The sequence below is a fragment of the Psychroflexus torquis ATCC 700755 genome (genome assembly GCF_000153485.2).
In the GTDB taxonomy this organism is placed as follows: domain Bacteria; phylum Bacteroidota; class Bacteroidia; order Flavobacteriales; family Flavobacteriaceae; genus Psychroflexus; species Psychroflexus torquis.
Map to the genome: position 1 here is coordinate 980,417 of NC_018721.1, position 57,671 is coordinate 1,038,087.

48 protein-coding genes and 1 tRNA gene (2 of these 49 running past the window's edge) are annotated in these 57,671 nt (G+C 32.4%); 9 read left to right on the plus strand and 40 right to left on the minus strand.

What is annotated here, in order from left to right:
* A protein-coding gene (locus P700755_RS04255; RefSeq protein ID WP_083858537.1) for an ISAs1-like element ISPto5 family transposase crosses the window boundary here: on the plus strand, nucleotides 1-666 show its 3' portion. 450 nt of this gene lie to the left of the window's left edge; only the last 666 of its 1,116 coding nucleotides appear in the window; its start codon lies off the left edge, out of view; the stop codon is at nucleotides 664-666.
* Nucleotides 667-815: 149 nt separating this feature from the next.
* Here the strand turns inward: P700755_RS04255 and P700755_RS04260 are convergent, their stop codons facing one another.
* Both P700755_RS04260 and P700755_RS04265 read right to left on the minus strand, forming a co-directional pair.
* On the minus strand, nucleotides 816-1,118 hold the full coding sequence (locus tag P700755_RS04260; RefSeq protein WP_015023506.1) for a hypothetical protein: 303 nt from the start codon (nucleotides 1,116-1,118) through the stop codon (nucleotides 816-818).
* Between the two features lie 370 nt (nucleotides 1,119-1,488).
* Entirely contained in the window at nucleotides 1,489-3,501 is a 2,013-nt protein-coding gene (locus P700755_RS04265; RefSeq protein WP_015023507.1) for a DUF2779 domain-containing protein, read from the minus strand.
* Between the two features lie 198 nt (nucleotides 3,502-3,699).
* On the opposite strand from P700755_RS04265, the gene P700755_RS04270 reads away from it, so the two are divergent.
* From P700755_RS04270 to P700755_RS04290, 5 genes are all read left to right on the plus strand, one after another.
* Nucleotides 3,700-3,945, plus strand: a complete 246-nt coding sequence (locus P700755_RS04270; protein ID WP_015023508.1) for a hypothetical protein — start codon at nucleotides 3,700-3,702, stop codon at nucleotides 3,943-3,945.
* 240 nt (nucleotides 3,946-4,185) lie between these two features.
* Nucleotides 4,186-4,452, plus strand: a complete 267-nt coding sequence (locus P700755_RS04275) for a hypothetical protein (protein ID WP_015023509.1) — start codon at nucleotides 4,186-4,188, stop codon at nucleotides 4,450-4,452.
* 296 nt (nucleotides 4,453-4,748) lie between these two features.
* The gene (locus tag P700755_RS04280; RefSeq protein ID WP_015023510.1) at nucleotides 4,749-5,660 is read left to right on the plus strand and encodes a helix-turn-helix transcriptional regulator; all 912 of its coding nucleotides are present in this window, start codon (nucleotides 4,749-4,751) and stop codon (nucleotides 5,658-5,660) included.
* Nucleotides 5,661-5,713: 53 nt separating this feature from the next.
* Nucleotides 5,714-6,619, plus strand: a complete 906-nt coding sequence (locus P700755_RS04285) for a helix-turn-helix transcriptional regulator (RefSeq protein ID WP_015023511.1) — start codon at nucleotides 5,714-5,716, stop codon at nucleotides 6,617-6,619.
* 220 nt (nucleotides 6,620-6,839) lie between these two features.
* Complete coding sequence (locus P700755_RS04290; protein WP_015023512.1) at nucleotides 6,840-7,814, plus strand: hypothetical protein; 975 nt, start codon at nucleotides 6,840-6,842, stop codon at nucleotides 7,812-7,814.
* Nucleotides 7,815-7,891: 77 nt separating this feature from the next.
* Here P700755_RS04290 and P700755_RS04295 read toward each other — a convergent pair whose 3' ends face one another.
* The 34 genes from P700755_RS04295 to P700755_RS04455 all read right to left on the minus strand — a co-directional run bounded on the left by P700755_RS04295 (nucleotide 7,892) and on the right by P700755_RS04455 (nucleotide 51,088).
* Complete coding sequence (locus P700755_RS04295) at nucleotides 7,892-10,468, minus strand: DUF4116 domain-containing protein (RefSeq protein ID WP_015023513.1); 2,577 nt, start codon at nucleotides 10,466-10,468, stop codon at nucleotides 7,892-7,894.
* A 75-nt stretch (nucleotides 10,469-10,543) separates the two neighbouring features.
* Nucleotides 10,544-12,199, minus strand: coding sequence for a hypothetical protein (locus P700755_RS04300; protein WP_015023514.1), 1,656 nt, complete (start codon nucleotides 12,197-12,199; stop codon nucleotides 10,544-10,546).
* 20 nt (nucleotides 12,200-12,219) lie between these two features.
* On the minus strand, nucleotides 12,220-12,597 hold the full coding sequence (locus tag P700755_RS04305; protein WP_015023515.1) for a hypothetical protein: 378 nt from the start codon (nucleotides 12,595-12,597) through the stop codon (nucleotides 12,220-12,222).
* A 16-nt stretch (nucleotides 12,598-12,613) separates the two neighbouring features.
* Nucleotides 12,614-13,420 carry a DUF7663 domain-containing protein gene (locus P700755_RS04310; RefSeq protein ID WP_015023516.1) on the minus strand — a complete coding sequence of 269 codons (807 nt, stop codon included), beginning with the start codon at nucleotides 13,418-13,420 and terminating at the stop codon, nucleotides 12,614-12,616.
* Between the two features lie 56 nt (nucleotides 13,421-13,476).
* Nucleotides 13,477-14,160 (minus strand): hypothetical protein, encoded by a 684-nt coding sequence (locus P700755_RS04315; RefSeq protein ID WP_015023517.1) that lies wholly within the window; start codon nucleotides 14,158-14,160, stop codon nucleotides 13,477-13,479.
* A 148-nt stretch (nucleotides 14,161-14,308) separates the two neighbouring features.
* Nucleotides 14,309-15,208 carry a helix-turn-helix transcriptional regulator gene (locus tag P700755_RS04320; RefSeq protein ID WP_015023518.1) on the minus strand — a complete coding sequence of 300 codons (900 nt, stop codon included), beginning with the start codon at nucleotides 15,206-15,208 and terminating at the stop codon, nucleotides 14,309-14,311.
* Nucleotides 15,209-15,213: 5 nt separating this feature from the next.
* Complete coding sequence (locus tag P700755_RS04325; RefSeq protein WP_015023519.1) at nucleotides 15,214-16,878, minus strand: ATP-binding protein; 1,665 nt, start codon at nucleotides 16,876-16,878, stop codon at nucleotides 15,214-15,216.
* Between the two features lie 195 nt (nucleotides 16,879-17,073).
* Nucleotides 17,074-18,396, minus strand: a complete 1,323-nt coding sequence (locus P700755_RS04330; RefSeq protein WP_015023520.1) for a type II toxin-antitoxin system HipA family toxin — start codon at nucleotides 18,394-18,396, stop codon at nucleotides 17,074-17,076.
* A complete protein-coding gene (locus P700755_RS04335; RefSeq protein WP_211206095.1) occupies nucleotides 18,396-18,710 on the minus strand; it encodes a helix-turn-helix domain-containing protein in 315 nt (104 codons plus the stop codon). The genes P700755_RS04330 and P700755_RS04335 overlap by 1 nt, the downstream gene beginning before the upstream one ends.
* 630 nt (nucleotides 18,711-19,340) lie before the next feature.
* Nucleotides 19,341-22,403, minus strand: a complete 3,063-nt coding sequence (locus tag P700755_RS04340; RefSeq protein ID WP_015023522.1) for an N-6 DNA methylase — start codon at nucleotides 22,401-22,403, stop codon at nucleotides 19,341-19,343.
* A gap of 289 nt (nucleotides 22,404-22,692) precedes the next feature.
* Nucleotides 22,693-23,217 (minus strand): hypothetical protein, encoded by a 525-nt coding sequence (locus P700755_RS04345; protein WP_015023523.1) that lies wholly within the window; start codon nucleotides 23,215-23,217, stop codon nucleotides 22,693-22,695.
* A gap of 901 nt (nucleotides 23,218-24,118) precedes the next feature.
* The gene (locus tag P700755_RS04350; RefSeq protein ID WP_015023524.1) at nucleotides 24,119-24,784 is read right to left on the minus strand and encodes a hypothetical protein; all 666 of its coding nucleotides are present in this window, start codon (nucleotides 24,782-24,784) and stop codon (nucleotides 24,119-24,121) included.
* A complete protein-coding gene (locus tag P700755_RS04355; protein WP_015023525.1) occupies nucleotides 24,781-25,590 on the minus strand; it encodes a hypothetical protein in 810 nt (269 codons plus the stop codon). The genes P700755_RS04350 and P700755_RS04355 overlap by 4 nt, the downstream gene beginning before the upstream one ends.
* Before the next feature lie 94 nt (nucleotides 25,591-25,684).
* Nucleotides 25,685-26,341, minus strand: coding sequence for a hypothetical protein (locus P700755_RS04360; protein ID WP_015023526.1), 657 nt, complete (start codon nucleotides 26,339-26,341; stop codon nucleotides 25,685-25,687).
* 87 nt (nucleotides 26,342-26,428) lie between these two features.
* Nucleotides 26,429-26,950: a hypothetical protein gene (locus tag P700755_RS04365; RefSeq protein WP_015023527.1), complete on the minus strand. Its 522-nt coding sequence runs from the start codon at nucleotides 26,948-26,950 to the stop codon at nucleotides 26,429-26,431.
* Nucleotides 26,951-26,953: 3 nt separating this feature from the next.
* Nucleotides 26,954-30,163, minus strand: coding sequence for an ATP-binding protein (locus tag P700755_RS04370; RefSeq protein ID WP_015023528.1), 3,210 nt, complete (start codon nucleotides 30,161-30,163; stop codon nucleotides 26,954-26,956).
* A gap of 5 nt (nucleotides 30,164-30,168) precedes the next feature.
* A complete protein-coding gene (locus tag P700755_RS04375; RefSeq protein ID WP_015023529.1) occupies nucleotides 30,169-30,618 on the minus strand; it encodes a hypothetical protein in 450 nt (149 codons plus the stop codon).
* Nucleotides 30,619-30,625: 7 nt separating this feature from the next.
* Complete coding sequence (locus P700755_RS04380) at nucleotides 30,626-32,581, minus strand: dynamin family protein (RefSeq protein ID WP_157609249.1); 1,956 nt, start codon at nucleotides 32,579-32,581, stop codon at nucleotides 30,626-30,628.
* A 327-nt stretch (nucleotides 32,582-32,908) separates the two neighbouring features.
* Nucleotides 32,909-33,565: a uracil-DNA glycosylase family protein gene (locus P700755_RS04385; protein WP_015023531.1), complete on the minus strand. Its 657-nt coding sequence runs from the start codon at nucleotides 33,563-33,565 to the stop codon at nucleotides 32,909-32,911.
* A gap of 268 nt (nucleotides 33,566-33,833) precedes the next feature.
* A complete protein-coding gene (locus tag P700755_RS04390; protein WP_015023532.1) occupies nucleotides 33,834-34,310 on the minus strand; it encodes a 5' nucleotidase, NT5C type in 477 nt (158 codons plus the stop codon).
* A 287-nt stretch (nucleotides 34,311-34,597) separates the two neighbouring features.
* Complete coding sequence (locus tag P700755_RS04395) at nucleotides 34,598-34,888, minus strand: DUF6804 family protein (RefSeq protein ID WP_041758144.1); 291 nt, start codon at nucleotides 34,886-34,888, stop codon at nucleotides 34,598-34,600.
* Nucleotides 34,889-34,895: 7 nt separating this feature from the next.
* A complete protein-coding gene (locus P700755_RS04400; RefSeq protein WP_015023535.1) occupies nucleotides 34,896-35,435 on the minus strand; it encodes a hypothetical protein in 540 nt (179 codons plus the stop codon).
* A 2-nt stretch (nucleotides 35,436-35,437) separates the two neighbouring features.
* Nucleotides 35,438-37,210: an AAA family ATPase gene (locus P700755_RS04405; protein WP_015023536.1), complete on the minus strand. Its 1,773-nt coding sequence runs from the start codon at nucleotides 37,208-37,210 to the stop codon at nucleotides 35,438-35,440.
* Entirely contained in the window at nucleotides 37,211-37,909 is a 699-nt protein-coding gene (locus P700755_RS18620; protein ID WP_015023537.1) for a hypothetical protein, read from the minus strand.
* A gap of 9 nt (nucleotides 37,910-37,918) precedes the next feature.
* Nucleotides 37,919-40,435: an Hsp70 family protein gene (locus P700755_RS04415; RefSeq protein WP_015023538.1), complete on the minus strand. Its 2,517-nt coding sequence runs from the start codon at nucleotides 40,433-40,435 to the stop codon at nucleotides 37,919-37,921.
* Between the two features lie 11 nt (nucleotides 40,436-40,446).
* Nucleotides 40,447-41,388: a hypothetical protein gene (locus tag P700755_RS04420; protein ID WP_015023539.1), complete on the minus strand. Its 942-nt coding sequence runs from the start codon at nucleotides 41,386-41,388 to the stop codon at nucleotides 40,447-40,449.
* A complete protein-coding gene (locus P700755_RS18625; protein WP_051007933.1) occupies nucleotides 41,388-41,882 on the minus strand; it encodes a CFI-box-CTERM domain-containing protein in 495 nt (164 codons plus the stop codon). The genes P700755_RS04420 and P700755_RS18625 overlap by 1 nt, the downstream gene beginning before the upstream one ends.
* Before the next feature lie 3 nt (nucleotides 41,883-41,885).
* Nucleotides 41,886-43,034, minus strand: a complete 1,149-nt coding sequence (locus P700755_RS04430; RefSeq protein WP_041758145.1) for a hypothetical protein — start codon at nucleotides 43,032-43,034, stop codon at nucleotides 41,886-41,888.
* 1,348 nt (nucleotides 43,035-44,382) lie between these two features.
* Nucleotides 44,383-44,952, minus strand: coding sequence for a hypothetical protein (locus P700755_RS04435; RefSeq protein ID WP_015023540.1), 570 nt, complete (start codon nucleotides 44,950-44,952; stop codon nucleotides 44,383-44,385).
* 190 nt (nucleotides 44,953-45,142) lie between these two features.
* Nucleotides 45,143-45,292 (minus strand): UvrD-helicase domain-containing protein, encoded by a 150-nt coding sequence (locus P700755_RS21190; protein ID WP_157609250.1) that lies wholly within the window; start codon nucleotides 45,290-45,292, stop codon nucleotides 45,143-45,145.
* Nucleotides 45,293-45,381: 89 nt separating this feature from the next.
* The gene (locus tag P700755_RS04440) at nucleotides 45,382-46,881 is read right to left on the minus strand and encodes a DNA recombination protein RmuC (protein ID WP_015023541.1); all 1,500 of its coding nucleotides are present in this window, start codon (nucleotides 46,879-46,881) and stop codon (nucleotides 45,382-45,384) included.
* A gap of 98 nt (nucleotides 46,882-46,979) precedes the next feature.
* On the minus strand, nucleotides 46,980-49,601 hold the full coding sequence (locus P700755_RS04445; RefSeq protein WP_015023542.1) for an AAA family ATPase: 2,622 nt from the start codon (nucleotides 49,599-49,601) through the stop codon (nucleotides 46,980-46,982).
* Nucleotides 49,602-50,529: 928 nt separating this feature from the next.
* Entirely contained in the window at nucleotides 50,530-50,727 is a 198-nt protein-coding gene (locus P700755_RS04450) for a hypothetical protein (protein ID WP_015023543.1), read from the minus strand.
* A complete protein-coding gene (locus tag P700755_RS04455) occupies nucleotides 50,720-51,088 on the minus strand; it encodes a hypothetical protein (RefSeq protein ID WP_015023544.1) in 369 nt (122 codons plus the stop codon). The genes P700755_RS04450 and P700755_RS04455 overlap by 8 nt, the downstream gene beginning before the upstream one ends.
* A 75-nt stretch (nucleotides 51,089-51,163) precedes the next feature.
* Between P700755_RS04455 and P700755_RS04460 the strand changes: the two genes are divergently transcribed.
* The 3 genes from P700755_RS04460 (at nucleotide 51,164) to P700755_RS21195 (ending at nucleotide 53,918) form a co-directional block, all read left to right on the plus strand.
* Nucleotides 51,164-52,036 carry a hypothetical protein gene (locus tag P700755_RS04460; protein ID WP_169314462.1) on the plus strand — a complete coding sequence of 291 codons (873 nt, stop codon included), beginning with the start codon at nucleotides 51,164-51,166 and terminating at the stop codon, nucleotides 52,034-52,036.
* A gap of 66 nt (nucleotides 52,037-52,102) precedes the next feature.
* Nucleotides 52,103-52,270: a hypothetical protein gene (locus P700755_RS19810; protein WP_015023546.1), complete on the plus strand. Its 168-nt coding sequence runs from the start codon at nucleotides 52,103-52,105 to the stop codon at nucleotides 52,268-52,270.
* 7 nt (nucleotides 52,271-52,277) lie between these two features.
* Nucleotides 52,278-53,918, plus strand: coding sequence for a recombinase family protein (locus P700755_RS21195; protein ID WP_015023547.1), 1,641 nt, complete (start codon nucleotides 52,278-52,280; stop codon nucleotides 53,916-53,918).
* Here the strand turns inward: P700755_RS21195 and P700755_RS04465 are convergent.
* From P700755_RS04465 to P700755_RS04480, 4 genes are all read right to left on the minus strand, one after another.
* Nucleotides 53,878-53,950: transfer RNA gene (locus tag P700755_RS04465), tRNA-Met, on the minus strand. The genes P700755_RS21195 and P700755_RS04465 overlap by 41 nt on opposite strands.
* Nucleotides 53,951-54,034: 84 nt before the next feature.
* Nucleotides 54,035-54,217 carry a CPXCG motif-containing cysteine-rich protein gene (locus P700755_RS04470; RefSeq protein WP_015023548.1) on the minus strand — a complete coding sequence of 61 codons (183 nt, stop codon included), beginning with the start codon at nucleotides 54,215-54,217 and terminating at the stop codon, nucleotides 54,035-54,037.
* Nucleotides 54,217-55,542 carry a TolC family protein gene (locus tag P700755_RS04475; protein ID WP_015023549.1) on the minus strand — a complete coding sequence of 442 codons (1,326 nt, stop codon included), beginning with the start codon at nucleotides 55,540-55,542 and terminating at the stop codon, nucleotides 54,217-54,219. Before P700755_RS04475 ends, P700755_RS04470 begins: the two co-directional genes overlap by 1 nt.
* A gap of 5 nt (nucleotides 55,543-55,547) precedes the next feature.
* On the minus strand, nucleotides 55,548-57,671 hold the 3' portion of the coding sequence (locus P700755_RS04480; protein WP_015023550.1) for an efflux RND transporter permease subunit. The gene runs 1,140 nt beyond the window's last position; the window shows 2,124 of its 3,264 coding nt (coding positions 1,141-3,264); the start codon falls outside the window, past its right edge; the stop codon is at nucleotides 55,548-55,550.

Consider the following 57,671-nt stretch of genomic DNA (forward strand, 5'->3'; position numbering starts at 1 on the left):
GAGATCACTGCCATTCCAAAATTATTAAAAGTCTTATCCATAGAAAATACTATTGTAACTATTGATGCTATGGGATGTCAAACTAAAATAGCTAAGGCCATCGTTAAAAAAAATGCAGACTATATCTTGGCTGTAAAAGAGAATCAACCTCAGTTACTAGAGCATATTGAAGATGAATTTAGATTTGGAAAAACTATGGAATCAAACCTTAGCCAAGAATTAGACCATGGCAGAATAGAAACCAGGACGTGCAGTGTAATAAGCAACTTTAAGTTTATTTTAAAAAACAATAACTGGGAAAACCTAACAAGTGTTATAAAAATAGAAAGCAAACGTGAGTTTAAAAACTCACAAAAGCCTGCACAACACGCAATACGATATTATATTTCAAGTATAAAGGCTAGCTCCCAAGATTTTCAAAAAGCCATTCGTTCTCATTGGTCTATAGAAAATAAGTTACACTGGACTTTAGATGTTGCTTTTTCAGAAGATGCTTCTAGAAAAAGAACAGGTAACTCCACTCAAAATTTCTCCATACTCAATAAAATTGCACTAAATTTATTGAAAAATGAAAAATCATTAAAAACAGGGGTGAAGAGCAGAAGACTTCAAGCGGGATGGGACAATCACTATCTGATAAAAGTGCTGAATCTAATGAAAGTTTAATGCGTTTGCCCTGCAAAAGTGTTTAATGATTTTGCCTAGAATCCTGACGAACTTATCTAACAAAAAACTTCTATATTGTTCATTTTCATTATTGAATGAAAAGTATTTTGATTATATGCTATTTTTTAATTCCATACTGTTATAATTATTTAATTAGTTTCATTATCTCGCTTTATAACGATGAGATAAGCTAAGGCAGCTGCCGCTATAAATGAGATTAAAATAAAAATCTCGTTGTAATCTGAAACTTTTATAAAATTACCATTTCCTTCATTATTTTCAACCCATTCCGCGCTTCTATAAATACGTCCCCTAGTTGAGTTAAAATAATAGGTGATGTCAACCGTGTAAAATGCAACAACTACACTAATGATACTTGCAAATAGTAAGGACTTTGCAATTTTAGTCTCCATACTTTGGGCTGAAATAATATTTGTCAAAAATTTTTTCATTTTTTTGGTTTAGAAAAGTTTTATATTTCTTGATATAATGTTTTTATTATGGATATACTCAGTATCAAGTAAAGAGGTGTCCACATAAATAATGTATTGCTCTTAATTCTCAACTACTATTGATAACCAGTATTTTGATAAATAGCAGATGCTTTTTACAAATTTAAAAAAAAAAGGATCTTGAACAGTTTTACGCATACTATTTTATCTTAAACATTGGTTTTTATAAGCTCACAGACATTCAAACACTCAAGTTAACAAGATCTAGAAGTGATTATCAAAATGAAATTACATCAAGAATAGCAACAAGAAACAGTATAAAGCTTTAGAAAATAAACTTTTTGAGGTGACGTTAAATTATAAATACTAGCTAGACCTTATATTTATCTTCTGTGATCTCCTTTAAATGCTCATAAACAATAACCATAGCTAGGGTATCCAGCTCACAATACCTCAACAGGGCGTTTTTTATTTCACCTCGTTCTTTATCATCCATGTCGGTATACTGTGTAAGGCCATAAGCAGTTAAAGCTGCACCTCCATTATTGATCTCTTCTATTTCACTTTTCCTTTCAAATTCAGGATCCCAATCTTTAAAAGGGTGTTCTAGACTTTTATAAGGATCTTCGATAGTACCATCTTCTTTTCGCCTTAACCAAACATGATTATCTCCAAAATTCTTTGAAGTCATATTGATGTCGCTTATCGGCTTCGTGTATTTGCTTTTTATAAGCTCACTAGTCTCAAAAATTGCAGGCAGCACCGCTTTTATGGAATTACTCCCCTTGGTGTATGGATTGTAATAATAATCAACGATAACTTTTCTCAAATCTACTAAAGGACGAATAGGCAACCATGGCGATCCTGCATAATTTCTTGGAGGTGTTGTTAAAGTGATTATGAAATTGATCAATTCCTTCCTATCTGTTTCAGCTGAGTTTTCTAGTTGTTGTTTAATTTGATTGAGCGTTGAGTTTTCGTAACTTGAATATTGAAAGACTGTACCTACATTTTGTTCCAGAGCTGTTTTGAGTTCTCTTACAAATTCAAAATTTGGAAATTCTCCTGGTTGAACATTGATATATTCGTTGGCATGTTCAACTTTCCCATCTTCATGAATGATATGATGAGAGAATTGAAACACCACTTTCTCATAAGGTGATTGTCCTTCATAAAATGGCAAAGCCACCACAGAAGCTTCAAAGTCTATAAAATTTAAAGGGAACGTCCAACTTTCTATCTCGTCCTTCAATTCGTCTTGATATAATTCTGGTGTATAATCATTATCAAGTGCTTTGTGCTTTTGTATAAGTTGTCTTCGAACCCTAGACATTTTATCATCTTTGTCTTTCACCTCTCCAAATTCTTCATCAGGAATATTTTTCAATTTCAGCTCGCCTGTTTCTGTCAATTTATTCAATCGTCTAAAATCCCATATTTCAAAAATATTGGGTTCATTAAAGTCAGGCTCCTCCCAGCTTAGTTGTTTTTTAAAACATTCTTTAAAACCAGATTTTGAATTTGAATCAGCTTCTCCATTTGTTTTAAATTCACAAGATTTACAAGAAGAATAGTCCAAGGGATAATTATAGTATTTATCTTCTTTAAAAGTTTTAGATAAAATTTGAATAGATTCTTCAAAATCAAATTCTTCTATGATTCTGTGTTTGCCAGTTTCAATGCCGCTAGTTTCTCGACTCACATCAACTTTACCGAGTATAGATTCAGAGCTAATATCGGTAAGGGTATGGATTCTTCGCTCTATACCTGTTCGGTTATTATTATTATTTGTAATCCGAAATAATTGGTTGAGTCCTTTGATGCTCGTAGTTTTAGATTTATCTGCCAGCATCAGAAAAGGTTTGACATTGTATTGAGGAAAGGCCTTATTGATAACATATTTCTGAAAAGCTACATCAAAAAGGTAAGACTTCCATGACGAACTAAGATTGCCTTTTTTGCCTTCAAATTCATACTCGGCATTAGTAGAATCAAATGATTTTGATTTCACTTCAATCAAATTAATTTGATTTCCTTTTTTCTCTAAAATGTCGACTCGAATAAATAAATTTTCAAAACAAAAAGCAGCCTCAAAAATTACTATTTCATCATTATTTTCTAATAATTTTGTCGTTTGATTCACCTTATCTTCATAATTATAAGTCTCATCAGATTTCTTATCCTCTATGAGAATGCCTTCAGGATAATGCATCCTAGCTAATTCCTCGACTTGGAAACCACCACTTGCTAAAGCTTGTAAGAAGAAATCCTCTAATTTTTGATTGGAGTATACTTTTTTCTTGGTATAGTATAATTTGTTAGGACACTCAAGTCCCAATTTATACCTTGACTTAGTAAGGTAACGCTTCTTAAGATTTGACATAGGATGAAATTAAAAGATTGGTTAGGATTGAAGATTAATTTCTATGAAGTTAATAATTTTCATAATAATTTCAAAACTAATGACGAGTTATGACAAATCATGTCCACCCACTTATTTTTTAATATGACATGATTTGACAACCCATAATAATATTTTTTGAAATTTAAATGAGTATAAGTAACTAAAAAATAAAGTGTCGTGGATGATTTTAAAGAAATAGTAGAAGAGGCTACAAAAGAAGCCTACCAGTTAGATAAAAGATTTGGACAAAATTCTAAAGTTCAAATTTTTATCAATATGAGAAGTCAGATAGATTATTTGTGTTTAAAAGAAACTGAAGATATGTCTTCCGGATATACCCTCTTACATACAATAGAATCTTGGGGTCTTGAAGAAGACAAAGAACTCTCTGAAATTCTGAAAGAGTTGGGCATAAAATACTAGAGATGATCAAGACACACAAACTTCATTTGTATACTTAATTTACCTTGGTATTTAATAGATGAAATTTGATTCAAAGCTTTTTAAAATCTTTACAGATAACTTTTCTGATGCACCACAACACAAATGTTGAGATAACAAGAACCACATCAATCCAATTTATTTTCTATCATGACATGATTTGACAGCCTGAACCCGTATAAGTGCAGAAATATTAAAGACATATAAAACAGCAGTAAAAAAATGCTTTATAAAATTCTATTGTCTTGTGTATACATTTCAGAAATGAATCCCGAAAAAGCAAAGCCGGAACGTTATGTCTACCACGTAACTTATCAATACAACAGAACATCAATTTTAAGGAAAGGATTAAGAGGTAGTGGAAATCACCCAAACCTCAATGAGGCTATATTTGCTTATAATAGGCTTATTCCACATATGAATTGGTTTCCCTATGTTTTAAATTCCTGGGATTGGACTGCTAGAAATATTTACAATCTAGAAGTATAATCTAACTATGATTATTTATACTATCGAAGTATTACAAAAGGTTATCGTGTTTAGGGAATAGACACCCTTAAAATCAATAATATGCTCTAGCATATAGATATAATAACAGAAATTAACTATCTCTACTATGCCTTCACTGACGGCTACCATGACGTGTATTGAATAAAGTTAGGTTGTTGTTTGGAATTAGGGTTTTATGAAATCCCAATTCCTTTATTTATAGTTTTTCAGTATTAAAATACATTCGTTTTAAAGTCTAATAATTATTAAATTGCAGGATAACCAAACCATGCTTTATGCCATCCTTAAGTTATCCTTTTCTAGAACGCCTTGCCTACATCAGAAATTTTGGACTAAACAAATACAAATCCAAAGAAGAATTTATAGAATTCCTTTATTCTAAAGAAATTGATATTTCCCAAAGAACACTCAATCGTGATTTTGATAGTTTAAAAATATTTGGCTTTAGCGTAGTGTATGAATCACAGAGAAAAGGACACATCATAACTGATGAGTATGCCGATGAAAAAAATCTATTAGACCGATATATAGAACTTACAACCTTGAAGAGTTTTAAAGAAAACTATTCCGATTATTACCAGAAATATGTCATCGATCACGAATCGAAAAGTGAAGGTGTTGACTTAATTACTGATATTTTTCATGCATTAGATAAAGACCTTAGCATAAAGTTTGATTATCAAAAGTTCAATAATGAATTTTCGAATAGGGAAGTTTGTCCTTTACAGATGAAAGTTAGCCAAAACAGGTGGTATATACTTGGCTTGGATATAGATCAAGATGCTTTTAGAGCTTTTGGTCTGGATCGCATTAAGAAACTTGAAATTGGATCTGAATTTAATCCAAAGGAAATTGACGAATCGGTTTTTGAAGATTTAAAAATTCAAAAGTTCTGTTTGGGGGTTACCAAACCAATTTTTGATGAAAAAAAGAGAGAGGAAATTGTCTTAGAGGTATCCGATTTTCTAATTGAATACTGGAAATCTAAGCCAATACACTTCACTCAGGACGTGACTGGTAGTCGTGAAAACGGCTTTAATACTGTCAAATTCATTTTAATTCCTAACCTCGACTTAATTAAACTCATAGTATCCTCTTTAGGTGAGATCAAACTAACAAAACCTAGAACACTTAAAGATTACATCAGCTCAAATTATAGCGATGCCCTTAGATCTGTTTATGAGTAAGGAATCGTATAATAAAATAAACTATTTCTTAACCTTTCTGTAATTCAAAAGCTATGGCCTCTCAACCCTACAATAAACTCAAACGTCTCTTTATTATCATTAGCCATCTGAGGCATAAAAATTCTACAAGAGAAGAGCTCCTCAGACTTTTAGAAACGCACGACATACACATTGAGTTGGCTACGTTCGAAAGGGATAAAAGAACATTGAAATATGATTTCGGAATAAAATTGATTTACGAGGCCTCAACAAAAACATACCAATTGGATGAAATGGATCACCAGCATATTGCCCAACTCATCCAGTTCCTTCAATTCAACCAGATCTCAAAAACACTTCAAGAAAGTTTTGAAAACCAAAAAAAAACACTGGATTATGTTGACTTCGAAAATGAAAATCAACTTCAAGGCATTGAGTTTTTAGATCGACTCCTCATGGCTACTCAGCATCATCAATTCATATATTTTGAACACCAAGGATTTAGCAATCCCCACCCTATTCTTTATGTTGTAAAACCTTATTTGTTAAAGCAGTATCAAAGCCGATGGTATGTGATTGGGGAAACACCAATTAACTCAAAAGAACAAATAAGAATTTTCGGAATTGATAGAATGCTAAATCTTAGAGTATCTGAAGATAAATTCAAACCAACCCCTATAAATTTAAAAGATGAGTTTTTAGGTCATATTGGGGTGTCTCAATTTGAGAAAGAAAAAGACATAGTTCATCTAAAATTTGATAAGTCTCAAAAACCATATCTAGAGCACTTGCCATTACATTCTAGTCAAAAGTTTATAAGTGAAACTGATAAGACGGTGACTTATGAATATTATCTGGTCGATAATTTTGAATTAAGACAACATATCCTCAAATATGGGAGTCTTGTAAAAGTCCTAGAGCCGCTATCACTTGCCAACCAAATCAAAAAAGAATTAAAAATTGCTTTTGAAGCTTATTAAGTTAAAATACCAATTTAAACCTATAATGTTGTAATAAATCGTTTGTTTTTAAATTTCTTTTTATCAAAAATAATTACCGTAGCTAAGGCTATGCTAATTATTTTTAACTTCAATTAATCAAAAAATAATTCAATTTATTTATACGACATTATAAACTTAATTTGGTATCAGTCATTATTTGATAGAGCTTGTCCTGTTCTTTGTGTCAAACCAAAACACAATGAACTACAATTCCTTTTTTAAGATTAAATCTCTTTGTGAAGAGCTTCACCACTACTTCGAAGATCTCGATCCTAGTAAAGTTGATCATGAATTCTTTTCAAAAGAAATTAGACTAGGTATGAATTCCTGCGACACAGCAGAGGACGCTTTAGCTTTACTCATTAAGAAGACAAAAGAACAATTCGATCATAATTTGATAGACTCAAGAACTGCTGTAAACCAAGCCATACAGAGGATAACAACCCCAACCCATCATTTTGAAACAGGAACGTTTACGGTAGGGAGTTTTACTTGGGAATTTAATGAGGGACAAGTATTTTTACTCAGTACAAATGCTAATTTATCTACAGAACTCTATCAGCATATTATGTTTGATCTGGCCGTTAACCAAAAGCTACCCTTACTTTGTTTTGTTGAGAAAACCAAGCATGATTTTATGTATGATAATTTGGTTGAAGGCATCAAAATGAATAACCCAAAGGAGGTTTTAAATTACAATGCAAGCCTAACACAACTCAAGATGAGCCGATGCCACGTGGAGTTTAGCTTAAATATGGATCAGTCATCCTTCCTTTATCAGTTGAGTTATTTAATAAACAAGCACAAGCCTAAAGTTATATATATCGATGATAATTCACTGATAACACTTTCAACAGATTCAGCTATAAATTCAAAAGATAGGCTTCGACGTTTAGGCGAGCTACTTTTAAGTTTAGCTAACGAATACAACGTTATATTTTTTCTGAAATGGGAACATGAATTTTCAAAAATAAAGAGTTTACCTCAAGATCTTGGAAATATTCTCAACTATACTCAACAAGCTCTCCATTTTAATACTTCAGAAAGTGACAGTTACAGCAGCATGAAGTTTTTTAATCTCTATGATCTTAAGCGCTATCCTCTGGAGCCTATGGATTGCTTCTATGATAAGGAAAGTCATTTAATTTCAACCACGACTTCCAAAGACTCATAAAATAAATGCTTCCACATGCTAGACTGATCCTTTAGCATGTGAAGGCATTCATTTTAGAAGCTACAACAGATTAAGAATTACAATAAAATCTTACTCCCAAACAACCCATACTTATCTAGTGAAGGATCGATTTTAATTATTTTTTCTAAAATTTTCATCATGGTAAAGTGGTACGTCTTAAAATAATTAATAATAGACGGGTTAATATCTATGAGCTTTAGAATAATATCTTGATCAGTTTTCAATTTCAAAGGCAAATATTCAAAAACCTTAGCCTCTTTTTTTACAGATTCAAAAACTAAATCCATGTAATTTGGATAAGAGGGTTTTATGTAAAAAATAACAGATATATGTTTTGAAAAGGCGAATTCAAAGATTTCTGAGTTCTCTCTTAAGGTTTTGGGTAAGCATTTAAAAAAATCGACATCTAGTGAAATTAAATATTTAATAAATACAGTATTCACTTGTAATCGTTTTGAACTCTCTTTATACACAAGATTGGAACTTGCATATTGAGTCGAAAAAAGCATAAATTCAAAACTATCCTTCAATCTAGCGGAAGACTCTTTGAAGTAATTCCAGTCTTTGACAATCATTTCCTTCATATAGACCTCATCATCATTTTTTTGAACATCAAACTCCACCTTATCTTCTAGATCCCCAACAGTATCCTTCAGAAGATGTACTGGATGTTCTGGAGGTAAATATTCATCATCATAACCAGTATAGATAACCTCTTTGAAATCATCTTCGCTTACCCCCTGAAATTTTTCTTTTAAGGTCTTTTGAACTGGGTGAATGTCCTTTTTTCTAGGTTTTGATTTATATAGAGTTTCGGTGGATAAAGTGTATTGACGATTTATATCATAAGTCATACATATTCCATTATCTGTTTCTATTCTTAAAAATCCATTTTCCAATAATTCAATCGTTGAACCCTCTTCCGCTTCAAATACTATATCCCCATCCCGGTCAATAATAGACCAAGTGCCATAACCTGGGGCATCTTCTTCCATAAAACCAAAGAAATTATATTCTTTTGCATAATCCACTGAAGGTGTATCTTCTTCCATAAGTTGAAAGGGGACAAGGTGTTCTCTTGAATAGTAAGGAAAAGAGTCTCGAGGCTCATATTTATCCATGTGTTTATGCCTCTTATAAATCGGAACATGCATTGGCATGGAAATCAAATTCTCATTTACAAAAAAAGAGGTTTCATAAGCGTCATATTCTGGTTTAAGCTTTAAGACTTTTGCAAAGCCATCTATAAATGGACCAGCATATCCAAACGAAGAAAACCTGAGGATATCCATGCTCCAATTCCAATATCTCCAATATCCATTTGTACAAATTGCAAATAAACCTTCTGAAGCCACTTTAATTTTTAAGCAATCATTTGGAAAATGTTGCTCATAGGTTTTAAAACGATAAGCAATGTCATCCATTATAAAGAACCCATCATATCCTTTTATATCGTAAGTTTTGATTTCTAAGTCTTCAAAAACAGTTCTCTTTGAAAAATCTTCTGTATCAAAATGTTTTAATACAGCTTGAGTTTCTCCTTCAATAACATATAATCCACTTTCATAGATAAATAGTCTTTGACTAACGGTCTCTAAAAATAGTCCTGTCTTACTATAAAGATCAAAAATATTCGCACCAAACCGTTTAAAGACAACTAGCTCCTTATTAACATCTACAACACTTTCGTAAAGGGGAGGCAGAAGAATTCCTAATTTTTCATGCTTTAGATTTACATAATACTTACAGGGTATGTTTAAACTTTCAAATAGCTTATCAATCGATTTTTCATCAAAATCTACTTGTGGTAATAAAAAAAAGGACTTGACCCTTTGTTTATAGAAACTAGAGAGTTCTTCATCTTCCAAATGTTGAATATCATTTAATATAGAGAGCTTGTCTTTCTTAGATAAGGGAAATACTTCTACTTCATAAATGTTGGCTGGACTTGACCAAGATCTATTGTTGTATATGTCAGGACTTAGTGTATAGGGAATATGTTCTACGGAATTTAAAAACTTCTTTTCACCAATAATAAGATGAGGGATAGCTTCCATAGGAAAATTGAACTTTTTATGAATATCTATAAAAAAGTCCACTATCCCGTCTGCTAAATAAGGCCTCGCCAATATGCCATCCATAAAGGTTCTCAAGTCCAAATCTGGACTATATTCATTTACTTCATCCTCGTATTTAAGCAAGGTGTGGTAGGTGTAATCCAATGATTTAAAATAATGAAGATGATGAAACAAAGACAAATTTAAATTTGGAATACTACTTCTGAAATTCCAGTGAAACTTAGCTATGTCGAGATACTCTTCTAAATCTTTAATTTTTGCTCGATTATGAACAGCCCAAGTGATCACATTAGACCTTAGTGCTAGTTTGTGCAAATAACTCTTTTCCCTACTTGTAAATCTGGGCTTGTAATTGGGAATCGAACTGTTATAAGCTTTAAGATTCTCCCAATTATCGATCAATAAGTCCTGACCAATTTCTATAAGCTGGATGTAACTAGATAAAGTATATAGATCCATTGGAAGAGATGCTGGTAGCTGTGTCTCGATATTCCATAAAAGATATAAGTCAATATTTGAAGGTTCATAATAGGCTTTATAAATAGCGTATTTCATAGATATCAGTTTAGTTAATTTAAAATCGATTAGTTTATCTTCAGTAGTCTATAAAATGAGAAAAAAAAATAAGCTTTAGTCTCCAACAAGATTGGCTATAAAGAACTTATGCCTGCTATTATAAAGTTGGTCGAAAATTGCTCTAGTCTTATAAACTGGCAGAGGAGAATCTATTTCTACTTCACTGAAAATGAGTTTTAAAAGAAAACTATTATCTTGAAATTTCTTCAATTCTTTTTGATGAATTTGATGATCATTTTTAAAAATCACCTGAGCAGCAACTATTCCATTTTTTTCTGTAAGCCCATAAATGTCGACGTTGGTAATCTCCTTTCTGGATACTTTTGTAAGGTATTGTAACCTATACCGCTTTGGGGCAAATTCAGTTCTTAGCCATTCCATACACATTAACTTGATGGAGTAGCTACTCAAATTATCATACGTTATCAACACCTCCTTTCCAACGTATTTGGAGATGATGTAATCTTTTTTTACATCCACTTTATTCAACATAGGTCTAGATCGTGTCAAGCGATCTAAAATAATGTGTTTCGTCTTAAAAAATTCTTTGGGTTTTGTTAGTTGAAGAATCTTATAAATAGGGTTTTCTGGATCGTAAACTATCCTAGACCCTTTGGGCATAAGACCGATTTTTACATCTGCATAACCTCGGTATGAAGCAATAATTAGGGTGTCCTTTTGTCTTAAAGAATCATTAAGGTGATCCCATAATTTTACAAACCTCAATTTGTTGTTGCGGAAAATCATATCCGCTTTAGCCTCAGCATTATCTTCGATATCCCTAAAGTTGTCGTGCACTAGAAGTGCTGCTTGATCATTGTCGAAAAGCTCTTCCAAGAAGCCTACTCTCATAAATTCATTTTTGATATGGAATACGTTATAATCGAACATGGGTTTATCAAAATATAGAACTTCTACAAGGTCTATAGCCAACTTAAGTGCTCTCGATTTTCTAAACTCAGAATCGAAGTTGATTCTATCCATTTTATCTTTGGAATAGTGTTTATTTATAAAATAAGAAATCCCTTTCGAGTAGTTTTTAATTTCTTCGTCATCTAGGCTTCTTACTTCATTTTCACCTAAATCTGGCAGGACTATGTTGGAAAGAAAACCAAATAAATACATATAATCCCACTGTAGAGACTCATCTCTTTCCTTATATAATTTTTCGAGTGAATCATCTTCACCATATTCATCAGAATGGGTTTTCATCAGGTAGTTTACTTCTCGATCCTCAGTATCAAAATCCATATCCAACACCTTCGATATTCTTTTGTACGCCAACTCTTTCCCGTGGTATTTATAATCTATATAGCTTAAGACAAAGCTAGTTGCATTGTAGTTTTTTGGAATAAACTCTTTCAACAGTTCTGTAAGGAGTTTGGTGATTTCTTGATCTGAAGCTCCATCCAAAGCTGAGATTGTTTGCCAATCATAGTTTCTTTTAGTGACCAAATAAGAGATATATCCCTTTAGTGTATGAGCAGCATTGTCTTTTATGTGCCGGTAACCAGGCAATCTATAGCTGTGCTTGTAATGCTTTAGGATTTGGTATAAATCGATGCCGTCATTTACTAATCTAGCCAGTGTATCAACCTTTTCTTCTATCCCTGTACTATTGAACTCATGAGAACCGTCATCAAGATAAGTTCTAAGAGGATAACTTAGGTTAAGTTGTTTCGATAAGGGTTTGGTTTTTGAAAATCTCATAATTTATCTCGTTTAAAATTTTACTTCTCGTATACTCCCGTAAAGTAACAGCGCATCCCGTGGTGATCGCAGTCCTTTTCGTCCACTTCTACTTTCTTATGACTAAAGCTAAAAATCAAGCTTCCACAGTCAAAATCACTAAATTCTGCTATGCCATTGGTATTTATCTTTGCCACTCCACTTAGGAGACCGCTACAACCAGAGGCATGTGCCGTTTCTATATGAAAATCTAGTTGGCTGTTTCCCAAATAGTCTATGTAGACTCTGCCAAAAGAAATACCGTGTTTGTTAAATGAATTATTGTACACCCCAGAAAGCTCTTGAAACTTTGTTTCATCCTGGCAACCGCAGAATAAAAAAGCTACAATGGCTAAAAGGATATAAAAAAATATTCTCATTGGGCTGTTATTATTTTTAAACTCTATCCTCGAGATTTAAAGTTTGTCCCAGACTTTGATGAGTGAGAGGTGTTTCCTCATACTCTACCTTTTGAACTTTTACGGATAAAGCGCTCCACTCCCTAATTTTACCTCTATCACCCATATTTATCAGTTTGATGTTCTTCAAATCCAATTGATTTCTTTTGATGACCTCATCTAGAAATTCAAAATCAAAATGGATAGGTATAAAGTCAGCATAATAATACTGAACCTCCAACTTGCTAAAAAAAGCAGTAAGCATTGCCATATCCTTATATCCACCAGTATAACCAACCCCAGCCCTTATCTTAACCACATGACTAATTTTGAAATTGTATTTAAACAAGACTTCTTCCATAAAGTTGATGTTTTCCATATAAAAGTAAATCACCTTCGCTTTTTTTATTTCATAGGTACTCCTTACCATGACATTTAACAAGTAGACATGAGGTCTTGCATTGGCATGGTCCATAAAAGTTACTACTTCAGGGTCGATGAAATAATTGATGCGATCAATAAACTCTAGCTCTAGCATATCTTCAATAACTATAGAAGTTCTGTTATCTTCAAACGCACAACCTCTTTTTAGTGGTGCAAACTTTGTACTATAATCTGTATGCAAGTACAAGTCTGGTTGTATACTCGTCCTGTATCCCTCTATAAGGTCTCTAAAGTCTTCTCCAGCGCTAGGATACCACAATATGCTTGGTTTATCTCCTAAACTTGAACTGAGCTCATCTATTTCAACCTGTGCTCTTCTTCTGTGTTTTCCTTTAAAAATTTCATTCAATTTCTTAATCATCGGTTTAGTTGATTTTAGGTTTATAGATAAATACTGTTCAATATTATAGGCTAGATTTAGGCTTCAATTTGATTTGCTAAAAATATTTTGTTAGCGTTCAACTCCTTTATTAAAACTGTTTCTTGATTAAATTCTTTTGCCATTTGCTCAGCTAAAAAAATTAAGCCTTTTGGTGATATCCCATTCACTTCAATGCTAAGCGATTTTTCATTAAACACTTTATTAGTGTCTCCAATATATCTCCCCAAAAAGAAATGGCCTGTTGAAAATGCCCCGATATAATCATCGATGTTATCATCAGCTAATTTTTTATCATTTGATAAATTGAATTTATTTATCAAAGACTTTAATTTCAATTTTGAAAAGAATTTGCTTGTCGAGCTTATCCCTATGTCTTTAAACCAACTTATGAGTTTGTGTTTACTCACATCATTGCGACTCACATCTAGTGAAAAAATAATAATCCCACCCCTATAATCAGACAACCCATATTGCTTAGGATGCATGGTTTCAACACTATTAAAATCTGTCTTGATTAAGTAGTGATAATTTTCACTTTTAAATTTAAGACTATTGTCACTGCACTCTTTAATAAAACCCTCCTTGGGTGTGGAATGTCCAGAAGGTATATTCTTAATTCCTTCAGGTGAAAAATGTTTAATTTCAGTAATGTTATGCGTTCTCCCCTCTTCACCTAAATATTCTCTTAGTGTTGTTGCCATGGTTTTTTGTTTTTTCATAATCATTGGTTTTAATTAATTTTAGGTTTATAGATGAATACTGTTTAAGGGTTTTACTCAAGAAAACTATAGTAGCTTCAAGAGATTTCGCATTTTATTATATCATAGGCCGTCGTGTTTTTATCGTTAGAATTCTTGTCTCTTATCTCTACTTATAAAGCTTTTGGAGTTCATTTACTGTAGACATTAATTGCTTTTTAAGTTTTTCGGGTTGTATCACCTTTACTTTATCACCCAAAGACAAAATCTCCATAAAGAAATCGTGAGTGATATAGAGTTTGAGACTTATCCTTAACTCCTCCTCGGTATCCCTTAAAATATGCTGAGTGTGATGAAGCGGTAAAGTCTTGATGTACTTACCTTGAAAGGGAGTAAAGGACAAGACAATGTCTTCTGGTGTATCCTCATTTGGGCTGATAATCCCAAAGCTATTTTTATAATACTGGTTCACCTGAAAGGCGTTGGGCTTATGAAATTTCTTATTGGTAATGACCAAATCTGATAACCGATCGAGAGCAAAACTTTTTATAACTCCATTTTTCGGGTCGTTGCCCACCACATACCATCTGTTTTTAAACTCTTTGAGAGCGTAAGGGTCAAGGCTCCTTTCTGTTAAATCATCTTTCCAAAATTTATAGTAAGTAAATTTGAGTTGCAGGTTATTTTTAATGGCATGAAGCAAACCAAAAAGATGATCTGTGCCTTGTGGCTTTCGCTGTTCAAAATGAATATGGTTGGACAGACGGTCCGAGATATTAAGGGCGTTGAATATATCGAAAGCCTCCAGCACCCTCCCTTTTATATCCTGCTGGTCTTCAAAATCTATAAAGTACGTTTTAAGAGAAAAATCATATTCAATAGCGATGCTATAAATAGAGTTGATGTCTTTTACGTCTCGTTGAAAAGTGCGTTTAGAGATATTGAAATCATAGTCTTGCAATTCTGATTCCAAGGCCAATTTCTCTTGAATTTCCTTAAAGGTAGACGATCGTTTTCTCAACGTATTAATGATAATGCTATACCGACTTATGGATTCTTTTTTTGACATGTGTTTTATAGTTTACTGAAACCAATACTTGCTCTTTGACTCACAAGGGTTTCTTCTGAACAGAAGACTAGTAAATTTTCTAGAGAGACGGCCTCCCCATGTACGATCTCATTAATTTCACTTTTGCGAATAATATTGTCTATCTGCCCGCCAGAAAAATTAAACTTTCCTGCTAAGAACTCACAGTCCTCTATGGAAAGAGAAGGCAATTTTGTTTTCCATATTTTAGCTCTTATAGAATTGGAGGGGAGGTTAAAAAGGATCTTAAACAAGAAGCGTCTCTCAAAAGCTGAATCCAGATTATCAGCAAGATTGGTGGTGGCAATTAAAATTCCTTCAAAATTTTCGAGCTCTTCTAAAATAATGTTTTGAATAGTATTTTCCGTTTGTCGAGTATTCGATTTGCCAATAGCTCCACGTTTGGAAATAATGGCATCTGCCTCATTCAAAAACAAAATGGGGGTTTCTTCGCTACCCTCCATAAGGCTTTTATAATCTGTAAATATCTTTTTTACCACTTTCTCACTTTCCCCAAACCACATGGATTTGGATTGGCTTATATCCACTTTCATAAGCTCTCTGTTGGTCTCCTTGGCAATTTGTTTTACTACTTCTGTTTTACCAGTCCCAGGTGCTCCATGTAACAAAGCAGCTATACCTTTAGGCAAGCTTTTTTCCTGTAAGCGCTTTTGGGTTTGTTGAAATTGAATAGGTTGAAGCACCTCTTTTAATACATAGAGCTGCTTCATTTCTGAAGGGCTAAACACCAATTTTCGAGCTATAATATCCTTAGGAAATATGATGTTCTCTTTGCGCTTTTCTTTATTGAAAATAGCAATACCACTTTCCTTCAATAGATCATTAGAAACACTGGTGAGTTTTATTCTGGTGTCATTTAAAAAATCTGAAGGAACCAATTCTATAAGTTGATGTTGAAGGAGCTCGTTTTTACCAACCAGCAAATCCTGCATATAATTCACCCGCTTGGTGGCTCTATCCATAAACCCTTCCAAGGCTCTGGAGACGTCGTAGGCTTCTTTACCTGTAACTGTTTTCCAAATTAAATAGAGATACAGGAGTTTATCGTCTATAGAAAGTTCAAAGTGCTTAATCTTTTGGAGGAGTACAAACTCATTGTGTTTTTCTAGCAATTGTTTTGTCTGCGTGTAAAGCTGCCAGGTGCCTATTTCTTTATCATCGCGTTTTTGCCCTAATTGGTATACCTCTTCCAGCAATTCAAAAATATCTGCAATCTCATCTTGAATTTCTGGCATTGCCGCGTTGTTTAAGATGGCTTCACACACACTTTCATTTACAGTGTATTGGTCGTTGGCACCAGCGACACGTACTCTATGCCTCGACTTCTTTTTATTGAAAATACCTTTGGTGTGTAAATCGCCAAAATCTTTATTGAACTCCAGAATTTTCATTGGGTTACAATCGAAGTGCTCAATGAGGTCGTTTAAGTCTACAGAATCTCCTTTGTAGTTGAGGGCGAAGACAATAGCGATAAATAGAGTTTGACTTTTGGATGTGCCAAAGTAGTCGGAAAGAGTGCTTAACTCAGTGCCTTTCTCTATAAAAAACTCCTCCTTTAGTTGGCATTTTTTGGACTTTTCGTATAGCTGCCCGATGCTTTCTAGTAGTTTAAATTTTGGGGTTTGCTTCATATCTTTTTTGATTAGGATACAAAGTAAAGGGTGAGGTATGCCAAAAGATGACAGACCTATAATTTAATTGAAATTTTAGGAGAAGGCAAGGTTAGTGTGTGGAGCGTAGTGTTATTTATATTAATAAAATGGGATAAGTCTCGATGACTTAGATGACATTGAATGAAAAACATTTTTTTTACTAATTTAGTCATTTTACAACATTCGTGGTAGAACCAAATTTAGTAAGGTCTCTCCTATTTGCTTTATCTTATTTTCAGGTACCTTTTGTTCCTTGGCAAAGACTTCCCAAGAGTTAACCGTCCTATTGATTTCATAAATAATAGCTTCTGCCTTTTTTATATTCATAGCCTCTGCCACAGTGAGTAAATCTTGTTTTAAAATTCCTTTTCGTTTTCCATTAATGCTTAATGCATGTTGGCTAACCCAAATACTATCTGGTCTATATGCATGACAAATATCGTATGCAGGCGCTAACTCCCATTGTTTGTCTTTTTTTAGTAGAAAAGAAAAGTTCTTTGTGTGGTCATCACAATTTCTAGCTATTACATTAAACACCATTCTTCTAAACATTTGTATAGCATCCTGATACGATAATTTTAATTCGCGCAGGGTTTGAAAAAGCTGCTCATAACTAAAACTAGTGACCTCGTTAAAATCGAAATGATTCATTGCACACCAGGTTTGTATATGGTTCTTAGTGGCGCTTCCTTCTCTATCAAATCGTTTTGTCATATAGTGTGCTCTTCCATTCTCTTCAAACAATCTAGATTCCATCATTTCAATACCACATGCTATAGCCATTTGGTAATAAGCCATTTCTATCCGGCCATAGCCCTTTGACTCACCAACTTGAACATCGCTAACACCATCTAGTTTTATTAACCAATGCTCAAAACCTTTTGGGGCGTTGGTTTGTCCTGACCTTACTTCTCCAGTTTTTTCATTATAGGCAATTACAGCTTTCGGTCTTGCTCCACCTGCAGACGTACCAATGGTAATAATTTCTTTAATTGCTTGCTCTTCATTCTCTTGGACATTTGTGTTGAAATCTTCTCTTTTAGAAATCATTTTTTGAGCGATGTCTACTAAACTTTGAATCTCAACTTTAAATGTTTTTTTAGAAGCTTTTAACTGCATAGGTTCAAATTCTAACGCACCCATTCCTCTTGTTCCAATGAAGCATAACATTTCAACAGGATTCATACTGCTTGCTGGACGTCCTTGTTGTGCCAGCCATATTTCGATGAGTTGGTTTCCATACTTATCTGGTAAAACATCTGCCAATACCCCAGGCAAACCTTTAAATGTATTGAATTCACTGTTGCGCTGTGGTCTTAATCCAGGAAAGGAAAAAATGGTTTGACCAGAGTTTAAAGGCATCTTAAGTGGTGCCAGTTCCCATCCCTTAGAAATGAATTTTTCATCATATTCAAAGATCCCTAATTGTTGGTCTTGGTCCCATGCGATGGCGCCAACCAGTTCTCCCCATATTTTAACAAATGCAGTAGTAACCATTACCAATCACTTTTAGTATCATTTATATCCTTTTTATGACCAGCACGCTGTCTTTTTTCACTCTCTAACTTTGCTAACTTAATAGGACTAATTTGAGTTCTTGTTTGAAAGGTATCCATTATATAAAGTAAATCTAACACTCGTAATGCTCGTAAAAAAGTAGTTAAATTAACTGTTTTTCCACGTTCAAGTAAGCTTAAAGTAGAGCGACTAATATTAGCTGCCTCAGCAACATCTTCTTGTGATTTATTTTGATTTAAACGATGTTGTTTTACAAAGGCACCTATTGTGGTGTTTAGTGCTTGATCACTCATCGAGTTCCAATTTGTACTGTATGATAACTCGGCCATTATGTTTGTATATTAATTTAATGAATGATATCTCATACAAATATAGGTAATATTATTTAAGTAAAAAAATAAACGAATGACTTATCATTCAATATAGGTATAATAGTAGTAGTCTAAAGTCTCTTAAACTCTTGAACTAGCCATATCATAAACTGCAACAATACCTCATCTTCCATTAATACCAGTTTAAACCTATAATGTCAATATAAATCTACAGAATCCCACTTATAATTAAGGACGAAAACAATGATGATAAATAGGGTTTGATTTTTAGATTTGACGAGGTAGTGGGAAAGAGTGCTTAACTCAGAATCTTTCTCTATAAAAAATGTTTCTTGAAGTTGGCAATTTTTGGACTTATCGTATAATTGACCAAAGCTTTCTAGTAGTTTAAATTTTGGGGATTATTACATATTCTTTTTAATTAGGATACAAAGTAAAAGATGCAGTATGCCAAAAGATGACATACCTAAAATTTAAGTTATATTTTCTGGCTTAAGCACTAAAACCGCTATTTATTTATACATCTTTTTTAAGATATATAGAGCTGCTGGCCAATCACCACGCCATATGCTTAGTTGTTGGCAACTGGATTTATTCCAAGAGTTGTTCAAATCTATTCCATTTATCATTTCCGTTCAAAGCATTCACTTCCAAGTGTATCTTTAATTGAGTTTCAACGTTTGGTAGTGGAAATTGAATTTTCATCATTTCTCCCTTCTGTAACTTTCCGCCATTTGGTCTTGTTTTCAAAAATCCTAAATCTAAATTGGCAAAAATTAGCTGTAAATATTCTTCAGTTAGTTCTTCGTTATTGGTTTTCACAATATGTGCGTGATTGTTAACCCACGATTTACCTTCGATTATAAACGCTGTATTATCTCCCTTGTTCCATTTAGCTCCATCTTCGCCTATTAAAACCAACTTTTCATCAAAAAGAAAACTGTCAATCATTCCTGTTTTTCCTGTCGCTCCATAATAAGCATAATCTGCACTACCACGTTTTGATTTTTTTACAGGTTTACGCTTATGGTCTAAAATTTCACAAATATTACTGTCAGATAAACTTGTCAAAGGATAAGTATTGAATTCTAAATACGGATTTTTTAATGATTGCATATAAACTCTATAATCGAAAGTGACGTCTGAAAAATCGAGCATTTCGTTAAACTCTTTAATCTCTACATATTCTTTTAATGAATCTGGAACTGTAATCGGCTCATTTAAAAAGTTATTATAAATCAAAGTATTTAGTTTCTCTGGATTTAATAATAATTCTTCATCATACATTTTTGAAAATATTTTACCCGTGTCGTTGTATGGATAGGGATGAACACCTTCATATTTTGTCATAGACGAATGTTCATAGCCAAGAAAGAGTTTCATTCTATCCTTGTCGCCTGCGTTTCCAATTACAACTTTGTTATTTGTGTTTAAAAGAAAGATACGAATTTTCTCTTTTTCGTGTATCCAAATTTTATCGTCTTTGATTTTTTCTGTAAAATCTGTAAAATTTTTAAATTGAGTGTTTAATAAAATGTATTGGGAAATAATATTCTTAATTCCATCAAATGAAAAGTCTGTTTCTTTCTTTTTGAAGTCACTTAAAAGAACATTTATTTTATCAATTTCTACTTTTTCTCTTTTTTTGATAAATAGAGCAATAGTTGGCTGACCTGCATATGTAAATGCTTTTGTTCCAAATTCACAAAGACCACAAATTTTAAAATTTTCTAAAAGTAGTTTACGAGCTTTTTGGTGAATACCTCTATTTAGCAAAATTGTGCTTGGTAAAATTATACCAGCAAAACCATTTTCTTTTAATAATTGAGAAGTTCGTTCAATAAACAAACATTCTATATCATCACTTTTGTCGGTAATTTGGTCATATAAATCAAAAGTTCCTTTTCCATTTTCCAATACCATTCTAAAACTTTCAACTGAAAATGGCGGATTTGCAACGATTGCATCAAAAACTGGATTTTGTTTATCTCCTGTTTCATTGTTTAGTTTTCCATAATACAATTTTGAATTAAAAGGTGCTAAACCATCGCCGTACAATATTTTTGCCTCGCCATCTCCGTTTAAAAAACAAGCTACTTTTGTAGTTTTGGCAAGACGATAATCCTTTTCTATACCATAAACAAATTCTTTCGCCCACTTATATGCTCGTTTCCAAGCGTAAAAATTATCTCTCTGAGTATTTGTTCTAAATTCTTCGTTTTTTATCGATTGTAGAATTTTATCAATTCTGTCCATAGCATCATTTAGGAAGTGACCACTGCCACATGCATAATCGATTACATAAGGAAGGAAATTATTGTCTTTAAGATTAATTTTATTCTCGATAACTTTCTCAAATGGAATAGAATTACAAATGAATGTTGTTATTGGCGTTGGTGTGAAAAATTGACCAGATTCTTGTTTTATACCGATATTAAGAAGTCTTTCAAAAAAATCGCCAAGAAATTTTTGCTTATGTTCATATTTAATTTTGAAAGTTTCTAAAAGTTTGACAACTTCTTTTACTATTTCGGCATTTTCATAAAATGTGCGTTCGTTTATTACTTCTTTAAATGCAAACTCATTATTTTTATAAAGACGAAGTTGTTTAAACATATTTTTTATTTCCTGCGTTTCACCGTCGATTTGGGAAGCTATTCTTAAAAGTTCCCTATCAAAATCTTCTTCCGAGACGTCTGCAACGTCCAATTCCATATAATCCTTCATCCCTCGTTTGTGCAAGTCGCTTAATCGATATATTACATCAACTGGATTTTCATTATATTTCCATTGAAACTCCATTTCGTAATTTCCATCAACTGCGTTGTCCTCATCTACTATTTTACAAAGAAATAAGTTGAAAATTTTATTATAAGCATTTGATTTATCTGAAATAGTATGTCTTCTCAAAATTTCTGCAAAACGGTTGAAAATAGAGCCATCATCGTTATTTTCAGGCGAAAGATAAGAATGGTCAATAGGTTTTAGGTCACTATTTACTATGCCTAAAAAATTTATACCGTATGCAGGAATTGATGGCTCAAAAATACCTTTTGTGTAAAATACATTATCCCATATTTCATGGATTTCTACTTGGTTTTGAGCCTTTATGAAGTCCGATGTATGAATTATACTTGAAAGATAATCTAATTCATTTGTTGAAGTTATTAAGTGTGACGTATAAAGGCAGAGATATTTGGCATTTTGGTCTTGCAAATAATAATTTAAAATTTGTTCTTTATTTGTATTGTTTTCTAGAGTGATTTTTAAGGCTTTGTTATATTCTTTTCCCCAAGTTTTACACTCAATCATCAAATAAGCTTCTCCTTCGTTATTCGTTACGTAGATATCTAAAAATCCACCAACTCGCCAATTTTTTTCGAGTTCAATGTTTTTTGCTGAGTAACCTTTTTTAAGTAAACGAACTACACATTCTAGAACAACAAGATTTTCAGACTGACTGAAGTTGCAGGTAGTCTGACGATGTGTTCTTATTTCTGAATCATACTCTATTTTCCATTCATTTGATTTTTCGCCTTCTAGGTTAATTCCGATTATGCACTCATTTATTTCTGCTTTCCAATATTCTTTTCTTCCATCTGTCAGACTAAATCCTAATGCTGTAATAAATAATTCAATTTTTGTTTTTGTCATTTGGTGTTCAATTATTTTTTAGTTAGTTACTAACATTAGTAAAAACCCTATTTAAATCTTCATTATAGGAGAATATAAATCTATTATGGGTGTTGTACTTTTATTTTTATTTTTATTAAATTAACACTTTTATGTATATCATACAATGTACTTATTTACCGCTAAAACTCGTGGGTATTATTTAAAATTACAAAACTCTAAAATATAAAAATAACTTAATTTATAAGATCAAATACTAAGATATTATGGAAGTTGGCTAATAAATTTTGCTTTCTAATAATTATCACCTTTAGTATGGATATCTTAAATATAAGCCCCGTGTGCTGTGCTCATAAATTTGTACCTCCGTCTTAAACCTATAGCGATAGGCCTCTATAATAGGTTTGTAAAGGGTTTCAAACTTTTGGGGATTCCAGTCTGCGGTGATGATTAAATTTTTACTGTTGGTGCCAGAACAATAAAACCAAGTCCTTATGGCGCTTAACATAACATACTTAAAACCAGCCGCCTTTTTTTTAGGATAATACTTGGCGTCAAAACCTAGACTCACAATGCCAATTAACAAATCAAAGCAAGGTCCTACTTGTGAGGTTGGCAATAAATTGTACTGCTGGTTTGCCCCTGAGTGTGCGCTTAAATGTTCCGTAAACCGTATTAAATGATTGGACACCTGTCCTTGGCATTCGAGATCGAAACCCAAATCTTCATATTTTATTGGGCTAGTATCCAATTCTGGAATAGTTTCTAAACTATTTAAATATAAAAAGTCGGTCACTAGATCGTGTACACTATCCACAAACGGCTCCTTCATCATTTAGTTTTTTTTGGTTTAATGCTGCAAAATAAAAGTCTCTCCTTGCCAAAACGTGTCATACTTAAAAGGTTTGTCAGAACTAATTTTGAATTTTGAATGAAGAATTTTGAATTAAAACGACCTCTCGATACGATTTTCTATCGAAAATCAGTTGTCTACCAAGGGAGGCAAGAAGGCTCGTGGTGAACCATTAATATTTTTTATGCTCTCTAAGTGGTTTCGAGATCATTTCAGTATCTGCGATGACTTAAAGCTACTTCTCGATACGATTTTCTATCGAAAATCACTCAGTCATAGAACATAACTTAAAAAGATTCCGCATCGCGGCTATAGCCTTGTATGGAATGACAATTATGAATTGGTGGCTGAGTGACCCGCTATTTTGTAGCGGGGTGTATCGAAGCCACGTTAAAATAGATTTCTTCAATATTAAGAACATCAATTAAAAAGATTCCGCATCGCGGCTATCGCCTTGCACGGAATGACAATTATGAATTGGTGGCTGAGTGACCCGCTTTTTTGTAGCGGGGTGTATCGAAGCCACGTTGAGATAGATTTCTTCAATATTAAGAACATCAATTAAACTGATTCCGCATCGCGGCTATCGCCTTGCACGGAATGACAATTATGAATTGGTGGCTGAATGACCCGCTTTTTTGTAGCAGGGTGTATCGAAGCCACGTTAAAATAGATTTTTTCAATATTAAGAACATCAATTAAACAGATTCCGTATCGCGGCTATCGCCTTGCACGGAATAGCAATTATGAATTGGTGGCTGAGTGACCCGCTTTTTTGTAGCGGGGTGTATCGAAGCCACGTTAAGGTAGATTTCTTCAATATTAAGAATATCAATTAAACAGATTCCGTATCGCGGCTATCGCCTTGCACGGAATGACAATTTTAATCCAGTGAGTATTTCAGGCTTTTTGTTATTTCCCTTATCGTGTTTATTAATGGAAAATATTTAAAATTATCGTCAATCCTTGCTTCAGGATGACAATAGCTAATTATGATTATATTTTGTTCAGAAACATGGTACCGCACACCCCAAAAGGACAGTTTCCATTTGTCAAATTCTTCAACTAGGTTAAACTTTTTTAGAATATCACCTGTAGGTGTCCCACAGCAAACGATAATCTTAGGATCGTATAATTCAATTTGTTTTTTTAAAAAAAGCTGATCTTCTTTAGCATATCCCCATATGATTTTATTGTTGGCGGTATGACTCCCCGACTCCTTCTTTAAATTAATCGCTGCAATTTTAAGCAGTTGTTCAATTCTAAATTCTTTAGATCTTAATTCTTTCAATTCAGCCCACAAATAATTTTTATTCAAATTATTTATACCAAATGTCCAAAGGGCAATATTATCCCAAGTTGGCTTTCTTTCTCCTTTTTTTAGTAAATCCCGTAAATCCCAATTTTTACCGCCATTTACCTCTTTTAATAAGTAAAGAATTTTAAACTCCGATTCTAAATAATTATCTAGTTGAACTATGCCATCACTTACAAAGCCTGGTCGTTTTTTTTTCCATTCGTCAAATAACTCTTCTTCTTTTTTTATCATTTATGTTTTGGTTTTTTATTAATATCTATAAAAGCTTGTTCCAAATTATCTTTAATTGGCTTAATCTCCACAAGCCTTTCATACTGTAAAGTTTTTAATAGGCTAGCTTTTATTTTTTCTATTTGATTTAAAGAATCACAAATCTTATTATTTAAAATTTCGAGATCATTTTCATATAACGCATCTGGATAACTATTATCAATTTGCTTTTTAAAAGCGGTGTAGCCTTTTAAAATATCTTCAAAATAGTATTGACCGCTCATCCTTGCATTTGGATGATCAGCATTTATATAAATCCTCCCAGATTTAGCAGTGGCGTGACAAGTTCCAAAACTGTTCATTTGGTTTAGTCTTAGTTCACTTTCAAAAAACGGATAAGTTTCACCGAATATGACCACATCAGGTTCAAGAGCTTCTATAATTTGAACAATCAGATGCTTTGACTTTTTATAAAATTCTAAAGGATGCCTTCTGACTGCAAGATTTTGGTTCTCTATGTTTGATATACATATTACAGGTGTTTCTTTCTGTATGCTAGATCCCGTTTTATTAGCTTCTGTACTATCGGTATTTAAAGCACGCCACACTTTAGTCTTATTACTTAATTCGTTTTTATTGGTTAGTAAACTAGTTGAGTAATCGCTTACTGATTTGTCTTGTTGTACCCAAATTATTTTCAACTTGCTGACGGCATAGGCTTTTTTGTCAAGGCTCAGCTTAAAGATTGGTAACATTTCAAATTTTTCAGCTAGCCTTTTTGCTCTTGTCAATAAGCCTTCCACTTCGGTATATTTAGATAAATCCATGGTTATTTAATTTTGTACAAATTAAATATAGCGGTCTATCATTTAGTGATAGGGTAATTAAAATTTATTTTCTAATGAGAAGATTAAAAATCTTTTATAATTTAGATTTACTAAGATTAACAGTCTCTAAAATATCATTGAAATAAGTTTCTTCTTTAATAGTATACATTGGATGGTATGCATCAATATATAAAGTGCCCTTTTCAAGTGCAGACTTACAACTCCCAAAATCATTAAATTCCAAATTTAAATCATTTTTAAAAAATTTATAAGTGCCGCCAAAAATTATAATATTTGGTTTAAATTCTTCTATTTGATTAAAGAGTAGAGTTTTAGAAAATTTATAGTAATCACTTATTTCATTTGGATTTGCTTTAGCTCCTCCACCTGTTTTTTTGACATTTATGTAAGCAACTTTTTTTAATTCATCTATTACTTCTGGTTTGTAGGAAGGATGATATAGTTCGTCACACCAAGATAAGTTGTTTAAAATACCGTTTGTAACATAGATTATTTTTTTAAAGGTTTGGCTCCAACCCTTACGGATTCCTGTCTCTGTTTTCAATTTTTCATTAATATGATCTCGCATATCCCAAGATTCATTTTCACCTGTACTATTGGCTTCTTTTAAAATCCATAAAATTTTAATACCTGTTTTGTTATATTCAATTTCATTTACAATACCATCAAATATTGCAGGTCTATCAAAATGTCTTCCTACTTTCTCTATTTCTTGATCAAAATTTTTCATTTTATATAAATTTGGTTAAACTTTCTGGACTAGTTGTGAAGTATTACTTTAAACTCCATTACGAAGTTGTAAATTTTGAAGAATGGGTTATTCTCCATCACCTTCCATGTCAAAATCTTCATCGTCAGCATCAGGCTCTACTTCGTCAAAATTAGTACCTGTTGCATCTAGTATAGATTCTAATTTATTTTTAACGTCTTCTGCTCTTTCTAACAAATTCTCTGTCATGTCCTTTAACTCGTCCACTTGATTACTTATTTGTTCCAAATTAGAAGTTAAATTGTTGATAATACCTTTTAGATTAACAATTGTTTCCGAAATAACATCAATAAGATTTGGAACCTCTTCTATTTCTATTTCGTTAACTTCAAGTTTTTCCTCAACTTTTTCTATCTTTTCTGAGGATTCCTTTAGCCCCTCTAAACTTTCATTCTTTTCAGGTACTTCTGTTAAAGATTTCAAGTCACCGCTCTCCGATACTTGATCCTTTAATGGTGATAATTTTTCACTTGCTTCTTTTAGCTTATCAGTGAAGTCTTTAACTTTAGAAAGACCTTCATTTGCCTTTGCAAGTCCTTCCATTAGTGGTTTAATTAATTGAATTGCCATAATTTATACACAGTTTAAGTTTCTATTTTTAATATCTGATAAATAAGCATTTAGAATAGGTAAATACTTGTTGTCTTTTTTAACTTTATAAATAATAGTGAAGCCAACAATATTTATAAAGTTTTTATCTTTAGGGTTAAATCCCCATTTGTTGCAAAGTATTTCTTTATAAAGGAGAAGCGCCTTGTAAAAGCTATGTTGTTTTTCATTGCTCAAGGTTAACATTAAATCTAAAGCTGTGTCTACTTCTAATAATTTACACAATGCGTCCTGAATGAATTCTTCATCAATATCAGATTTAAGTAATCTATTAGATATATAACTAGAATCTTTAAACTTTGAGGTTTTGGTTAATTTAATAGTGTCTAATGCATTTCCATTGTAGCTTTCAACAAGCTGATATGCTAAGAATTTTACAATCTTTACTTTTACTTTTTTGTTATTGTAAAAAATAAATTTTGATTCTTTTTTTTCAAATAAATTAAACTTACACAAAACGGCCTCTTGCCAGTCATTTTGATAAACTGCAGCTACTCCTGTTTCCAATTTAGCCAATTCCTTAATTTGATCATCATTTAAATTCATTGATTTGCCGACTAGTTCTCTATCATCTTGTGAAGGTAATCGCAAACAAATCTTTGTATTTGTATTTCTAATTGCAGATGGATCTAATAGACTAGGTGCTTGGTCTGCTAAAATAAAGCCTTGCCCATAAGTTCTCATCTCAGCAATAGCATTAGAAATCATCTCTACAGATTTACCTTGTAAATTAGCACTCTCTTGACCTTGCTCTGAACTAGTTTTTTTTAATAGATTATGTGCTTCTTCAATTATGGTTACATGTTTTAATTTACTATTTGCTTCTAACGCGGTAGTCATTCTGTACTCTTGCAGTTTCATAAACAAAACACCCATAATTAAAGATTTTGTTTCTGCTGATGCTACTCTTGATAAATCCACAATTGCATTGTTGTCAAAAATTATTTCAGAAGTTATCTCCTCATCTGTAAAAATTAATTTGAATATACCATTGGTCATACTATTTACCCTAGTTACTAAAGCGCCAGAATAATTAGAAATCATCTCTTGTGAATAACCACTATTTTCAATTAGTTTAGGTAATATTTTAGCTAAATCATTAAAAGTTGGATATAATAATTTTCCAGTTAAATTTTCTGAAGCAACTAAATCCCACCCTTTACTTTCATAGACCTTTTCAACAGCATCTTTCAAGATTGCTGGCATTGCTGCATACATTGGCCAAGAAGCATTTAATATCTCAATGAACCGATCTATATGTTCATGTATATGAATACTTTCAGGAAAAGAAAATGGATTAATTTTTAAGACTTTAGTATGATTAAGATTAGTCCCATAGACGTTTACATCCTCTCGATTACCAAAAACGTCTTTATACTCACCTTTAGCTGGTTCTATTACTAAGAACTTTATATTTTTTCTTATAAGGTTGTTTACAAGATTATAAGTAACATTTGACTTTCCAGATCCTGTACTTCCAGTCACAAAAATATGCCCAGTGAATTTTTCTATGTCTAAAGAAAATTCTTGATCAAATTCTTTTTCGTAATTATATAACTTACCGATGGAAACTAGATTATCCCCTCGATGCTTAATATTGTTGCCAAAAGGAGCAGTTTCCACAACATCTAAACCAACAAATGATTTATGGGGCATTGATGCCTGAATGCATAACTCTGCTGTATTTGTTATTGTAGCAAGCTTGATACTAGTCTCCGATCTTGAGACTTTTGTTTTTATAGTAGGTAAGTTATAGGATTTTAATGCTTCTAACAAATTTGAGTGGTTCTCTTTATCTTCATGAGTAGTAAATGTGTGAACGACAGACTTCTCAACTCCTGTATCATTCCCCTTAATTAAACCACCGTATATATTTGCAGCAACAATACTATTTTGTTGTTCCTTGGACATAAAATAGGCACCCGTATTCCAAAGACCCAAACTTTCTCCTCTTTTTAAACGGTCAAATTGTAAATCTAACTTATCGAGTATATTGACAATGGTTTTGTTTTGACTTACAGACTGGATACTTCTACTAGATCCTTTTGATTTCGCTTCGGAATTAGAAGTACTCTCACTATTACTTTTGCTAGAGGAATTTGACTTAGTGTTAGCACTTGAGCTTGTTTTAGTTAAAGAAGTACCTTTAGTTTTCGAAGTTGCTTTTGTATTTAACAACTGCCCATCATTTACCTCTTTAAAACGAATTTCCCTTCTTACTTTATTCGCGACACTAACCGATTTATTATTAATTTGGTTAAGAGAGTAACTAATTGGATTAGGTATATTAAGTTTGCTTTGTGTTCCAACAACAACATTCATTACTCTTTTCACAATCCAAGGATTCGAATTTTCTGTATGAGATGTATTTTTTCCTTTAGCTAAAGATTCTGTTTCTGTTTGAGATACTGAATTTGTATAAGTTGATCCTATTGTTTCTGTAATTCCATCAGTCAAGGCTATAGATTCATTCCAACTTAAATTTTTTGTTTGTTCTTTTAAAGGATATAACTGCGAGTATATATTTTCATAAAAGCGTTTAGCTGTATCAATTTCTTTTGGTTTTATGGGTTCTGCAATAAATAACGCAGAGAATTCTTTCCCTTGCATCGCAATTATTAAGTTTTCAATACCTTGAACAAAATTATCTTCTTCTTTATTTTTCAATGCCGCAACGCCTAAAGAACAAGAAATTTCATCTGCATTTTGAAAAACAGCACTATTTAATTTTTCAATTTCTTTGTTAGGCAAAGAATCTTTAGTAAAAGTTGTTCCTGGAAAGTTTCCTTCAAAAGCTCCTTTAAGAATCTTTAAACTTTTAGCGGCGTCATATTGCTTTTTTACACCTATATAAAGATCACATTGATTACCATTAGATACTAGCTTTATAATAAGAGTTGTGCCTGTTGAATAAAGAGCGCTATAAACAGAGAGTAATTTATCCGTGATTTTTATATCTTTTTCGTAAACAAACTTATGAAGATGAAGAAATCTTATATTAGAGGAAAATCCAATCTCATCATGATCATTGGCTAATATCTCAAAATTTTTATCGATGAGATATTGTCTCGTTAAAAAATTAAGAGAAGCTTCAAAGTCTTTTATGGATGTCTCTATCTCGTTATCCTTATTGGATGAATCGTTGACATAGTTATCGTTGTTTTGATCTTTCATATTGCCTATCTAAATAATCTATAAAGAATATACCCGCTTACAATAATTGACGCTCCAATTAATAAATATGTTTTTGTATTCAACTTAACGCCATTCTTTCTATTTACATCAGTCAGATCCTCTTCCGGATTATCACCAAAAAAGTTGTCTTTTTCTACCATTAATGGATACAGTCGAATAACCTCGTTGAAGCGTTCTCTTGAAAAATTAGAACGCAGTTCCACTTTTTCAGCATAAAAAAAATCACTATTCGATGACCTAATAACTTCTGTTTCAGTTTCTAGATGTCCTTCAAACTTAAAAGAACAATTATTCTCTGCATATTCCACTGCTTGTTTAAGCTCAAATATATTTCCTTGAAATAACATTATCATTTCTGATAATTGGGATTTTACCATTTTCAAGTCATTTTCCTTAACTCCGTCCACAAAGGATTTATTTTTTTTAAATTCCATTAGAATATTATTTACACTTATTAATTTGTTCTAGATAATTCTGCAAATCGTATTTAATATTGTCAGTTTTTTGATTAATCTCAGTAATATTATTTTGCAAGTCTAACAGTTTTGGAGTCGTTCTTTGACTAAAATCGCTTTCTATAGTGTTAACTATTTTTTTACCTTCTTTTATGTAAAGATTTACGTTGTCATTATAATTTTTATTTACGTTATCAAGCATTCCTTCGACCTTAAGCTTAAGCTCAGGAATCTTTAATTCATTGTATATCTTATTAAGATCGTATTCATCACGGATTTCCCAGACCTCTTCTTTTTTAAAACTAAACCAAGACTTAGGTTTCCACCATGTTGATGTACTTATTTCCACTTCACCTGTTTTAACTATTCTTCTTGTCTTAACTCGATATATATTACTGCTATTTAATATGATATGAAAATCATTAGAGAGAATACTGGTTGCCTTATCTGATAGATCCAAATCATTTATGAAATCGTCAAAATCTATTTTGATAATATTAATTATCCCTATCCATTTTTTTTTTAAATCATAATCTAACTCAAGCCTTACACTTGATTTCAAACTTATTTCCAGATTCTGAATAACCTTATTTGCTATATGCCTTGCTCTATAAGCTTGTGATTTAGTTGCTTCTTCATCTCTAAGATTCGTATAAATTTGACCGAAATCTTTTTCAACACGATTTTTGAGTTTATCTATAGTGTTATTTTTAGAAGAAATTTCACTTAATTTAGATGTTAAAATTTCTAATTTAGAATTCAAAACTTTTTCAGATTTTTTTATTTTTTTAATATCCTCCTTTATTGCTTTCTTTTCTTTTTCAGTTAATCCTTGCACTTGATTTTTCAATTTATCAAAATGAGGTATTAAGTTTGAAAGTAAGTCATGTCCAAGCTCGGTCTCATGAACATTTTCGATATACTTTTGAATATGTAATTGCAAAGCCGAAATTCCAGATCTGTGTAAGCATTGCGTTAACCTGTCCTTACTATCTAAGTTTTTTAAAAGTGACTCTTTATCTTTTTCTAAAATAGGGGCAAATTTAATGATATCTATTCCAGCATATTCTTCATCAGCATCAGGCAAAAATATATCTTCATATTTTCTCAAGGCTAACTTTTCATTTCTAGTAAGTTTTCCCGTTTGATTTGATTGACATAAACGGGCAAACTCTGCTGAAATTGGAAATATTTTTGGATTACTTATCCCTATAGTCTCTGCTAGATATTTCTTAGTTGAAATAATGATCGTTTCTATAGATTCCTTTTCATGGTCTAAATCGTCAATTCTGTTAAGCACAAATAGAAACCGATCCTCTGTTGATACACCTTTATCCTTTATGAACTCTGCTATTTCTTCCAAAACACTTTTGTCATCTGTCGTTTTAAGTTTAGTAACATCCAATAAATATATTATTAAGGGCTTATGATTACTATCCTTTATATAATTATATGTTACTTCTTTGTGCTGGTCATTTTGAGAATTATTGGGGCCAGGAGTATCAATCAAAACAACGCTTATATTTTCAGATGAAATATTTTTAATATCTCCTTCTATTTCGACGGTCAGAAACTTATCATTACCACTATCGTTTATCTTACTTAAGGTATCAGCGTTTAAGTCATTGTGTTCATCAATTATATTTCCATTTTCATTTTTAACTAACGCACTAAAATTCTCCTTTCCATCAATATCTTTAATCTTACATATAGTAGCTGTACAAGCTTCATTTTTACTGGGCATTAAACTTTCTCCCAATAAAGCATTAATCAAAGTAGATTTTCCTGCACTCATAGTGGCAGCAATGACTATTTGTGCTTCAGACTTATCTATCTTATCGAGATAGGTGAACAAGTTTTTCTCAACAAAATATTGTTTTATTACGTCGTCCTTATCCTTCTGTTTTATTTCAGTAAGAATCGACTTAAAATCTTTTATCAAATTGGACTTCTCTAATTCTCTAGTTTTCAGTTCGACTTTTACTTTCCTATCTTTATTAAACCGAAATACAATGTCGCTAACGACCTCTATTTCATGTCTTGTAGAACTAAAAGCTATATCAAATATTTCCTCGTTGAGTTCTTCTTGATATTTATTTAAAAAATCATAGAACCAGTTCTCGATTCGTCTATTTTTATTATTGTCCTTTATAACTTTAATAGACTGTTCGAAGCCTTTCCCTTTATTTAAGAAACCTTTATACTTAACCCTATAGGAATGTTTATTATAATCAATGCTTAAAATCATTATTCTATTTTAATATTTAATTTATTTTCCCAAAACACCCAAAACAAGCTCACTGAGCTTCTCTTTATTTTTTATCTGACTAAATAATCGTTTATAACCAATAACATGTGTGTTACCCCATTTGGTGTAAGCAACATCAGCATTCCATTCAGCTTGGAGGTTTTTATGTTGCGTTACTTTGGTGAAGGCAGACTTACCTTCACAGATAATTATTTTAGGCTGAATTATTTCAATAAGTCGGTTATTCCAATCGATAGATTTTTTTTCAAATTCTAGATCACCAACTAAAGTAATGATTTTATTTAGGTTTTGTTCATTTTCAGTGGCTAAAAAATAAAAATTGGTCTTAACGGCTTTGCTTAAGTCCGCATCAGTAAGTCCGAGTAATCCAAAGAGTGCCTTAGTTTCTCTAGCCAAAGCGTAATTTTCATAAACATATTCCATGGTCTTTTCTGGCGCAAGTCTATGTGAGGTCTTACCCGTACTCTTATAATGACCAGCTCCTGGATTTATGCCTATAAACATAAAGTTGGGTTGCTTTTGTAATGGTGACATAAGAATCTGAAACCCTCTAAATTTGTCTTTCACTGTTTCGAATATATCAGAAGATATAAGTTCGTTTTTAAAATCGGCAACCTCCTGCATAAGTTGGTTATAATCTGCTTCAAGTTCATTCATTTTTTCTTGGTTTTTTTTATTAATACAACAAATTAAAAGTGAAACAACGCCAAAGCATGTCATACTTAAGAGGTTTGTTGTGAATTTCACGAATAAAAGCAGTTAACGTTTCTATATAAGTACTTTCAGTTCTATTTATAAGTTTGTATTCTATAGCCTAAACCTGAATTAAGTAACTCGTTTTCGAGGTTAATTTAGAATTTAATTTTATTAAAGTCCGACCGATATCTAAACCTTACTCTTGAATTTTAAGTAAAAGACTCTGTTTTCAATTACAATCAAAAAACTCTAAAACAGACTCCCAGTTTGGGTACTCATTGTCTTTTTGATTTACATAGTCCCAACCAAAATGAATGTGTTTTCCCTTAAATTCTGAAGCACCCCGTGCCGTACGATCATCTATAAGATAATCCCCAATTAGTAAATCTTTACGATGTGTGATTATTATTTTTTGATAAAACTTGTCACCGAAGTGTTTTTCGATCCAAGTCCGTTTATGCATCCAAGCACTGGGATTATCCCATGGCGCTGTGGTTAGTATAAATAAGTCAAATCGTTTCGTGTCATGCAGCTTGTTTACGGCTTCAATTGCGTCCTTTATCGGTGGTAAATTTTCGAAAATATCGGGAATATCATCTGGATCGTTTTTATATTGGTCTTCTTGAAATAATGGACTAGCCTTTGCACCCGCACCAAGATCGGCTAATACACCATCCATGTCGATAAAAACTATTGGTTTTTCCATGTTATAAGGTTTTATTCTTAATCGCTTTTATTAAACGAACTCTTTTATTTCTATGAAGCGGAAACGTTAACATCACATTCAATTGAGCCATACTTTCTTTTGCATCTTGTGAGAGTTCCAAAAAAATCATATTCTAAATCAGTATCAAGTCTACAAACCCAATGTGTTGACTAGTAATTTAGACGCTTTATTATGGTTTCGTCTTGTTTATAGCGTTGGAAAAGAATTACTCTTTTGCGGGTTATGGCTTGTGTGTGGCTGGTACAAATTGCAAATGTCTATAACTTTTAGCTTTGACTTTTCTCTCTATTTATAAATAGGCTTCCAATTAATCCAATTCCGACAATAACGTCAACGATATTCCACATTTCTCTTCCCAAAGCGATTTTGAAAAACGGTTGAAAAAGTAGTGCAAGCCCACCATAAATGATCAATTCAGTATTCTTGTTCGCCTCATTAGCTTTATAAGCTAAAATTCCAAATCCTATTAATGCTACAAATCGTACAAATTGATAAAATCCATAAGGCATATCTAACAAGCACAGAAACAGTAATACTGCTAATGCAATCTTTAACATGGCTTCACTATTCTTTATTTTTTTCTTTCAAGCTGTCTAAAATGTCATTATCAATTTCACTTATTAACTCAAATTCATTTGAAATATGCGTGTCAAAAAAGGCGTCTTGCAACCTTGATAAATAAGAATCAGTAATTATATCTTGTTCCAAATAGTCTTCAAAGTCAGGGTGCTTTTTAAGAATTTGATTGTTGTCAATTTTCAATTTTGAGCGAATGACTTTAAAAAACTTAATTTCGCTATATTCAACTTTTTGATCTGCTTTGATGGTGTCAATTGCTACTTCAATTAAGTTTAATTCATTGGCTTCACTTAAATTAGAAGTTGTTAATTCATCAAAATAATTTTTCATAAACAGGTGTCCATTGTTATTGATAGCAATTAACAGATTGTCCATTTCTGCATTGACATCAATCTCACCAAAGGTTTTCTTTTCGTTATGTAAACGCTTTATCAACTTTATTTCTCGTTTATCAATATCTCCATCACAAGCCATACAGGAAAATGCTGTCTTTAATAATAGTTTGTCAAAGTTTATTGTTTTCATATCTATTTATTTTTAAAACCAATTCTTGGTCGTTGGTTAGTGTTTTCTGTTAAACCTTCCATTTTAGCCTTAATTGCTTTGTAACTATTCAATTCTTTTAAGGAAATTGAAGGACGGTTTTGTTTTATAGTTTCAAGTAGAATTTCTTTTGAAATTCTAGATTTTGTTTTTAATGCAGTTCTCGATGCTTCATCACAAAGAAACTTTATATCACTTGAAACATAGTTTTCTGTAAATTTTGCTAATGAAGAGTAGTCTAAACCAATTTCTCTTGGTCGGTTTTCTAAATATAATTTAAACATCAATTCACGAGCGTCGAAGTCTGGTGGTGGTAAATAAATTACTTTGTCTAGACGACCTGCTCTTAATATTGCAGGGTCAATTGAATTAGGTCTATTTGTTGCTCCAATTACAAAAACACCATCATCTCCGCAATTATTCATTTGTGCTAAAAATTCGTTGACTGCGCTCGTGTTCATATGATTTACGTTTGAGTTATCCCTATTTGGAACAACAGCATCTAATTCATCAACAAAGACGATACTCGGTGCATTTTCACGCGCCTTATTAAAAAGATTTTTAATTTTTTCCTGTGATTCATTGATAAATTTACTTTGAATATCAGAAGGTTTTATTTGATAGAAGTTAAATCCGACCTCTTCAGCCATACGTTCTGCGAAAAAGGTTTTTCCACAACCTGGCGGGCCATATAGCAGCATTCCGTTTGGAATTGTTAAGCCATATTCTGCATATTTTTCTTTATCGTTTAAAGCATCAATGACATCTAATTGGATAGTATCTTTTAGTTGTTGCATTCCTGCAATAGCCTTAAAACCTTGACCATTTTTTATGTTTTTTAGTTTGGGCTTGGTTAATTCATTTGAATTAGAAACTTGTTTAATTTCTAATTCTCCGTTAATAGCTCGAATAAACTCCTTTACACTTTTAAAACGATTTTCTACATTTGGTTGTAAAGCTTTGGTTATGATGTTTTGTGTTTGTTCATCTATGGTGTTTTCAAACCTTAATGGTTTCTTACGTTCTTCCAAAACAGCATCTTCCAACTTTATTTTATCAGATTTATATTTTGATATTTCTACAAACCAAGGTGGTAAACCAAATAACAAATGATAGTATAAAGCTCCAACTGAAAATACATCACTTTGCACAGAAAACACTTTATTAAAACTTTCATTGGATTGATAAAATGGATTTAATCCTTCTTTTAGAAAGTCTTGGTTTGATTGACTTAAATAACGTGCATAACCAAAGTCAATAATTTTAGGGATTACAACTTTGCCTGATAAGTCATTCATAATATTTAGGTTGGTAATATCATTATGAATGACGGGATTTAAAAGATTATGTAAATAGTTTAATCCATTTAATACACCTGAAATTATATCTTTTGCGTCATATGGATTTAATGTTTGTTCTCGCTTCATTTTATCAGCTAAAGTTTCTCCACTAATATAATCGAGAATTACAAAAGCATATTTTTGTTTTTCTAAAAGCAATTCGCCATTATCACAATACTTTACCAAGTTTGGATGTTTACTTTGCTTTAAAATTTCAATTTCTAAAACAGCACCATTCACCTCAAACTGTGTTCTGTTTAATTTAGAATAATGAAAAAGTTTTAATAACTTGGTTTTTCCATCTGGGGCTTTTACACGATAAGTTTCGGCATAATTCCCTTTTTTTAAGAAGAAGTTTACGGTATACTTTTCTTTAATGACTTGTCCCTTGATTAGTATGTGTTTCGTTTTATTCATTTAAAATGCTTCATCAGAATTACTAGGTTTTGTGCTGAAGTTTCCACTTTGTTGTAAAATCAATTCATAACTCAACACGGCATTCTCTAGCATTTGAGGTTTGTCTTTGCTAAAGGATTCCTTTACTATAAATCCTCCTTTTAAAACACCACAGTTTACTTTTTTCATAAATTTATTTGGATTCCAACCTTTACCATAATAGAAAAATGCTTGATAACGACCATTAGGAAATTCAAATTTATAAGTACTGCCAGCCTTTATATATGCATGTCTATAAACTTCACCATTCTTTTTAATGGTAACCATGACATCTGAGTTGCTTGGCGTTTTTACAGATATCCCAGCACAACCCCATTCCGAACAGGATATATTTCTACCGAAACAATAAGCATACGGCGTTGCACCTGTTCTTAATGAATTATAAATATACTTATCATACAAAGCTTTTTCTTTTCGTTGCTTCTCTAGTTTCGCTTGTTTTTCTAAGCGTTCAGTTTTTTCACGTTTTTGACGCTCAATTCTTTTTTGTTCTTTTTGGAAGGCAATTTCTTTAGCCTTATTTTTCATTTGAGTCTTTAATTCAACTCTTTGTAACTCTTCTTTTGCCTCGCGCTTTTTTCTTTCTGTTCCACTTTCACACGAAGAAAATACAAGTAGAAAACAGAGCAGAAATAAAGTGTATGTTAGTTTGTTTTTCATAGCTAGAATTTATCCGACTAAAACTGAATCATCTCCACTTGGTCTTTCATTATTAGGTAACATGTCATACAATGAAACTAATAATTGTCTTAAATCTTCTGCATCTGGATTTTCAGATATCTTATTAATACCACTATTTACCAATTGCCTTGCTCTATTAGAATCACTCCAATTATAATCTCCAAAATTCTCATTAAAGTTTCTTACCATAGCCATGAGTTGATATATTAGTGTTAATTCAAAAAAGAAGCTATTGATTTCTTCTAAAAGAATATTACCAATTTTTACATCTTTAGCCTTTATAACTTCTTCTAATTGTGAACGAAATTGAGTAACAATTTGAGTGGTCTTTTCGTTACCTAAATCAGTATTAGCTTTTTCCAACCGATAAAACTGCTCTTTAATTTCTTCTTCTAATTTTGGCCATTCTGTTTTAGCACTTAATTCATCAATTGTTTTTAATGATTTTCTTAAATTGGTCAAAACTCCTTGTTTGCCATCAACATCATTTTTATTGTTTTCAAATGATTTTTCTAGTTGTTCAATTTCTTTTTCAACTTTATTCAATTTTGAATCATCAGAATGATTTCCATCTTGTTTCAATTCTATAATACTCCCTTTGGCTTTTCTAATTTCATTTTGAAGCCAATTTGTTTCTACGGATTGTACATTATTGGTAGGAATTTCAATTTCAGAAGTATGGTCTAAATATGGAAAAAAGGCTTGAATGGACATCTTTTGCGACTTATCTAAATTGATGGTTAAATCCACATCACTATTTGCAGGAAGTAGTGCAGGTAAATCATTTCCGCTTATAATAATATCGTAAACGTGTTCATTGTAGATTGCTCTTGTTCCATCTGAATTATGTTCGCCTTGATAAATTGGGATTTTAATAAAATCTGTCTCCATCCCTGGGCGAATTTGTTTTTGAGTTTTTAATCCGTTTCTTGTTCCAATTGCTGGTAAGGATTGATTTTTCTCCGTTCCTTTAATTGTTTGAAAAAAAATCTTTCCTGTTACTTTTTGCTTGATTTCAATACCTACATTATATGGTAGTGTTGCATTACCAATTTTAGAACCTTGAATAATATTAAAACTATTGGGTTCACATTCTAAATTATTTCCTTTATCATCATATAAAACAACATCAAAAACATTTGTTTTACCTTCTAAAAGATGAATTTCTACAACATCTCCTGTAGTGTTAATTTCAACTTTGCCGCTCGACCAAGCCTTATCTCCTCTTGTTATTTCAGCAAATACTTTTTTCGGAATTTCACCATCAGTTTTATCTGCTAAAATTTTGATTGGTACGTATTCTTCCATTTCTACGGTAGAAGATTCGTGAGCAATTTCTAATTGAATTTTTGCAGTATCCCGTGTTTGTTCTCTTACTTCTTCTGAAACATCAACTGTTGAAGCGTACAAAGCCGCTCCTATTGCTACAACAGTCATAGGATTTGAACTTGTATCTGGTTTGCATATTTGTTTTTCCAACATTCCTCTCATAATAGGCGATAATGTTGGACCACCAACTAAAATAAGAGAGTCTAATAAATTTCCTTTTAAATTGTTCCGCTCTAATAAACTTTGACTCACATCAATTGCTTTTTGAAAAATAGGACTTAATACTTTTTTTAATTCTGATTGCTTTAATGTGATATCAATTTCAATTTCTTCTCCATCATCATCGAACCCACAACCATCTTCTTCATAAACACTGTGGCTATCTTTGAACGAAAGTTCATTTTTTAACGACTCTGCAAATGGTTTAAGGGTTTCTCTATAGACACTTTTTTTATTCTCGTTAGAAAGAATATTATCAATGTTGTAATTTTCCTGAATGTGTGGGATGATAACTTTATCTACAATGGCAAAATCTAAATTCTTACCTCCCAGATGATTATCTCCTTCAGTATCCGCAACTTTCATTATACCTTCCTCGACTTTAATTAGTGCTGAATCAAAAGTTCCTCCACCAAAATCAAAAACTAACCAAAAACCATCTTTTTTTCCTGAATCCAAACCATAAGCCATTGATGCAGCAACTGGTTCTTGTAGCACTTCAATATGTTCAAAACCTGCTAATTTTCCTGCACGTCTTGTTGCATCAATCTGATTTATTTTGAAAGCGGCAGGAATTGTTATTACAATGGAAGAAAAATTATCATCAGTTACAAATGATTTTAGAGTTTTAAGAATTTCGGATGAAAGTTCTTCCGAACTTAAATATTTTCCAAGGTGACTACTATGGTAAGTTTCATCTGTACCCATTGTCCGTTTAAATTCAATAAATGAATTCACTCTAACTTCTTTTGACAGAGCCTTAAATTTTTCATCTCTATAAAAGCGATGTGCATCATCACCTACAATTACACCTTTTTTATTATAAGCAACACAAGATGCCATTGTATCTCTTCTCTTGTTTGTTTGTATTATTGTTGCCTTACCTTTTTCTATTCTTGATATTGCGGAATTTGTTGTTCCTAAATCAATACCATAATCTATTTTTATTCTAGCCATTTTAAATATTTTTAGTTTTGTGAAACGTCAACTTGTGCTCTCTGAATTAATATGCCATTAAAATTTACTTGTAGCTTTATTATTCTAGAAATTATTCTGCTATCAGTAGATAAGTTTTCCTCTGAAACAAAGTTAATTACATCAATATTCATTCGGTCATCATACTCTTTGTTCATATGATTAATCATTTCATAACCATTTGCAGCAAAATTATTTTGAATACGTTCTATTCCTTTTAAAAGTGGTTTTATCCCTTTGGTTGAACTTTCCATTTTTGCAATATTCTTTTGCATACGCACAACTTCATCAGCAACCTTTATGGCTAAAGAATGGTCAGTTTTTTTAGTAGAAATACTTGGTTGTGTTTTGGTTTCTTCTTCTTTTAGTTTTAATTGTGTTTCTAAAATTTCCACTAACTTATTATCCAACTTCACGCTTTCTTCTTCTAATGCCGTTTTTGTGTTCTTTATTTGAGTTTCAACATCTGTTCTACTCGATTGAATACGTTTGCCTAAGAACCAATACACCAAACCTCCTAATAAAAGAGTTGCCAGAGTGGCAATAATCCAATACAATCGGTTTTTATCTAAACTGTTATCGAGTTCAGAGATTTTTGAATTATTGGAAGTTACTGTTTCATCTGTTTGCTTAATTTTAGAGTCGAGATTATCGTTAACTTGCACCAACTTTTGGTTACTAGCATTGATGAGTTGATTTAAACTGTCAATTGAGTTTTTTTGCTTTGTGATCTTTTTTTGCGTTTCTTTTTTGACACCTCTATAAGTCCAATAGTCTTTGTCTAATTCTAAAGATATTTTTTTGATATCTTGTTGATGTTTATTGACTAGAGCTTCAAGTTTTATTACTTTGTTTGCCAAAATAGAATCTTGTTGCTGTTGAGCAAAAAGATTTGATGCTGCTAAAAACGCAGTTACTAGTAAAATATTTTTCATTATTTTTTGATTGCTTTAATAAGTTGGTCTAATCCTTTTCGGATTATGAGGTTGATATTTTGTCTACCTTTTAGCTTTTCAACTAAACTTGGTGAATACTTGTAATAGAGCTTGATAAAACTTCTTCCAATTATGGATTTACTTAAAAACTCATCTCTAAAACTTCTTAGTTCCTTAACTTGTGGATGGTCGTAATCGCCATATGCCATTGTAGCGATGTAGCAACCGCTATCAGTTGCGCTACTGATAGTTGAACCAACTTTCTTTGCTGTAGATTTTGCTTGAGATGCTCTTACGTCTTTCCAGTAGCATATGTATTTTATCTGATTTATTTGAAGTGGTCCAAGTTTGCTAAACAAGAAGTCTACTAGATTTTTATATTCAGAAACCTTACTTTGATTTGCGCAACTTTGTATGGTTACAATATTATTTACACTGATTCCATCGCTGATAATCTCAGTAACCTTGGACCAGTCCAAACAGCTTAACTTCATTTTTTAAACTTTGGAATAATTGATAGTTTGATTATATGACATCGTTATGCTCATTGAAGAAACTTGGGCATCAATTTCACTAATAGCTTTGTCATAAGCTAACTTAATAGAGCTCAATACTGCAATAGCTTGATTTATCTCTCGGTCTTTCATATCAGCAAGTGAAGCAAGACTATCTTTTGCTCTATCTTTTGTTAATTTACCTACCGCAATTCGATCTGCGATTTTTGTTAACTTTTGAGCTTGTTCTAAATAGTTGTCATTAGAATCATTTTCTAAGCTTTCGTTGAAATAATCAATTCCAGATTGCATTATTTCATTTGCTAATTGGTCAGCAATTGTTTTATATTTTAAGTCAGTAATTCCAAGTAGTGTTTGTAGAGTTACTAAGTCATCTTTACAGTTTACAGCTAAGTTTAATCCAGATTGGTAGGCCCCAATTTTGTTGTCCTTTCTTTTGTTTTTGCTACTTAAAATTTGGCTTTCAATATTATGTAATGGTTCTTCTGTAAACTTTTTTGAAAGATAATTTTGAGTAGAACCCTCGCAGCTGCTAAACAAGTGTAATGTTTCAGAGCTTGAATACTGGCTTTTAAACTGCGTCAGCAATTCATCAACCAATTTTTCAATTTGTTTTTTATTGTCAATCGTAAATGTTTCATCAGCTACAGAATGAATAAAATTTTCAAAGTAGTCAGATTCAATTAGTTTGATTTTGGCTTCAATGCCTTGTTTTATATTGTCTTGGCTTTGGCTTAATAATTTGTAAGTTCCCAAATTGTTCAACGCAGAGAAGTTTTTAGAATTTACTTTTTTATTTAGGGTTACTTTTTCCCAAATTTCTACAGCTTTGTCTCCATCACCTTTTTTAAGATATGCAATTGCCGTATTGTCAGAGGGATTTGCATTTAAAAACCAAAATAAAGCGAAGTTTACCTTATCTTGGTTTTGCTCAATATTTGAGAAAGCCTTATCTATTGAGCCTTCTGTTCTTGTGATATTTTCAAAAATTTGGAAATCATATTCAGATTTGATTTCTTTACCAACCTTTGCGAAGGCTCTAATTTTGGTTTTTTGCTTTTGTAATTCTCGTTCAGTAAAGTTGGACAGAATACCTGCAATTCGATAAGGATTATTTTGGATTAGCTCCATATTTTTTCTGTTGGTTTGAAATTCCTAAAAATACAATTCATTCTATTGTCTTTATAACTGTTTTGCGCAGTTCTAATCAATTTTATTTGAGCGTTTACAAAAAGTAGCTCTCTTGTTTTAAGAGTTGGATTTAGAGTTTGACAAAGTAAATGTGCTGTCTATGATGTTGATTTTTAGACACATTTAAAGGGTTTACAAGATTTTTCATGAACATTATTTACACTAATGAACTGAGCTGAAAACAACACTTTTTTTGGTTAATTTTTTATAATATTTAACTAAACTAACACTTTTGTATATTTTATCCAAGGAAATTTAAATCAATATTAAAAAAATGCTGCATTTAAGATTCTAACCCAACGAAAGTTTGCTAACACTACTCACTTATCTTTTTATTTATCAGGTATACGTAGGTTTTCGTCATTTTTTTATCCACAGTTATTTTTAAGAACAATTATTATTTTCAGGGACATTATTTATTTTCAAAAATAATTAGTTGAATAAAGGTACTTTCCTATTTGGAAAGCATTTAAAAACAAGTTCAAAAGGAGGTAAAAACCTTGGCAGACTATAAGTATTGATCGAACAAGAGCATCAAAATGTTTTAACGTGCCTAAAACCCATATTAGAGATTTTGTATAAAACAGCTTTTATGCTGCTTGTCCAAACAAATGACTTTGACAGTTTCACATGTGGAAGTGTGCTATGTAATTATGCAGGTCTAACACTATTGATTAGAAAAAGCAAAGGCAATTTAAATAGCCGTAGCTGCATCAGTGAAATAAAAAACAGATTATCCATGTGTATTTTAAACACCTATAAACACAAAAAGGCTTTAAAAGAGCTCTGCGAGCGTATCGCAAACAAATAGGTATAGTTGTAAGCTAGCCTTGATCGCCGTACCTAGTTAGCTGTTAAAATAAGTTTTTGCCATTGCTAGATCAAGCCTACTCTGTAATAAGAGATATGTTTCTGTATTACCTAAATAAATAAACTGAAAATAGTTAAAAAAGCTCAAAGAATCTGTTTTTTGAATCTATTAGCGTAGAATAATAGTAATTCAAATTGAAAAAGAAAAGTATTTTTTTAACTCAGTTCTTTATTTGCCCTAGTTGTTGTTTAGAGTAAATAGCAATTCATCAATTTTCCCAAGTCGTTTTGATAATTTTTCAATTGTGTTTTCCTTGTCTAACAAACTTCTCGTTGGATGTGCTATTCTTTTTCTAATTTCGTTTATGATATTATATTTACTCCAATATGTTCCGCTAGTTCCTAAATGTTCGTACAATTTTAGATCGTTAATTATATTGAAGAAATCTACGAAATAGAAGTGTTCGGTGATTTTATTTTATAAATCTAATTTCGTAAGATTCTCGTACAGTTCTATAATTTCTGAATACTTATCATTTTCTTTTTTAGGATTACTTTTACCTTTTATCCATTCTATAATTTCGTCGTGATTTAGCTTACTATTTAGAAAGTCTCCGAGTGTTCTTTCTAAATCACATAAATGCTGAAAAATATAAATTTGAACTTGTCTACGGTTCAAATTTCCAATTGTGATAAGACCAGTAATCTCTTTCCGGAATGTCAAAAAATAAAATGTCCTTTTTTTTGTACTGAAATTATCAATTACATTTCTGATGTTTGTATTCAGGTCAAGAGTATCTTCAAAAATTATTTTTTTCCTTTCTATTTCAGTAAAGTCATTTGGTTTTTTAATAATGAAATATTCTTTGACTTCTTCCTTTGAAATTATTGGTAATAAATCAAATCTATTCTTACTCATCAATTCGAAATAAGGTTTATTTCCAATTTCTGATTGGTTGGCACAAATCCACCTACGTTTACTTATTCCAACAGAAGCTGCTGTAATATTAACTTTACCATCGTCCTTAAAATAAATTTCATCTATCATATATGTTTATTTTCCAGTTAGGGCTAGCGACTAGCGATGATAAGTGGATTAGAAAGCACTAATTTTTTGGTTTAATAGAGGGTTTGATATGAACCAAAAGTCTTGATTTTACTTCTATTTCGCCTATTTTGTATATACATCTTAAAACTCTGGTACAAGACCCGTTATGAGTAATAATATAACTAAAATCCTAATTTTTCTCAACCAATTTTTTTACTCTTTTTCGCGTTTCTTTTACACCTTTATTGGTAAAGGCTACACAAAGGATATGAGAAGAATTAATTCCTAAAACTACAACACTGTAGATAAATCTTGAAGTAAAAGCTTTTGTTTTTCCCAAACAGCACCTACAATTACACTCACAAAGCCCTCTGTTTCTGTAACGGCCTCCAATTACTCTTTGTTTATATCTTTTTTAAGTTATCAATATTATTCATCATCTGACTCTTCAACCTTAATACTATCAGGTAATTCTAAAATTTCTTTTGATTCTAATGCGGTAAAGGTTTCAACATCTTTAAGCTTTCTTTCCATTACATTCGTTCTTGTTGTACGTAATGTTTCAAGTGTGCCAGAAGCAGTATTTAGTTGTTTGTGTACTTTAGATAAAACCCCTGAAAACTCTTTAAATTCAAACTTTACTGCTTTTAGGATATCCCAAACTTCACTACTTCTTTTTTGAACAGCAAGTGTTCTAAATCCCATTTGTAAACTATTTAATAATGCAGATAAAGTCGTTGGTCCAGTAACAGTTATTTTATACTTTCTTTGAAGTATTTCAAATAATCCAGGATGCCTTAAAACTTCTGCATATAAACTTTCAACTGGTAAAAACATTATACCAAAATCAGTTGTGTGAGGTGGATCAATATATTTTTCACTTATGCTTTTTGCAAAACTTTCAATCTTTTTTAGTAAAACTTTTTGAGCAGATTCTATACCTTCTTTCTCTCCTTTATCAAATGCGTCAAGAAGTCTATCGTAATCCTCAATTGGAAATTTAGAATCGATTGGCATCCATACTTCTTTTCCTTCTTCTTTTCCTGGTAATTTTAATGCAAACTCAACATTGGCTTGGCTACCTTTTTTAGTTGCAACATTTTTTGCATATTGGTCAGGAGTTAATATTTGTTCTAAAATATTTTCAAGTTGATATTCTCCAAGTACACCTCTTGTTTTAACATTAGATAAGACTTTCTTCAAATCACCTACTCCAATTGCAATATTTTGCATTTCACCCAATCCTTTATGCACTTGTTCCAGCCTGTCACTTACTTGTTTGAAAGATTCCCCTAATCGTTTTTCTAAAGTAGTTTGAAGTTTTTCATCAACTGTTTTTCTCATTTCATTAAGCTGAATAGTATTGTCTTCCCTGATTGATTTAAGATTTTTTTCAATTGTTTTTTCTACATTTTTTATATTTTCTGTAGCCTGTCCATTTAAGTCAATTTGTTGTTTGTTAAAATCTCCGAAATTTTGTCTTAGCAGGTCATTTAGGTTTTTAATATTTTCTGAGAAATTTTCTTCAAAAGATTTTAGTGATTTTGATAATTCATTTCTATTTTCTTTTGTACTATCAACTGTTTGTTGGTTAAATTCAATTTGCCGTTTATTCTGAATTGCAAATTTATCATTCAATAAGTCATTTAATTCCTTAACGTTTTTAGAGAATTGTTCTCCAAATAAATTAAGTGATTTTGTTAATTCTTCTCTGTTTGTTTTTGAAAAATCATTGGTTTCTGACCTATTTCTTTGAAACTCATCTTTGATTGATTTTTCAGTTCGCTCTAAAGTTGTATCAAACTTTAAAATAGATTCTTCAACATCTTTTAATTGGGGTTTAATGTCAAGAATAACTTTTTTCTTTAATCCTATTACAATATTTACTATTGCAAGAATAATCAATGTGATCAATAATATTTCAATCATAAAATTGTGTTTTTTGCACTAAGCCCAACGTTTGGCTAATAAACGGAGCCGTACCTATGGGAGGATCTGTTTTCTTAGGTTTTGTTATGCTTTGTTTTTTATCTTCTTCTATCTCTTATTTCTTTTATATAATCTTCTAATGCTTTTACATCCGAAAGAAATTCCGCTGAATCAGGCATTTCCTCAATTAAAATTCCTGCTGTATCATGTCCCGTGAAATATGTTGAACATTTGCTCATGTTCGAATCCACAAGACTATAATCTGCAGCAGTTAAATCAATTACTTTTGAGAGTCTTTGTGTTTGGATTGCTCTACCAAATCTTTGAATTGCTCCGTTCAAGAAAACTTCTTCTATAAATCGTTCCCAAGTTTCCCTTAGCTTTCCATATAGAGTTTTTGCTCTTTCCTTATAAGCCTCTTCTGTTTCTGTCCTTTCTATTTTATCAAGTTGTTGGTGTGCACTTTTTAAAATACCAATTCTCTTTCCTACAGATAATGCGTCCCAAGGTGGATTTTTAGCAATAATCCCTGTTTCTTTTTTCTTTCTTGTCAGACTTGTAATTTCCAAATCAGAATCTAGCTCATCTGAATGCTCTTGAATTAACAATAGAAAAGTAATGTCGTGAGTGAAAACAATTACCTGTCTGCTCTTAGATTCCTCTACTATTCTTTTAGATATTTTATATCTCCACTTGTGGTCAAGTGATGAAACTGGGTCATCAAAAATCGCAGCACTTTTGTTCTCAGATATTGATAATTCAGAAAGAAATGTTGCTAAGGAAATGCATCTATGTTCACCTTCGCTTAAAACGTCCTTTAATGCAATATTTGTTGCGTTTTCTTCTTCTAGCTTTAAAAAGTGATACTGCTTTCCTCTTTCCCCTTTTGTTTCTGTCTCAATTTTGATATTCTTAAAACCAAGTTTGTTTAACTCAACTCTGAAACTATCTTTAAGACTTTGAGTAATATACTTTGTCGTTAGTTCATTGCTGAGAGTCGTAACAGAATGAGTTTTACATTTGCTAACGCACTTATTAAGCAATTTTATTTTTTTCTGTCTGTATATTTCACGACCCAATTTCGGTTTGGCATCATAAATCTTTTTCTCACCGTTTAGTTGATTCAGTGCTGCAATGAGTGGTTTTAAATCTTCTTCAATTGATTGGATTTCTAGTCTTTTATTCTCCTCTATTAAATTAGCTACAATATCGATTATAGCTGTCTTAGGTGTGTTCTCAACGTCAATAGACTCAATTGTTTCAACAAGGTTTCTTGAATTGAATAGACGAACTAGATAATTTCTTTGTTTAGTTAATAAATCTAGATACTCCTTTTGCTTTTGAATGAAGTCACTTGTTATCTCATTTAATTCACTAGTTGTGGGCTCCTGCTCAACAACGGAAAAATCCAATCCATTAAGGTTGTAGATTGCTAAAGAATACTTTTCTAAGGCCTCATCATAAGTTCTTTGAATATCATTTTTTATAAATTCTTCAAAGAGGGTGAAACGTTGTTTTGCTTCTTCTCCTAAATCTTGTAAGCACAGAGGACAATTGCTGTCATCATTAGTTTCGGGAAAACTCTCGTTTCCTGTACTTTCATTAAAGAATTTTCGAGCACTTTCCCAAAGAACCTTCCAAGAATTGTTTCCTACACCTTTTATGGGTAATTCAGAAAATGCTTCCTCCGAAGATTTCTTAAGAGCCTCACTAGTTTCGACATAATAATTCAAAATTGTCTTTAAATCAATTAAAACCTGACCTGATAAAGCGTTTTCAAGAACTTGTAATTTGTTTTTTAAAATTTGAAACCTCTTTATTTTTTCAATATTGTCTTTAAGATTTTTATTTGGGTCAGTTGATTTTAACTTATCAATTTTTTTAATCAGTTCTTCTACTTTATAGGCTTTACTTGAATCCCAAATTGATTCGGCTCTTAATTCATCGAGGGTTGTGTATTGATTTAAATTTTCAAGAAAAGTCTTAGCAGTTGTGCCTTCTACTACCTCTAAGAAAGAATAATCAAACTTTGCCAAAGCTGGGCTTGATAACTCTGCATTTATTTCATTTTCAATTCTTTTTAGGTAGAGCGCAAATTTTTCAACTATGGATAGACCTTGTGGTATGAATGCAATTTCATCTTCTCCTTCTATATAGTGATTTGCACTAAAGGTGTCGAAAACATCAACACTTTTGAGGGTCGAGTCATTTATTTCACCATTTAAAAAATTGACAGTTTTAAAACTCGTTCCATCGATTGTATATTCTATTTCTGCTTTTTTATCGTTCCTAAAAATAGTTGGGTCATATAAATTTCCATTTATTGTTGGTTTATGACCTCTCGTATTGCAAGTATGTTTTAATACGCTAACATAACTTGATTTTCCCGCTCCATTATCTCCATATACTAAGGTCAAACCACCTGGGGCAAACTCTAATACACTCGTTTGAGAAAGAGCACTTATGTTCTCAACGTTGGATATTTTTGATAGGATAATATCCTCATTGTTAATAGCTCTATCGGCAAACTCCCTTAATTCATCAAAATCTATTGTATCAAATTGAATATCTGACAATCCAAAGTCAGCCTTGCAGATTTCTTTAATTTCCACAATGTCAGCATCCGAAAGTTGATTATTCCTGATTAATCGATCAATTGCAACCTGCCAAAATTCGGGCCTGTTTTCTACCCAATCAATTATGTCGTTTAGTATTGGCATTGTTTCTATGTTTCTCGGGTAGTCTTTTTTAATAAAGCATTACATCCATAAAACCCTATTCAAATCATCAGTATAGAGTATATCTTTATTATAGGAGGTTATTTTTTTATTAACTAAACTAACACTTTTGAATACTTTATCCAAGGGGCTTTTAATTAATCTCTAAAAATGCTGCAATCAAGATTTTAAATCATCAGATGTTTATCTACACTTTTCATTGATCTTTTTACTTATAAGGCATACGCAGGTTTTCGTCATCTTCATATCCACAGTTATTTTTAAGAATAATGATTATTTTCAGGGACATTATTTATTTTCAAAAATAATTAGCAGAATAAAAGAAGTTCTCAATTTGGAAAGCAGTTAAAAACAAATTCAAAAGAGAATAAAAACTTTAGAAGACAAACTATTCATATTAGTCAGACAAGAGCATCAAGACATTTTAACGCTTCTGAGGCTAGTTATAGTTAGGGATTACTAGATAAATCTATTATAAAATAGCATCATTATCTGTTTCAAAACGTATAAATACAAATTCATACAAGTTATCGCAGCTTTAAAGCGTGTTTAAACGTATTAATTTGCTTTTAAATGGGTTAAAGTGCTCTTAAGCTAGTATTCTTTCAGCAAAAGCAATCCCATATTAGAATGTAGACGAAAAACGATACAAAGGCGAGACTTCTTATGTTGCTCTGCCAAGTCAAAACTCACCTCTACTCTACCATTTATAAATTGAAGAGTTATAAGTGGATTTAGTAAAGACAATAGGGGTTTTATAGGCTAAGTATTCACTATATTTAAGAAGGTGGTAGAAATTACTTATACAAGGAATGGAAGATGAGTTACTTAGTTAAGAAAAGTAAGAGTGTTTTTCTCTAACTCAATTAATGAGTTTTATTGATAAATTTTTTTTCTTTAAACTCAGTTATTATAACTGAGTTTCTTGCTCTTTTTGGCTTTCTAATAATGCCATATAGATAATCGCTATAGTGAACGATAACCCTATAACTAGCACAATATTCATCAACTTTTTATTTTGGACTTGAAGAGTCTCTAACTTTTCAAATCTAGAAAAATCTAAATTGGCATCAAGAGGTCGAATTTTGTTTAAATCAATTTTATTCACTTTTAATTATTTTATAATTATTAATGTCTGTCTGATAATATTTAAAGCCATATACTTCATAAACTATGTTGCCTTCTTCTGTTTTATAAGCTGTAGTATATAAATTAAATAAAAAACCAGCACCGCTTAAATATTCTTTATGAACTATGCTTTTTTTCTCATCGTTTACTAGCTTCCAAAGGATATCGTAGTTTTTAGCCAATTTTTTGTTTACTACGGAAGTATACTTCCTCTTCTCATGACTTTTGTTATTGTTATGCGCTATGCGATAACTAGAGTTAACATAAATCTGATTTCTACGCTTTGGTATAAATTCCTCACCACTATAAGGGCATATTCGTTTTTTATATTTTGTTTCCATAGTAATCATATTTAGAAAACAAAAATATAAAATATAATTTACATGATTGTAATCTTTTAAATATTTTATTTACCTTTGAGTAAAATATTAATCATGAATGATGAATTTCATATTGAGTTTGGTAAACTCTTGTTTCACAAAAATATCCTCCCAAAAGATTTGAACATCTCCTCAAGACAGGTTTCTTATTGGAAGTCCAAAAACCTTCTTCCTAATTTAGAGTATAACCAACACGGCAAAATGAATGTCTTGGAGGCCACCTGGATGTCGATCATCAAAGAGTTATCTGATATAGGAATTAAAACTCAAAAATTAGAGCAATTATCAATAGATGTTTGGGTCAAACCAAGACATGAAAAATATGCCGATAGGGTCCTAAAAGACAATATTAATTTTAAAAGAAGTAAACTCTCTGAAGGAGGAAAAAACACCTTGAGAGAAAACCTGAAAGATGAAATGTTGATGAATACATTAAGAGGTGAAATCACACCTTTTACTGACTTAATTAAATCATGCTTGATTCATAAAGAACAACCTCATGCCTTCATTTATATACCAGAGACAAATGAACATAAGTGTTTATTGGGTGACTCTAAGCTTTTGGAAAAGTTACATGCTCTTTATTCTAATAAAACACTTATATCAATTCCAATTTTCAATAAAGTAGGCAAGATGCTGAGCATTGATTTAAAGTCAAATGAAAAGGATCTAGAGTACTTATCCAGCATTGAAAATCAAATTCGAAACATTGTGATCTTTAAGCGTCCCAAAGTAGTTGAAATCGCTTTTGATGATAATCACATCAAACCTAGGACGATTACAGAGAAACATATAAAACACGAAGAACTTGCCGATTACTTTATGAAAAATAAGATACCTAAAGGGACAAAGCTTTTAATCGATGTAAGATCGCAAGACAATTATAAATTAACCTTAATCACTAAATGATGATGACAACTTATGTACAACATATTCGGTCCTTGAAACCTCAACCCGATTTTTACCTATCTCGCTATGGGCCGAAAATCAATTCAAGACAAAAAGGATAATCAAATTCTCACCCCTAAAGAATTTGAAAATATTCTTGGTGAAGACTACACCTCTTTAAATGATGAGCAAAAAAATGATATCGCTATACACTTATATCAGTTTACCAAACTATTTGTTGAATCCTTAAACTAAAATACCGATGAGTAATAAAAGAAAATTAAACATATCAGATTTCTATAATCAATCTGTATGGTGTTATACCAGAGTATCTTCAAAAGAACAATTTTTAAAGAATGGAAGTATCGAAACTCAAGTAAAAAGGATTAAAGCCTTTGCAAATGAGAATGGCCTGAGGATAACTAGGGAGTTTGATGCAGAGTTTGAAAGCTCTAAGCGTATAAACACACAAAAAACTTTAAATGAGCTTATAAAGGCCGTTAAGACTACGGCAAAGAGTCAGCGTCCAAAAGTAATATTAATTTGGTCGCCTAGCAGATTTGGTCGTGCAGGCTCAGAACATATAGAATTGTTTGTAAGCTTAAGGCGTAAGTATGGTGTTTATCTATTTGCTGTAAGCAGCAGCCATAACACGTTTACAGATAGAGACGAAAATGAGTTTTCAACTCAGCTCTTATATGCACAAAAAGAAAATTTTAGCCGTCAAGATGTTATCATACCAGGAATGATAAACGCTTTAGAAAATAAGACCTTTCTAAGTAGGGCTCCACGTGGCTACGATCATTACGGCCCCCGTGTATCTGTCCCAGCAAAGGTCCAAGCTAAACAGGAGATGAAAATTAATAAAGATGGCCTTCTCATTAAAGAAGCTTTTAAACTGAAACTTTATGAAGGGTATACCGATAAAGAGATACAAACTTACTTAGCTGAAAATGATCTTCATATCCCAAAATCAAGTCTGAATGTCATGTGGTTAAACCCCTTCTATGCTGGCTACTTTAAGAATAGCTTAATTCCTGATACAGAAATAGAAGGTCACTGGGAACCACTCATATCTAGGAAAGAGTTTAAAATACTAAATCATAAATTAAAATATTCTTCCCAAAATGGTATTCCCAAAATAAGCGGAAAGACGGAAACTCCGTTGACTCCAAAATTTTTGATTTGCTCCGACTGTAATTGTAATATGACCTCCTACTTAAATAAGGCTAGACAAATCTATTACTACAAGTGTTCTGACTGTAATAAGACAGTAAATGCTAACACAAGAGCTCAATCGAAAAGCCCTGGAATCCATGAACAATTTTTGGACTACTTAAACTCTCTAAAATTATCAAAACAACTGATAGAATTATTTTCACTACAGCTAGAAAAGTACTTGGATATACAAACCTTAGATTCTAGTAGTAAAAAGAGATTGATAAGTATAGATATAAATAAGCTCCAAGAACAATACGATAGTATGGAATATAGATTTGCTATTGGTGAAATTAATAAGCCAATTTTTCAAAAACACAGTCTCAAAATAAAAGAGTCGATAGAGCAAAAAACTCTCATGCTTGACAGCATACCAACAAAAAAGTCGAACAACAAAAAAGTTATTAAAAAATTCATCGAAATGGCTGAAAAGCCGGGTGAATACTACAAGAGGTTGGATCTTAGACAAAAGAGAAAACTACAGGGTATCATGTTTCCTGAAGGTTTACAATTTTCGACTAAAAATAAAGAATGTCGAACATCAAAAATGAACTTACTTTTCGAATTAACAAACTCTTTATCAGTGCTTTACAGCTCTAAAAACGAAGAGACTCAAGTGCAATTTGCGCTTGAGTCTCACTTAGTAGCGGGGACTGGACTCGAACCAGTGACCTTCGGGTTATGAGCCCGACGAGCTACCTGCTGCTCTACCCCGCGATATATGTTTGAAAATTGTTTTTCTCTGTATCGGACTGCAAATATAAAACAAATAATAAGTCCAACAATATAAAATGTGAAATATTATTGCTCTATATCTTCCGCTCTAAATTCTTGAAGTTCTTCGCCTTCAAAACGAGGAGTAACCTCAATAGGATTACAACAGACTTCACAATCTTCTACGTAGGTTTGTTGACGTATAGACGGGTCTAAAAGCATGCTTATGTCTTCCCAGCAATAAGGGCATTGAAAGTGATGTTCGAACATTAAAATTCTATATTTAAAAGTTGACCTGTAAGTTGTAAAAGCTCAAGCTCGGCTAATTTTGCATCATACTTATCCAGATTTTTACTGGTCTGGGCATTAAGCAAGTTCACCTGAGCCTGCCGTAACTCTACAGAGGTAATCTGCCCTAGTTTATACTGTTCACTAGAGCGCTCAAAATTATTCTTGGCTGTTGATATATTTTTTGTTTGCAAATCTAAAACTTCAAGTCGGTTTTGGTAATTTCCTCTGGCATTAAAAATATCTCGGGTCACCTCTTTCTTAATCTGCTCCTTGGCGAGTTGCTGATTGTCGTATTGTATTTTGGCGTTTTTCGTAGTGGTAATCCCACGGCCTCCGTCAAAAAGATCCCATCTAAGACTTACTCCTCCAGAAACACCAGTCGTGGTACTTGATGTGGCAAAACTCGTCACTGGAAAGTTACCTTCATTCCAACCATATGAGCCTGTCAACCCAATAGAAGGCAAAAATACAGCTTTACTAGCTTTGTAGTCGTAATCACTAATAATTATATTCTTTTCTGCCTGAAGTAGGCTAACGTTATTGGCATCTGCACTATTGACATAATTCTCCAATTGAATTTGGCTAGTGAAATCGACTAGGGTATCCACTTCAAAATTTCGATCCAAATTAGTATTAATAACCACATTTAAATCACGCTTTGCATTTTCTAATAGCTGCCGTGTATTTAATAAATTGATGCTGTCGTTCACCATATCTACCTCAGCATTAAACACATCTAACTTATTCACTTGACCGTATTCAAAGCTGTATTCTGCACGCTTTAACCGCTGTTGAGTATTCCCATAGGTCTGTTTCAATACCTGTTCATTTTCAGTAAGACGGGCAACTTCGTAATAAACGGTAAATAGCTGGAGAAGAGTAATTTCTATGGTTTCACGCGCTTGTAAAGAAGATAAATTATACTCCTCTTTGAGACTTTTATAATTCCAGAATCGCCCTAATCCATCAAATAACACGTAGTTAAAATTAACAGAAGCATTGTAACGTGTGGTTTCAGCACCTACTATAGAATTGCTCTCTCCGTCCCGAAAGGTCACATCTTGATCGTCTTTCGTATAGTTAGCTCCCGCATTTCCAGTAAGGGAAGGAAGATATCCCGAATTGAGGATATCCTGATTATTATCTGCTATTTCCACCTGATTTTCAGCGAATTGAATGCCAAAATTATTGGCCAACATTTGAGTGACTGCTTCTTGTTTGCTCAACACCTCCTGCGCGTTAGAAGGACTGTACATGCCAAACACTATAAAAAACGCAAGTAGGCTCTTATAAAATACTCTCATACGGCTTATTTGTCTAGATATTGAAGTTGGTTTTTCTCTTGTTCTGCCTTGCTTTTGGCCTCATCGATTTCTTCTTGGCGCTGTATCTCTTCATTTTGCTCTTTTATAGCCCGTTCAACAGACTCTTTATTAACATGTTCGCCGGTCACCAACCATTTGTATTTTGTCTTTGCTGAATTTGTTATTGAAAGCAATAGTGGCAAAAATAATAAGGTGAGAAAAGTTGCAATAAAAATACCATAGGCTATGGATATAGCCATTGGTTTAAGAAACTGAGCCTGTCTACTGCGTTCTAATAGCAGTGGTGCAATCCCGGCTATCGTTGTGAGCGAGGTTAAAAATATAGCTCTAAACCTAGACTTACCTGCCTCGATAAGTGCATTATCGAAAGACATCCCTTCCCGAAGATAGGCATTGAATTTCCCTATAAGAACTAGCCCATCGTTCACCATAATACCCACCAGAGCAATAACTCCAAGAAGCGATAATATATTGACTGGGAATCCATGCAAATAATGCCCCCAGGCTACTCCAATAATACTAAACGGGATAAGCAGCATGAGAAGTAGAGGTTGACTGTAACTTCTAAAGGTAAAGGCAATTACTGCATAGATGAGAAATAGAACCACAGGTAACACTTTCTTGGCCGAATCCGTCAACTTATCTGCTTCTCGGTTTTGGCCTTCGTAAGAGACAGAAACACTAGGATATTTTGATAAAATACTTGGTAAAATATTATCATCGATATTGGCAATAGCATCTGTAGCACTGGCATTGGGATCTTCCATATCCGCTTCTACCCGTATCTCCCGCAATCCATCCAAATGACTTATCGATTCTGTTCCCCTTTGGATCGTATAGCTAGCAATTTCTCCAAAAGGAACACGATCTCCAGTAGGCGTTACAATACGCATATCGTCCAAATCATTTATAGACTCCCTATTTTCACGATCGTATCTTACCCAAACTTTAATTTCATCCTGACCTCTTTGAAAGCGCTGGGCCTGTAGCCCAAAAAAACCAGCTCTTACTTGACTCATCACTTCACCTAAACTCAGTCCGAGGGCGTAAGCTTCGTCTTTGAGATCTATTGATATTTCTTTGATCCCCAAAGGGTCGGTGTCGGTCACATCCTTAAGCGAAGAACTGTCTTCTAAAACTGCTGTCAACTCTTCCTTGGCTCGTTCTAGCTCATTCAAATTATTTCCTAAGAGCGAAACCGAAACGGGCTTGCCTCCAAAGTTTCCTCCAGAACCAAAGGTAAGGCGTTCTACTCCATAGACTTCTCCTACTTCTTCCCTGATGGCATTGGTGATTTCTGGAGATCCAAAATCACGCTCTTCACCTGGCAAAAGATTAACACGCAGAGAAGCTTTGTTGTTCCCAGGGCCTACTCGCCTAACGATATTACGTACCACTTGCTTATTGCCAGATTGGCGAGCAGAAAAGTCTTCATTTACTCTCATGGCTGCATCTTCAACCATAGAGATTATACTGTCTGTTTTCTTAGGGTTAGTCCCTTCAGGCATCAACAGATCTATACTTACTCGATCACTCGCGATACTAGGAAATAAGGTCACTTTTACAACACCTCCCTTAATAGAACCAATAGTCAAAATAAGCATAGCTGTTATAATAGCAAAGCTGATGAATCGGTTTTTGACTGTAAACCTCACCACAGGCTCATAAAACTTATCTCTCAAAAAGACCATCACTCGGTCACCGTAAACATTCAGTCCTCTCAACTTTTTAAAGAAACGATCAAGACCGCTTTTCTTAGTTTTATCAGCTTCATTATCCCTTACCAAAGCTTTGGAGTGGGCAATGTGAGCCGGCAAAATGATTAAAGCTTCAATTAATGAGACTACCAAGGTTAAAATAACCACTATACTCACTTCACCAAAAAACTTACCGATACGGCTGTCCAAAAACAAAAAGGTAGAAAAGGCCAATACGGTGGTGATAATCGCTGAGATAATCGGGGGGAGCACCTCCATAGTTCCATCGATGGCCGCCTGAACAGGCTTTTTCCCCATTTCGTAGTGCTGGTAGATATTTTCTGAAATTACTATTCCATCATCAACTAAGATTCCGATCACGATAATCATTCCAAAAAGAGACAAGACGTT

What these genes read in the sequence shown, in the direction of transcription:
- P700755_RS04330 (WP_015023520.1), bottom strand. Translation starts at nt 18,396, where the DNA reads ATGGTTACTACTGCATTTGTTAAAATATGGGGAGAACTGGTTGGCGCC.
- P700755_RS04395 (WP_041758144.1), bottom strand. Translation starts at nt 34,888, where the DNA reads ATGTTAAAGATTGCATTAGCAGTATTACTGTTTCTGTGCTTGTTAGAT.
- P700755_RS04435 (WP_015023540.1), bottom strand. Translation starts at nt 44,952, where the DNA reads ATGATAGATGAAATTTATTTTAAGGACGATGGTAAAGTTAATATTACA.
- P700755_RS04365 (WP_015023527.1), bottom strand. Translation starts at nt 26,950, where the DNA reads ATGGCAATTCAATTAATTAAACCACTAATGGAAGGACTTGCAAAGGCA.
- P700755_RS04285 (WP_015023511.1), top strand. Translation starts at nt 5,714, where the DNA reads ATGGCCTCTCAACCCTACAATAAACTCAAACGTCTCTTTATTATCATT.
- P700755_RS04470 (WP_015023548.1), bottom strand. Translation starts at nt 54,217, where the DNA reads ATGTTCGAACATCACTTTCAATGCCCTTATTGCTGGGAAGACATAAGC.
- P700755_RS04325 (WP_015023519.1), bottom strand. Translation starts at nt 16,878, where the DNA reads ATGAAGCAAACCCCAAAATTTAAACTACTAGAAAGCATCGGGCAGCTA.
- P700755_RS04445 (WP_015023542.1), bottom strand. Translation starts at nt 49,601, where the DNA reads ATGCCAATACTAAACGACATAATTGATTGGGTAGAAAACAGGCCCGAA.
- P700755_RS04310 (WP_015023516.1), bottom strand. Translation starts at nt 13,420, where the DNA reads ATGATTAAGAAATTGAATGAAATTTTTAAAGGAAAACACAGAAGAAGA.
- P700755_RS04265 (WP_015023507.1), bottom strand. Translation starts at nt 3,501, where the DNA reads ATGTCAAATCTTAAGAAGCGTTACCTTACTAAGTCAAGGTATAAATTG.
- P700755_RS04290 (WP_015023512.1), top strand. Translation starts at nt 6,840, where the DNA reads ATGAACTACAATTCCTTTTTTAAGATTAAATCTCTTTGTGAAGAGCTT.
- P700755_RS04375 (WP_015023529.1), bottom strand. Translation starts at nt 30,618, where the DNA reads ATGGAATTTAAAAAAAATAAATCCTTTGTGGACGGAGTTAAGGAAAAT.
- P700755_RS04355 (WP_015023525.1), bottom strand. Translation starts at nt 25,590, where the DNA reads ATGGATTTATCTAAATATACCGAAGTGGAAGGCTTATTGACAAGAGCA.
- P700755_RS04415 (WP_015023538.1), bottom strand. Translation starts at nt 40,435, where the DNA reads ATGGCTAGAATAAAAATAGATTATGGTATTGATTTAGGAACAACAAAT.
- P700755_RS04420 (WP_015023539.1), bottom strand. Translation starts at nt 41,388, where the DNA reads ATGAAAAATATTTTACTAGTAACTGCGTTTTTAGCAGCATCAAATCTT.
- P700755_RS04350 (WP_015023524.1), bottom strand. Translation starts at nt 24,784, where the DNA reads ATGATAAAAAAAGAAGAAGAGTTATTTGACGAATGGAAAAAAAAACGA.
- P700755_RS04405 (WP_015023536.1), bottom strand. Translation starts at nt 37,210, where the DNA reads ATGAATAAAACGAAACACATACTAATCAAGGGACAAGTCATTAAAGAA.
- P700755_RS04335 (WP_211206095.1), bottom strand. Translation starts at nt 18,710, where the DNA reads ATGAGTGATCAAGCACTAAACACCACAATAGGTGCCTTTGTAAAACAA.
- P700755_RS04400 (WP_015023535.1), bottom strand. Translation starts at nt 35,435, where the DNA reads ATGAAAACAATAAACTTTGACAAACTATTATTAAAGACAGCATTTTCC.
- P700755_RS04430 (WP_041758145.1), bottom strand. Translation starts at nt 43,034, where the DNA reads ATGGAGCTAATCCAAAATAATCCTTATCGAATTGCAGGTATTCTGTCC.
- P700755_RS04440 (WP_015023541.1), bottom strand. Translation starts at nt 46,881, where the DNA reads ATGATTGAAATATTATTGATCACATTGATTATTCTTGCAATAGTAAAT.
- P700755_RS04315 (WP_015023517.1), bottom strand. Translation starts at nt 14,160, where the DNA reads ATGAAAAAACAAAAAACCATGGCAACAACACTAAGAGAATATTTAGGT.
- P700755_RS04305 (WP_015023515.1), bottom strand. Translation starts at nt 12,597, where the DNA reads ATGAGAATATTTTTTTATATCCTTTTAGCCATTGTAGCTTTTTTATTC.
- P700755_RS04320 (WP_015023518.1), bottom strand. Translation starts at nt 15,208, where the DNA reads ATGTCAAAAAAAGAATCCATAAGTCGGTATAGCATTATCATTAATACG.
- P700755_RS21195 (WP_015023547.1), top strand. Translation starts at nt 52,278, where the DNA reads ATGAGTAATAAAAGAAAATTAAACATATCAGATTTCTATAATCAATCT.
- P700755_RS04370 (WP_015023528.1), bottom strand. Translation starts at nt 30,163, where the DNA reads ATGAAAGATCAAAACAACGATAACTATGTCAACGATTCATCCAATAAG.
- P700755_RS04340 (WP_015023522.1), bottom strand. Translation starts at nt 22,403, where the DNA reads ATGACAAAAACAAAAATTGAATTATTTATTACAGCATTAGGATTTAGT.
- P700755_RS04295 (WP_015023513.1), bottom strand. Translation starts at nt 10,468, where the DNA reads ATGAAATACGCTATTTATAAAGCCTATTATGAACCTTCAAATATTGAC.
- P700755_RS04260 (WP_015023506.1), bottom strand. Translation starts at nt 1,118, where the DNA reads ATGAAAAAATTTTTGACAAATATTATTTCAGCCCAAAGTATGGAGACT.
- P700755_RS04475 (WP_015023549.1), bottom strand. Translation starts at nt 55,542, where the DNA reads ATGAGAGTATTTTATAAGAGCCTACTTGCGTTTTTTATAGTGTTTGGC.
- P700755_RS19810 (WP_015023546.1), top strand. Translation starts at nt 52,103, where the DNA reads ATGGGCCGAAAATCAATTCAAGACAAAAAGGATAATCAAATTCTCACC.
- P700755_RS04360 (WP_015023526.1), bottom strand. Translation starts at nt 26,341, where the DNA reads ATGAAAAATTTTGATCAAGAAATAGAGAAAGTAGGAAGACATTTTGAT.
- P700755_RS04455 (WP_015023544.1), bottom strand. Translation starts at nt 51,088, where the DNA reads ATGGAAACAAAATATAAAAAACGAATATGCCCTTATAGTGGTGAGGAA.
- P700755_RS04385 (WP_015023531.1), bottom strand. Translation starts at nt 33,565, where the DNA reads ATGAATGAACTTGAAGCAGATTATAACCAACTTATGCAGGAGGTTGCC.
- P700755_RS04275 (WP_015023509.1), top strand. Translation starts at nt 4,186, where the DNA reads ATGCTTTATAAAATTCTATTGTCTTGTGTATACATTTCAGAAATGAAT.
- P700755_RS18620 (WP_015023537.1), bottom strand. Translation starts at nt 37,909, where the DNA reads ATGAAAAACAAACTAACATACACTTTATTTCTGCTCTGTTTTCTACTT.
- P700755_RS04300 (WP_015023514.1), bottom strand. Translation starts at nt 12,199, where the DNA reads ATGAGATTTTCAAAAACCAAACCCTTATCGAAACAACTTAACCTAAGT.
- P700755_RS04280 (WP_015023510.1), top strand. Translation starts at nt 4,749, where the DNA reads ATGCCATCCTTAAGTTATCCTTTTCTAGAACGCCTTGCCTACATCAGA.
- P700755_RS18625 (WP_051007933.1), bottom strand. Translation starts at nt 41,882, where the DNA reads ATGAAGTTAAGCTGTTTGGACTGGTCCAAGGTTACTGAGATTATCAGC.
- P700755_RS04345 (WP_015023523.1), bottom strand. Translation starts at nt 23,217, where the DNA reads ATGATGAAGGAGCCGTTTGTGGATAGTGTACACGATCTAGTGACCGAC.
- P700755_RS04390 (WP_015023532.1), bottom strand. Translation starts at nt 34,310, where the DNA reads ATGGAAAAACCAATAGTTTTTATCGACATGGATGGTGTATTAGCCGAT.